The organism is Micromonospora sp. NPDC023644 (genome assembly GCF_040640115.1).
Classification (GTDB): Bacteria; Actinomycetota; Actinomycetes; order Mycobacteriales; family Micromonosporaceae; genus Micromonospora.
The window spans coordinates 171973-228994 of sequence record NZ_JBFABA010000006.1; the positions used below are offsets into that span (position 1 = coordinate 171973).

Consider the following 57022-nt stretch of genomic DNA (forward strand, 5'->3'; position numbering starts at 1 on the left):
GCTCTCCATCGTGGACGTGCTGGACATGTGGATGGGCAACTCGGAGCGGAACCTGCACGAGCTGTTCCAGGCGGCCCGCCGCAACGCGCCCTGCGTGCTCTTCCTCGACGAGGTCGACGCGCTGGGACACAAGCGCTCGCAGGTCGGCTCCAGTTCGATGCGGACGCTGGGCAACCAGCTGCTGGCGGAGCTGGACGGGATGGAGGGCAGCAACGAGGGGGTCTTCGTGCTGGCCGCCACCAACACCCCGTGGGACGTCGACCCGGCGCTGCGCCGGCCCGGGCGGCTCGACCGGGTGGTGCTGGTGCTGCCGCCGGACGCCGAGGCGCGCCGGTCCATCCTGGAGTACCACCTGCGGGAGCGGCCGATCGCGGGGATCGACCTGCGGAAGATCGTGGCGGCCACCGAGGACTACTCGGGCGCCGACCTGGCCCACCTCTGCGAGACGGCCGCCGAGTTCGCGATGGCCGACTCGGTGCGCAACGGCGAGGTGCGGATGATCGAGCACCGGGACCTGGAGCGGGCCGTCAAGGAGGTCCGGCCGTCGACGAAGCCGTGGATGGCCACCGCCCGCAACGTGGCGATGTTCGCCAACGAGGGGGGCGTCTACGACGACCTGGTCGCCTACCTGAAGCGGCGCAGGATGCTGTGACGCCGGACGGCCCGGCGGGGCGCCGGGCCGCGCCTCCCGCCGGGCCGGGCCGCCTGCCGGGTGGGTCTTCCGCCCGGCGGGGCCGCCTCCGGTGACCGCACCGCGCTCGGCCGTGTCAGCCGCGCGCGTGCCGCCGGCCGATGGCGATCACCTTGACCCGCTGCCGGCCGGCCCGCACCATGCCGAGCGCCATGAACGCGCCCGCGATCCGGTCCGCCGCCTCCCGGCTGCTCGCCCCGACCACCTGGCGGCGCCGCTCGGGGCAGTTGCGTTCGTCGCGGCCGGCGCCCTCGGCCGGGCGCACGTCGGTGAGCACCACCAGGAACCGCGTCATCGGTGCCCGCCGGGGTGGTCGGCGCGGACCTGTCGACCAGTACGCACGTCGCATCCCTTCCGGCAGGCGGGCCACGGGCGTGGCACGCGGCGATCGGGTACGGGGGAGAAACCCGATCGCCGCGCGCCCCATCCCCTCCGGTCACTCACCGCCACCGTCGCCACGACAACCGGCGGTGAGGACGCGATGACAGATTGACATGTCCACAGCCATGAATGCAACTCTCATCGACGTTCTCTCATCTACACCTTCCCGCGAAGATGTGCGACGATCGATGCATGGCTCCCAAGACCGCTCGTGCCCGCCGACTGGGCATCGCGCTGCGCACCCACCGGGAAGCCGCCGGCCTGACGCTCGAGGCGGCGGCGGACGAGATCAGCAGCACCCGCAGCACCCTGTCCCGCTACGAGAACGCGCAGACGCTGGTCAGCCCCGCCACCGTGCGCGCCCTGCTCACCCTCTACGGCGTCGGCCCCGACGAGGTCGCCGCCGCCGTGCAGCTGGCCAAGGACGCGCGCAAGCCCGGCTGGTGGGTGTCGTACTCGTACCTGCTGGACCGGCGCACCATCGACTTCATCGCGCTTGAGGCCGAGGCGACCGGGATCGCCAACTTCGAGCCGTCGGTGGTCCCGGGCCTGCTGCAGACCGCCGACTACGTCCGGGGCGTGATGCGGGGCGGCCCGCACACCCTCGGCGACGACGAGGTGGAGCAGCGGGTCCAGTTCCGGCTGGACCGGCAGCAGCGGCTCACCGGTGACCAGCCGCCGATCCTCGACGCCATCATCGACGAGGGCGCGCTGCTGCGGCCCGTCGGCGACCGGTCGGTGATGGAGGCGCAGCTGCACCACCTGGTCAAGATGGGCGAGCTGCCCAACATCACGGTCCAGGTGATCCCGCTCGCCGCCGGCTACCACCGGGGCACCCGGGGCTCCCTGCACATCCTGGAGTTCCCGGACCCGGAGGACCCGATCATCGCCTCGGTCGAGACGGTGGCCGGGCAGATGGTCCTCGACCGACCGGGCGACCTGCGTACCTGCACCAAGATCATGGAGCACCTGCGGACCGTCGCGCTCAGCCCGGCGGACAGCCGCGACCAGCTCCTCCAACTCCTGAAGGGACGGTAGGACCATGACACCGACGAGCAACGCGGCGCTGGCCGTCGCGCGGTGGCGCAAGAGCAGCCGCAGCGGCGACGAGGGGGCGTGCGTGGAGATGGCGGTGCTCCCGGGGACGGTCGCCGTCCGCGACTCCAAGGACCCGTCCGGCCCCGCGCTGCTCTTCCCGCCGGCCGCCTGGGCCGCCTTCGTCGGGGCCCCGCCCGGACACTGACCCTCCCTCCGGGGGCGCCGGCGCGCCCGCTGACCACGTCGCGCCGGCGCCCCGCCGGCGGCGGTCCCACCGTTGGGAGCCGGTGGGGCCGTCGCCCGGCGGGTCAGCCCGTGACCACGGGGCGGGGCGCGGGGCCCGCGCGCAGCGCCTCCAGCGCCGCGATGGCCACGCCCCGGGCGCCGGCCATGTCCCGCTCGGGCACCAGGGCGAAGGTGGCCGACGCGGCCTGCTCCTCCCGCAACACGGTGTGCTCGCGCACCGTCGCGAGGAACCAGTCCCGGAACTCCGGGGCCGCCTCCACCACCCCGCCCCCCACGAAGTACGCGTGCGGATCGGTGAAGTTGGCCGCGACGGTGAAGAGGCGGCCCAGCGCCATCGCCTGCTGGGTGAAGACCTCCCGGGCCAGCGCGTCGCCGCGCTCCCCGTAGCCCCGGACCAGCTTGGCCGCCCGCTCCGGCGGCTCGGCGGCCAGCGGGTGGTCGGGAAACCGTCCCAGCCAGTACGGCAGCAGGTTCCGCCCGATGGCGGTCAGCGAGGCCACGCTCTCCGCGTCCCCGGCGAAGCCGCAGGCGCACGTCGGCACCGGCTGGTCCGGCGCGAGCAGCCCCGTCAGCGGGATGTGCACGTGACCCAGTTCGCCGGCCATCCCCGCCGCCCCGGCGACCACCCGGCCGGCCTCGACCACGCCGCCGCCCAGCCCCGTGCCGACGATGGCCGACACCGACGAGCGGCGCATCGCCTCCGCGCCGAAGTGCGCGTGGTGGGCGTAGAGCGCGGCGGCGTTCCCGTCGTTGTGGTAGACCACCGGCAGCCCGAGCCGCCGCTCCAGCGCGGTCCGCACGTCGTAGCCGCGCCAGGCGGGCTGGGAGAAGTTGGTCGACCCACGGGAGGAGATCACCCCGGTCGCGCTCGCCGGCCCCGGCGTGTCCAGCCCGACCGCGCGCACCGACCCACGGGGCACCCCGGTCAACGCCAGCACCCCGTCGAACGCGCGGGCCAGCGCCTCGATCGCCGCCGTCGGGCCGGCGCGCACCTCGCTCGGGTTCTCCACCAGCCCGTCCACCAGGAACCGGCCGTCCACGGTGAGCACCGTGGCGTTGTTGCTGGTGCCGCCGTTGTCCAGCCCGACGACCACCGGCACGTCCGTACCGCCCACGACAACCGCCTCCCGCCGCCACGCCTGCCGTGAGGCTAGTTCCCCCTTGCCGCCCCCGCCAGGTCGCGCCCGCCGCCGGACCGGCGGAGCGGGGTCAGGCCGGGCGGGAGGTCAGGCCGGGCGGCGGGCCGTGACGGCGGTGGCGTCCCGGTCGTCGTCGCGGGTCACCGTGGGGTGCAGGCCCACGGCGGTCAGCACCGCGCGGAGCGCGTCCAGCTGCGCCTCCCCCGCCTCCACCACCAGGTGCCCGCCCGGGGCCAGCCAGCGCGCCGCACCCTCGGCGACGCGGCGCAGCACCGCCAGCCCGTCCGGTCCGCCGTCGAGGGCCACCGGCGCCTCGTACAGCCGGGCCTCCGGCGGCATCAGCGCCACCGCCGCCGTCGGCACGTACGGGGCGTTGGCCAGCACCAGGTCCAGCCGGCCCCGCCAGCGCACCGGCAGCGGGTCGTACAGGTCGCCCTCGAAGACCGGGACGGCCAGCGGCCCCAGGTTGCGCCGGGCGCAGGCCACGGCGGCGGGGTCCACGTCGGCGGCGGCCAGCCAGCGCGGCGCGAGCCGGCGGGCCAGCGCCACCGTGGTGGCGCCCGAACCGCAGCACAGGTCCACCACGGCCGCCGCCGGCCCGGTCACCGCGACGGCGGCGTCGACCAGCAGGGCGGTACGCGCACGCGGCACGAACACGCCGGGGTCGACGGCTATCCGCTCGCCGCAGAACTCGGCCCAGCCGAGCACGTGCTCCAGCGGCAGCCCGGCGACCCGGCGCTCGACCAGGCCGGCCAGCGCCTCGGCCGAGTCGGCGGCGGCGATCAGCAGCTCCGCCTCGTCCTCGGCGTAGACGCAGCCGGCGGCGCGCAGCCGGTGCACGAGGGCGGGCCGGTCGGGGCGGAAGGGGAAGACGGTCATGGGAGAACCTCCGGGAACGCTCGTCGACGCTCCCGGCCCGCCGGAGTCAGCCGGCGTGGCGTCGGAGGGGAGCGTCGGTCCTGCCTGTCGGGTGGATCGGACTCACCTCCTCCGGTCGGGCCCGGCGCGGGCCACGGACGGCCCGGCGCGGACCACCGTCACGATAGCCCCACGGAGTCGGGTGCTCAGCGGCTGGCGTCCAGCGCGGCGGCCACGTCGGCGACCAGGTCGACGGCGTCCTCGACCCCGCAGGAGAGCCGGACGAAGCCGGGCGGGGTGTCGTCGCCCCACTGGGCCCGCCGGTCGGCGCTGGTGTGCAGGCCGCCGAAGGAGGTGGCCGCGGCGACCAGCCGGGCCGCGTCGAGGAACCGCGCCACCCGCCCGGCGTCGCCGAGGTCGAAGGAGAGCACCCCCGGGATCCGTCGCATCTGGACCGCCGCCACCGCGTGGGCCGGGTCGCCGGGCAGTCCCGGCCAGCGCAGCCCGGTCACGTCGTCGCGCCCCGCGAGCAGCTCGGCGAGGGCCCGCGCGTTCGCGGTCTGCCGGGCCAGCCGCAGGTCCAGGGTGGCCAGCGACCGGTGCGCGAGCCAGGCGTCGAACGCGCCCGGCACCGCCCCGGTGGCGTTCCGCCAGGCGGTGACCGCGTCCCGCAGCTCGGCCGAGCGGGTCGCGACGTAGCCGAGCAGCAGGTCGGAGTGCCCCGTCAGGGCCTTGGTCCCGGAGGCCACCACGACGTCGGCGCCCAGGTCGAGCGGACGCTGCCCGAGCGGCGTGGCCGTGGTGTTGTCGACCGCGACCAGGGCGCCGGCTTCGTGCGCCCGGGCGGAGAGCGCCGCCACGTCGGCGACGTCCAGGCCGGGGTTGGCCGGGGTCTCCAGCAGCACCAGGCGTACGCCGTCGAAGGCCGGGTGCGGGCCGGCGGTCGGGGCGAGGAGCACCCGCACCCCGACGCCCTCCAGCGTGTCGGCGGCGAAGGCCCGGACGGGGAAGTATCCGTCCGACGGGAGCACCACGGTGTCCCCCGGCCTCAGCACCGCCAGCAGCAGCCCCGTGATCGCGGCCTGCCCGCTGGCGAAGACCCGGCACTCGCCCCCCTCCAGCTCCCCCACCGCCGCCTCCAGCAGCCGCCGGGTGGGGTTGTCGGGCCGGCCGTAGCCGTCGGGCGCCGCCGCCGGCCCCGCCCACGGGTCCAGGTGGTACGGCGCGGCGAACACCGGCCCGGGCAGGAACGGCTGGCCGGGAGCCGGCTCGGGCAGGCCGGCGCGTACGCAGCGGGTGCCGTCCTGGTGCTCGCTCACGTCGCTCACTCCGGCTTCGTCGTCCGGCTCATCAGGGCCTCGACGGCGAGCCGCGGGTCCATGCCCTCGTGGCAGACCAGCTCGACCTGCTCGGTGATCGGCATCTCCACCGCGTGCGCCCGGGCCAGGTCGCGCAGGGCCAGCGCGCTCTTGACGCCCTCGGCGGTCTGCCGGGTGGCGACGCGGGCCTCCTCCAGGGTCGCGCCCCGGCCCAGGTGCTCGCCGAAGGTGCGGTTGCGGGCCAGCGGCGACGAGCAGGAGGCGACGAGGTCGCCCATCCCGGCCAGGCCGGCGAAGGTGAGCGGGTCGGCGCCCAGGGCCACCCCGAGCCGGGCCGTCTCGGCCAGTCCCCGGGTCACGAGCATGGCCCGGGTGTTGTCGCCGAAGCCCATCGCCACGGCGATGCCGTACGCCAGGGCGATCACGTTCTTGACCGCGCCGCCCAGCTCGCAGCCGATCACGTCGTCGTTGGTGTACGGGCGGAAGTAGGGCGTGGTGATGGAGCGCTGCACCAGCGTCGCCCGGTCGGCGTCGGTGCAGGCGACCACGGTGGCGGCGGGCTGCTCGGCGGCGATCTCCGGGGCCAGGTTGGGGCCGGAGACCACCACCACCCGGTCCGCGGCCACCCCGGCGGTCTCCACGATCACCTCGCTCATCCGCTTGGTGGTGCCGAGCTCGATGCCCTTCATCAGCGACACCAGGGTGGCGTCCGGGTGCAGGTGCGCGGTCCACTCGGCCAGGTTGCCGCGCAGCGTCTGCGACGGCACGGCCAGCACCACCAGCTCCGCCCCGGTGATCGCCTCGACAGCGTCCCCGGTCGCCGTGACCCGGGACGGCAGCGGCACGTCCGGCAGGTACTCCGGGTTGCGCCGCTGGGCGCGGATCGTGTCGGCGACCGCCTGCCGGCGGGCCCAGACGGTGACGTCCCGACCGGCGTCGGCGAGGATCTTGGCGAACGCGGTGCCCCACGAGCCGGCACCCAGGACCGCGACGTGCCCGCTCACGCCGCCGCCTCCGGCCGCCGCCGCTCGCCGGCCGGGCGGGCCGTCCGTTCCCACAGTGGTGGCGGGGTGCCGCCCCGGATCTCGCCGAGCATGTCACGAAGGCGCAGCATGATGGTGTCGGTCATCTCCTCGAGGACGGCCTTCGTCGGGGTCGACCCGGCCCACCGGCTCAGGTCGACGGGCGGCCCGGCGACCACGGTCACCGGGATCCGGGGGCGCGGGTCCAGTCGGGCCCGGCGCGGGTCGAAGATCCGCTCCGGCCCCCACATGACGACCGGGACCACCGGCGCCCCGGTGGCGAGCGCGAGCCGGGCGGCGCCGGTCTTGCCCTTCATCGGCCACAGGTCCGGGTCGCGGGTGATGGTGCCCTCCGGGTAGATCACCACCGCGCCGCCCTGGTCGAGCGCGGCGACGAGGTGCTCCAGCGACCGCACCGCGTCCACGGTGTTCCGCTCGACCGGGATCTGCCGGCAGCGGTGCAGGATCCAGCCGATCACCGGGACCCGGAACACGCTGGCCTTGCCGAGGAACTGCGGCCAGCGGCCGGCGTCGTAGACGAAGTGCGCCGCGACGAGCGGGTCTGCGTGCGAGACGTGGTTCGGCACGATGATCACGCCGCCCTCGCGGCGCAGGTGCTCCATGCCGCGCCAGGTGCGCCGCGTCCAGACGGTCATCACGGGCTTGACCAGCACCACGGCGAACCATTGCCAGAACCCCAGCCTCCGCCGTGTCACCGCGCCTCCTCGTGCCGCCCGACCCGCACCGGATCCGCACCCGGTGACGCCCGCAGCGGAAATCATGCCTGCTCGACCCGGGTCCGGCCAGAGAGGGTACCGCCGTGCGGCTGGCAGGATGGCGGTGTGAGTCAGCCGAGGTGGACCGTGGTGGTGCCGGTGAAGCGCCTCGCCGCCGCGAAGAGCCGACTGCGGGGGGCGCTGCCGGCCGTACCCCACGAGGAGCTGGCGCTGGCCCTGGCCGCCGACACGGTCGCCGCGGTGCGGGCCTGCCCGGCGGTGGCCGGGGTGCTGGTCGTGACCGACGACGCCCGCGTGACCGAGGCCGCCCGCCGCGCGGGCGCCCGGACGCTGCCTGACACCCCCGCCGCTGGGCTGAACGCCGCCTTCCGGCACGGCGCGTCGGCCGCGGGCGGCGGCTGGGTGGCCGGGCTCACCGCCGACCTGCCCGCGCTGCGCCCGGCCGAGCTGGCGGCGGCCCTGCGCGCGGCGCGGGCCGCGCCCCCGGGCGTACGCGGGTACGTGGCCGACGCCCCCGGCCAGGGCACCGTGCTGCTGGCCGCGCCGCCGGGCGTGCCCCTGGACCCCCGCTTCGGGCTCGGCTCGGCCGCCGCGCACGCCGCGAGCGGGGCGCTCGCGCTCACCGGGGACTGGCCGAGCCTGCGCCGGGACGTGGACACCGCCGACGACCTGGCCGCGGCGGCCCGGCTCGGGCTGGGGCCCCGCACGGCCGCGCTGGCCGCCGCCGGCTGCCCGGCCTGAGGACGTGTAGCGTGCGGGGCATGCAGGGCACGGTGGCCACCTACGACGCGGCGACCCGCAGCGGGACGCTGCTCCTCGACGACGGCACCGAGCTGGCCTTCCCGGCCCGGGCGTTCGACGCCTCCGGCCTGCGGCTGCTCCGCCTCGGCCAGCGGTTGCGCGTCGAGACCGACGCCGCCGGCGAGGTCGTCCGGGTGACATTGCCGACGATGGCCTGAGCGGCTGGTCGAAGTTCATTTTGCGTTAACCGCATCCGGGTGATTATGGGCGGGTGAGCACCCCTCGCAAGCACCCCGCCAACCGACCGCACACCGACCCGGCCGCACCCCGCAACGGCGCCCGGTCCCGGGGCGCCGACGGCCGCTTCCACGCCGACGGATCCGCCGGAACCCCCGGGACGGAGGCCGCCGGGACCGACGCGGCGAGCGCCTCCGCCGGTCTGGAGGAGGTGCTGGACCCGGTGCCCGGCCCGCCCGCCGAGGCGGCGTCGCCGCAGCCGACGCCGGACCCCGGGGACGAGCCGCCCGCGGCGGAGCCGCTGCCGGAGGACCGCTTCCTCAACCGGGAGCTCTCCTGGCTCGACTTCAACGCCCGGGTGCTGGCGCTCGCCGAGGACCCGCGCACGCCGCTGCTGGAGCGGGCCAAGTTCCTGGCCATCTTCGCCAGCAACCTCGACGAGTTCTACATGGTGCGGGTCGCCGGGCTGAAGCGCCGGCTCCAGGCCGGCCTGCCGGTACGCGGCGGGGACCGGATGCCGCTGCGCACCCAGCTGGAGTTGGTCGCCGGGAAGGCCGCGACGCTGGTGGCCCGGCACTCGGCCTGCTTCACCGACGAGGTGCTGCCGAAGCTGGCCGCCGAGGACATCCGGATCCTGCGCTGGGCCGACCTGGACCACCCCGAGCGGGAACGGCTGCGCGCGTACTTCCGGGAGCAGATCTTCCCGGTGCTGACCCCGCTGGCGGTGGACCCGGCGCACCCCTTCCCGTACATCTCCGGGCGGTCGCTCAACCTCGCCGTGGCCGTCCGCGACCCGGACGGCGGCTCCGAGTACTTCGCCCGGGTGAAGGTGCCGAACAACGTGCCCCGCTTCGTCCGGGTGCACCGCGACCTGCCGGGCGTGCGGATGCTGCCGGTGGAGGACCTGATCTCGGTGCACCTGGGGCAGCTCTTCTCCGGCATGCGGGTGGTCGAGTGCCACCTGTTCCGCGTCACCCGCAACGCCGAGGTGGAGGTCGACGAGGACCGCGACGAGGACCTGCTCCAGGCGCTGGAGCGGGAGCTGGCCCGGCGCCGGTTCGGCCCGCCCGTCCGGCTGGAGGTGGCCGCCTCGATCTCCGAGCACGTGCTGGAGCTGCTCGTCCGCGAGCTGGACATGCACGACCAGGAGGTGCTGCGGGTGCCCGCCCTGCTCGACCTCTCCGCGCTCTGGCAGCTCTACAACGAGGCCGACCGGCCGGACCTGAAGGATCCGCCGTTCGTGCCGGCCACCCACCCCCGGCTCACCGAGGGCGAGGTGCCACGCAGCGTCTTCGCGACCCTGCGCGACGGCGACATCCTGGTCCACCACCCGTACCACTCGTTCGCCACCAGCGTGCAGCGCTTCATCGAGCAGGCCGCCGCGGACCCGGACGTGCTGGCCATCAAGCAGACGCTCTACCGCACCAGCGGCGACTCCCCGATCGTGGACGCGCTCGTCGACGCGGCGGCCGCCGGCAAGCAGGTGGTGGTGCTGGTCGAGCTGAAGGCGCGCTTCGACGAGGTCGCCAACATCGGCTGGGCGCGCACGCTGGAACGCGCCGGCTGCCACGTCGTCTACGGCCTGGTCGGGCTCAAGACGCACTGCAAGACGGCGCTGGTGGTACGCCAGGAGGGCAACCAGATCCGCCGCTACTGCCACATCGGCACCGGCAACTACCACCCGAAGACCGCCCGGCTCTACGAGGACTTCGGCATGCTCACCGCCGACCCGGAGATCGGGGCCGACCTGACCGACCTGTTCAACGTGCTCACCGGCTACAGCCGGCAGACCGCGTACCGCCGGCTGCTGGTGGCGCCGCAGGGCATCCGCAGCGGGCTCATCGAGCGGATCGAGCGGGAGATCGCGCACGTCCGGCTGGGCATGCCCGGGCTCGTGCAGATCAAGGTGAACTCGCTGGTCGACGAGGAGATCACGGACGCGCTCTACCGGGCCTCCCGGGCCGGCGTCCACGTGGACCTGGTGATCCGGGGCATGTGCACGCTGCGGCCGGGGGTGCCCGGCCTGTCGGAGAACATCCGGGTCCGCTCGATCCTGGGCCGGTTCCTGGAGCACTCCCGGATCTTCCGGTTCGGCAACGACGGCGACGCCGAGTTCTGGATGGGCTCGGCCGACCTGATGCACCGCAACCTGGACCGCCGGGTCGAGGCGCTGGTGCGGGTGAGCGACCCGGTCGCCCGGGCCGAACTGGACCACGTGCTGACCGCCGCGATGAGCCCCGACGTGGACGCGTTCGAGCTGGCGCCGGACGGGACCTGGAGCCGGCGTACCGGCACGGCCGGGGAGCCGCCGGTCCACCTCCAGGACATGCTGCTGCGTCGTGTCGGTGGCACGGCGGGCTGACCGGTACCCGCATAGGCTGACCTGATGCTGGATGAGCGGGACGCGGCCGGCCCCGGTCGGGGCTGGCCGACCGGGGTCCCCGACACGACGCCCCCGATCCGGGCGGCGGGCGGTGTCGTGTGGCGGCCCGCCGACGGCCCCGGATCGGCCGCGGGGCCGGCCCCCGGGGGCGTGGACGCCGCCCGCGCGCCGCGCGGCGGGGTGCTGGTCTGCCTGGTGCACCGGCCCCGCTACGGCGACTGGTCGCTGCCCAAGGGCAAGCTGGAGCGGGGCGAGCATCCGCTGCTCGCCGCCGTCCGCGAGGTGGCCGAGGAGGCCGACGCCCGGGCCGTGCCGCAGGTGCGGCTGCCCACCGTGCGCTACCGCAGCGAGGGCCGCCCGAAGGTGGTCGACTACTGGTCGATGCGGGCGGTGGCCACCGGCGGCTTCCAACCGGCGACCGAGGTCGACGACGTGCGCTGGCTCGGCGTGGACGAGGCGATCCGGCTGGTCAGCTACCCGCACGACGCCGAGGTGCTGGCCGCGTTCGCGGCGCTGCCGACGGTCACCGGGACGGTGGCGGTCGTCCGGCACGCCCACGCCGGCAAGCGGGCCACCTGGTCGGGCCCGGACACCGGCCGGCCGCTCGACGCCCGGGGCTGGGCGCAGGCCCACGCGCTCGCCCCGCTGGTGGCGCTGGTCCGCCCGGTACGCCTGCTGTCGGCCTCGGCCCGCCGCTGCGTGCAGACCCTCGACCCGGCGGCGGCCCTGCTGGACCTGCCGATCGAGGTCGACGGCGACCTGGACGAGCCGCGGCCGGGCCAGCAGCCCGACGAGTGCGCGCTGGCCGCCGCCGCCCGCCTGGCCGCGCTGGCGGCCACCGGCGAGGCGGCGGGGGTGTGCAGCCAGGGCAAGGTGATCCCGGGCGCCCTGGCCCGGCTCAGCGGGCGGCCGGACGACTTCACCACCCCGAAGGGCGGCGGCTGGCTGCTCGCCTTCACCGGCGACCGCCTGCTCGCCGTCGACCGCCTCTGACGGTGCGGGCCCGGGGGCGGATCGCCGCCGAGCGGCCCGGGCGGGCGGGGGTCAGGCCGGCGGCAGGGTCAGGGTCACCGTGACCGGCAGGTGGTCGCTGGCCGTTCCGGGTGGGGCCGCCGCGTCGCCGGCCGCCAGGTCGGGCGTGACGAGGACGTGGTCGATCTGCTGGCGCGGGGCGTCCGCCGGGCTGGTCGGCAGGGGCCGGGCGGCGGCCAGCGCGTCGACCAGGCCGGCCCGGGTGAACTCGGCGAACGCCGGGTCGCCCGGCTCGGTGTTCAGGTCGCCGGCGACCACCAGGGGCCGGCCGGCCGCGTACCGGACGGCGAAGTCGGCGACCGCGCGGGCCTGGACCACCGGGTCCTGGCCGGGCGGCGGTTGCAGGTGGGTGGCGACCACCGCGAGGCGGACGTCCTCGCTGAAGTCGATCGTGACGCCGAGGGCCTGCGCCCCGGTGGGCGCGCCGACCGCCGGCAGCGGCCGGGTCCGCGCCGCGTCCAGGGGCCACCGGCTCAGCACGGCGTCGCCCCAGAGCGGGTCGGCGGCCGGCGCGAAGACGTACGGCATGTCCAGCCGCTCCCCCAGCAGGTCGAGCGTGTCGTGGCCGCCGTTGAGCAGCCAGCCCCGGTCCACCTCGCCGAGTACCACGACGTCGGCCCCGGCGACGGCCCGCGCCAGCGCGTCCGGGTCGAAGCGGCCGTCCATGCCGAACCCCATCCGGACGTTGTACGCCGCCACCCGCACCGTCTCCGGCGGCCCGTCCCGGTTGGTGGCGGACAGCAGCTCGTCGCTCGCGACCGCGGCCACCAGCGTCAGCACGGCGGCCGAGGCGGCCGTCCACACCGGCGGCAGCGGCGAGCGGAGCGGGCCCGGGGTGGGCCGGGTCGCCAGGGCGACGGCCGCGACCAGCACCGCCACCGCCACCGGCACCCCGGCGTTGGGGTGGCCGAGGTCGTAGGCGGCGTAGTAGGCCACCGCCGCGACGGCGAAGACGAGCATCCCGGCGACGGCCGCGTACCCGCGCCGCCCGGCCGCCCGTGCCGCGTCCTGCCCGGCGCGCCCGCCGCCGTGCACGGCCGGGGCTGCGGCGTCGTCGGCGACCCGGCCGTCCGCCGCGCCGGCCGACGCCAGGCACGCGCCGAGACCGACGGCGGTGAGCAGGACGGCCGGCAGCAGCAGTTCCCCGCGTTCGAGGGCGACGAGGACGGCCCCGCCGACCAGGGCCGCCGGCCCCGGCCACCGCCAGGCCCCCCGGCGGGGGGACGCCAGCGCGGCGAGCAGGAAGCCACCGACCGCCACGGCGAGCGGGGCGGGGCCGAACAGCGGCACCGTGGCCACCCCCACCTCGTCGGCGGGGTCCGAGCGCAGCAGACCGAACTGGTACGACGTCGCCGTCCGGGCGACCGCCGGGGAGAGCGCCACCATGCCGGCGAGCAGCAGCGCCGGCCCGGCCAGCAGCCAGCCCCGTACGCCGCCCGCCCCCGCCGGCGGCGCGGGCCGCGCCTGCCCCGCCAGGAAGAGGCCCGCGACCACGACGGCCAGCAGCCACGCCGGCCAGTCGCCGAGGAACGCCGAGCGGTACGTGTCGAGCACCGTGTGCAGGAGAGCGCCGACCGCCAGCCCGAGCGCCAGCCCGGGCACGGGGCGGTCGGTGCCGGCGGCGACCCCGGCGAGCCAGACCAACCCGGCCAGCAGCCCGGCCGTGGCGAGCCAGAGCTGGAGCCGCCCGCCCGGCTGGCCGTTGACGGCGAGCCGCGCCACGACCAGCAGCACCGCGGCGACGAGCGTGACGGGGCGGGCGCCGACCCGGCGGACCAGCGCGGGCGCGGCCAGGGCGAGCAGGAACCAGCCGAACGCGAACGCACCCAGCAGTTCGGCGGGGGTCGAGGCGGCCTGCCCGAAGATGGTGATGACCGCCGGCAGGAAGACGCGCAGCACGTCGACCAGGAGCACGACGCCCAGGGCGAGGGTGACGGTGGGGAAATGGCGGTAGCGCACCGGGGCTGCCTTTCGCCGACCGGAAGGGGTGCGGCGATTCTGCGGGCGCGGCACGGTCGCGGTCAACGGTCGGGGCGGACACGGCGAAGGGCGCCCACCGGCCGGTGGGCGCCCTTTTCGTACCGCTCGGCTCAGCGCTTGGTCGCGGCCTTCTTGGCCGGCGCCTTCTTCGCCGCCGCGCTCTTGCTCGCCGTCGCGGCGGTCTTCTTCGCCGCCGTGGCCTTGGTCGCCGCGGTGGTCTTCTTCGCCGGGGCGGCCTTGGTGGCCGCGGTCTTCTTCGCCGCGGTGGTCTTGCTCGCCTTCGCCGCGGGGGCCTTCTTGGCCGCCGTGGTCGCCTTGGCCCCGGTCGCCTTCGCGCCCGCCGCCTTGGCTCCGGTCGCCTTGGCTCCGGTCGCCTTGGCTCCGGTCGCCTTGGCCCCGGCCGCCTTCGCCCCGGTGGCCTTCGTCCCGGTGGCCTTGGCACCCGTCGTCTTGGCCGCCGCGGTGGTCTTGGCGGCGGCCGTGGTCTTGGCGGCGGCCGCCGTGGTCTTCTTCGCCGCCGCCGTGGCCTTCGGCACCTTGCCGCTGGCCACCATCTCCTTGAATCCGGCGCCGGGACGGAAGGTCGGGACGGATGTCTTCTTGACCTTCACCGCCTCGCCGGTCCGCGGGTTGCGCGCTGTTCGGGCGCCCCGGACGCGCTTTTCGAACGCTCCGAATCCGGTGATCGCCACCTTCTCGCCCTTGGTGACCGCCGCCTGGACCTCAGCGAGGACCGCGTCGAGCGCGGCCGTCGCCGTCTTCCGGTCCCCCAGGCGAACGGCGAGCGCCTCGATGAGCTCGGCCTTGTTCACGACTTCCTCCCGATTGTGCAACTGACTCGACGCGAGCCATTCTGCGCGCACGGTATGCCCTGTGCTGCCGGGACACAAACATTCGGTCGAAAAAAGCCCTTGTGTCGTAACGGATTCGCCCCCGCCGGTGAGACCGGCGGGGGCGGAAACCGCTGTGGGATCGGGCGTACGGCTAAGCGACCGAGGGCAGGAACGGCGGCCGGGTGGTCTCGAAGGCGCTGATCTCCGCCTCGTGGCGGAGGGTGAGTCCAATGTCGTCCAAGCCCTCCAGCAGCCGCCAGCGGCTGAAGTCGTCCAACGGGAACGACCAGGTGGCCTCTCCGACCCGCACCTCGCGGGCGGTCAGGTCGACGGTGACCGGGGTGGTCGGGTCGGCCTCCACCAGATCCCAGATCTCCTCGACCGCCTTCAATTCCAGCTCGACCGGGAGCAGACCCTCCTTGAGCGCGTTGCCCCGGAAGATGTCGCCGAAGCGGGGTGAGATCACGGCCCGGAAGCCCCAGTCGCGCAGCGCCCAGACCGCGTGCTCCCGGGAGGAGCCGGTGCCGAACTCGGGACCGGTCACAAGAATCGACGCACCGGAATGGGTGCGATCGTTGAGCACGAATTCCGGGTCCTCGCGCCAGGCGCTGAACAAGCCGTCCGCGAAACCGGTCCGGGTCACCCGCTTGAGGTACACGGCGGGGATGATCTGATCGGTGTCCACGTTGGACCGCCGCAGCGGCACGGCGGTGCCCGTGTGGGTGGTGAACCTCTCCATCTGGGTGCCCTTCTACAGGTCGGCGGGAGCGGCCAGCCGGCCCGCCACGGCGGTGGCGGCGGCGACCGGCGGGGAGACCAGGTGGGTGCGTCCGCCCCGGCCCTGGCGGCCCTCGAAGTTGCGGTTGGAGGTCGAGGCGGAGCGCTGGCCCGGCGAGAGCGTGTCCGGGTTCATGCCCAGGCACATGGAGCAGCCGGCGAAGCGCCACTCGGCGCCGGCGTCGGTGAAGACCTTGTCCAGCCCCTCCGCCTGGGCCGCCTCGCGCACGGCGGCGGAACCGGGCACGACCAGCATCCGCACCCCGTCGGCCACCCGGTGCCCGCGCAGCACGTCAGCGGCGGCCCGGAGGTCCTCCAGCCGCCCGTTGGTGCAGGAGCCGACGAAGACCACGTCGACCGCGAGGTCCCGCAGCGGGGTGCCGGGGCGCAGGTCCATGTACTCCAGCGCCCGCCGGGCGGCGGTCCGCTCGGCCTCGGTGACGAACTCCTCGGGCGTGGGCACCACCGCGCCCAGCGGCGCGCCCTGACCCGGGTTGGTGCCCCAGGTGACGAACGGGGTGACCGCGCCGGCGTCCAGGGTCACCTCGGCGTCGAAGGTGGCGCCCTCGTCCGTGGGCAGGGTCCGCCACCAGGCGACCGCCGCGTCCCAGTCCGCGTCCTTCGGGGCGTTCGGCCGCCCCTTCAGGTACGCGAAGGTGGTCTCGTCCGGCGCGATCATGCCGGCCTTGGCGCCCCACTCGATGGACATGTTGGCGATGGTCATCCGCCCCTCCATGGACAGCGACCGGATCGCCTCGCCGCGGTACTCGACGATGTGCCCGCGACCGCCGCCCGTGCCGACCTGGGCGATCAGCGCGAGCACCAGGTCCTTGGCGGTGACCCCCGGGGCGAGCCGCCCGGTCACGTTCACCGCCATCGTCTTCGGCCGGCTCTGCGGCAGCGTCTGGGTGGCCAGCACGTGCTCGACCTCACTCGTGCCGATGCCGAACGCGAGCGCGCCGAACGCGCCGTGGGTGGCGGTGTGCGAGTCGCCGCAGACGATGGTCATGCCGGGCTGGGTGACGCCGAGCTGCGGGCCGATGACGTGCACGATGCCCTGGTTCTCGTCACCCAGCGGGTGCAGCCGGACGCCGAACTCGGCGCAGTTGCGGCGCAGCGTCTCGATCTGGGTGCGCGAGGTGGGGTCGGCGATGGTGAGCAGGTCGCCGCGCCGCCGCTGGAACGACGGGTCCGCGTACCCCGTCGGGGTGTTGTGGTCCTCCGTCGCGAGCGTGAGGTCGGCGCGGCGCACCCGGCGCCCGGCGAGGCGCAGCCCGTCGAAGGCCTGCGGGCTCGTCACCTCGTGCAGCAGGTGCAGGTCGATGAAGAGCAGATCGGGCTCGCCCTCGGCGGACCGTACGACGTGCGCGTCCCAGACCTTCTCGGCCAGGGTCCTCGGCTCGGTAGTAGTGACTCCCACCATCTGGACATCCTAAATTCTGGGAGGTAAGTTTCGGCTTGTGGGACACAGTATGAGCGGTGTCGGCGTTCTCGACAAGGCGGTGGTCATCCTGGCCGCCTGCGTCGACGGCGCCAGCCTGGCCGAACTCGTTGAACGCACCAAGCTGCCCCGGGCCACCGCGCACCGGCTGGCGCAGGCGCTGGAGATCCACCGGATGCTGGTCCGGGACACCCAGGGGCGCTGGCGTCCCGGCCCGCGCCTGGGTGAGCTCGCCAACGCCGCACCGGACGTGCTCCTGACGGCGGCGGAGCCGCTGCTGGCGGCGCTGCGGGACGCCACCGGCGAAAGCGCCCAGCTCTACCTGCGCCGCGCCGACGAGCGCATCTGCGTGGCCGCCGCCGAGCGGGCCAGCGGCCTGCGGGACACCGTGCCGGTCGGCTCGGTGCTGCCGATGACGGCGGGCTCCGCGGCGCAGATCCTGCTCGCCTGGGAGCCGCCCGAGGCCGTGATGCCGCTGCTGCCCCGGTCGAAGTTCACCGGCCGCACCCTGGCCGAGGTACGCCGCCGCGGCTGGGCGCAGAGCGTCGCCGAGCGCGAGGCCGGTGTGGCGAGCGTCTCGGCCCCGATCCGCGACCGCACCGGTCGGGTCATCGCCGCGATCAGCATCTCCGGCCCGATCGAGCGCCTGGGCCGCCGCCCCGGCGAACGCCACGCGATGGCCGTGGTCCGGGCCGGCCAACGCCTCTCCGGCCTCTGACCCCCCGACCCACCCCCACCCCGCCACCCCGCCCACCCCGGCCCGGCGGGCCCTCGCCCTGCCGGCCCCCGCCGGCCCCGCCCGGGCGCCGATCAAGAGGTTTGCGTCCGCTCCGGCACCGAACCGGGACGCAAACCTCTTGATCACCTGATCGACAGCGCCACGGCCAGCCGGGACGGGGGCGGGACGCCTTCGTCCCGCCTTGCCCCGGTGATCATGAGGTTGGCGGCGGAGATGATCTCCAGCACTGCCGCCAACCTCATGATCACCGGCGCTTGAGCGGCGGGGCGGGGCGGGGGCGGGGGGCTGCGGGGGGAAATGCGGAACGGCCCGTCCCATTGGGGTGGGACGGGCCGTTCCTTCTGTAGCCCCGACCGGATTCGAACCGGCGCTACCGCCTTGAGAGGGCGGCGTCCTGGGCCGCTAGACGACGGGGCCAAGACTTTACTGCTTCCACCGCCCTTCCGAGCGGTGCCGCTGTAGTCTAGCGGCGTCCCCTCGGGGGCGGAAATCGGGGCGGCCGGCACCGGGCGACACGAGACCGGGACACCGGCACCGGGCGACCGACCGGTCGGGCCGCCCGCAGAGGCGCGCCCGCGGGGGCGACCGACACCGGGCGGACACGAGACCGGGGCACCGGCACCGGCACCGGCACCGGGCGATCGACCGGTCCGGCCGCCCGTGAGGGCGATGACACAAACACGGGACATGCGGAACGCGCGGGACATGCGGAACGGCCCGCCCCACCGGAGTGGAACGGGCCGTTCGAGTGTCGTAGCCCCGACCGGATTCGAACCGGCGCTACCGCCTTGAGAGGGCGGCGTCCTGGGCCGCTAGACGACGGGGCCAGAACTTGCTTGCGGCACCGCTCTGCCGAGCGGCGCCGCTGGACTCTATCAGAGAGAACCCCGATCCCCTGACGGGAACCGGAGTCGTCTCCTACGAGATCCAGCGCCCGAGACTCTTGCGAACCTCGGCTGCGCTGGGGTACCAGGACTCGAACCTAGACTAACTGAACCAGAATCAGTCGGGCTGCCAATTACCCCATACCCCATTGGCCCCTTGCGGTGCCGGGAGCAAACTTTACCCTCCCGGCGCCGGCAGGCCAAATCGAGCCCCCCAAACCGCCCCTGAACTGCGGAAACGGGTCTCGACGCGGATCAGGCGACGGGCACCACCGGGTTGGTCAGCTCCCCGATCCCCTCGATCCGCACGGTGACCGTATCCCCGTCCACCAGCGGGCTAACCCCCGCCGGCGTGCCGGTGAGCACCACGTCGCCGGGCAGCAGCGTCATCACGTGCGAGACGTACGACACCAGGGCCGGCACGTCGAAGACCATGTCGCTGGTCCGGCCGAGCTGGCGGACCTCCATCTCCTCCGGATTGCGACCCACCTCACAGCGGATCTCCAGGTCGCGGACGTCGAGCCCGGTGGTGATCCACGGCCCGATGGGGCAGAACGAGTCGAAGCCCTTGGCGCGGGTCCACTGGCCGTCGGAGCGCTGGAGGTCCCGGGCGGTGACGTCGTTGGCGCAGGCGTAGCCGAAGATGGCCCGCTCCGCGGCGGCCCGGTCGGCCCGGCGGGCACCCGGCGCGCCGATCACCACGGCGAGCTCGGCCTCGTGCTCGACCTGCTTGGAGAAGATCGGCAGCCGGATCGCGTCGCGGGGCCCGATCACGGAGGTGGACGGCTTGAGGAAGAGCAGCGGCTCCTTCGGTACCTCGCTGCCGTGCTCGGCGGCGTGCTCGGCGTAGTTGCGGCCGACGCAGACGACCTTGCTGGGCAGGATCGGCGAGAGCAGGCGGACGTCCGACAGCGCCCAACGGGCACCGCTGAAGGTGATCTGGCCGAACGGGTGGCCCTCGATCTCGGCGACGGTCAGGCCCTGCGGGCCCGCCTCCGGCTCGCCCTCGACGACCCCGAACGACATTCCCTTGGCATGAGCAAAACGAGCGATACGCACCAGGCCAATCTAGCCCCGGCCACCCGCGCCCCGGCCGAGGCGGGAAGGTGGCGCACCGGACGGCCGACGGCGCGCCCGGGAACCCGGGGAGGGCGCGCACCCTATGCCACCGGCCGTCCGCGGGGGCGGAGTTCGCGACTTCGTACCCGCCCGGCGTCGCCGCGCCCCTAGCGTCGGCTCCGGAGGTTCGTTCGTATGCCTGCATCGACACGACACCACAGGGCCCTCGCAGTGTTCGTACACTGCCTCGGCATTCTCGCCGCCGTGCCGGCACTGCCCACGGCGGCCCGACCCGCGGCGGCCGCGCCGCCACCACCGGTGCTCGCGCCGACCCCGCAGCCGGCGATGCCGTCGGCGCCGCCGGCGGTGCCCACCCCGACCCGGGCCGCCCCGCCGGTGGCGAAGCCGCCGGTCACGGTCGCGGTGGTGCCGGAGAGCACGCCGGCGCCGCGGTACCGGATCCAGGTCCGCAACACCGGCGGCACGCCGGTGGACACCACCGTCCGGCAGGAGCTGCCGCCCGGGGCCTCGGCGACCGCCATCACCGACGGGGGCCAGGCCACCCGGAGCGCCGGGCAGTCGGCCACCGAGGTGACCTGGCAGCTGAAACTGCCCGCCCGCAGCACCACCACCCTGGGCACGGCGCTCAGCACCGCCGCCCCGGCCCGGCCGCTGACCGCGCCGGCCTGCGCCTTCGCCCGCGACGGCAGCCGGCCGTACGACTGCGCGACCGCGACCTGGCACGCGGGCGCGCCGGCCGCCGCGCCCGGGCGGTCCGAGGCGCCGCCGTGGCGCCGGACGCCGGTGCTGTTGGCCGGGCTCGCCACGGTGGCGGTGCTCGCGGTGGGCGGGGCCTGGACCTGGCGCCGGCGCCGCCGGCCGGTCGCCGCGGCCCTCTCCGGCGAGGGGCCGGGGACGGTCTACCCGCGCCCGGCCGCGCCGCGCCCCGAACAGATCCGCCGCAAGCCGTCCGTCTGGTTGATCGTCCCGGTGGCCGCCGTCGTGCTCGCCGGCACGGTGGGCACCGCCGCCTGGACGGCCACCCGCCAGGTCGCCGCCGTCGACACCGACAGCCAGCCCACCGGCGGCGCATGGATCGGCCGGGGGGTCAACGGCGCCGTCGGCGAGCCGCTGCGCGAGTCGGCGTTCGAGTTCACCGTGTACCGCGTCGCGTGCGAGCCCGGCGCGGCGGCGCGGCAGTGCGAGGCCACGGTCGGGGTGCGCAACCTCACCCCGGAGCAGCAGAGCTGGCACGGCCGGCTGCAACGGGCGTACCTGCCCGACGGCAACTTCGTCAGCACCGACGAGCAGGCGACGCGGGCGGCCAACCAGGGCCGGGACGTCTTCGCCCAGCCGATGGCGGCCGGCAGCCGGGCGGTGCTACCGCTGGTCTTCACGGTCGACGGGCAGGCGCCGCCGGAGCAGTTGGAGCTGCGCAGCGGGGTGTTCTCCGCCGGGGTCCGGGTGGACGTGCCCTGACCGGGCGCCGGGCGGCGGTCGTACCCTGGGGTCCGTGACCGCTGCCCTCGCCCCGACCACCGTGCTCGACGCGGCGCGGTGGCAGGCGTGGCGCCGCGCGCACGAGGAGCGGGTCGACGCCTGGCTCACCCCGCACCTGGCGCGCCGCCGCCGGGGCGGGAAGCACCCGGTCGAGGACTTCCTCTTCACCTACTACTCGCACCGCCCGGCCCAGTTGCGCCGCTGGCACCCCGGCGCCGGGGTGGTGCTGCGCGACGCGGACCCGGCCGGGTTCGGCCGGGACTACCGCACCACCGCCGCCGGGCTCACCCTCGACACCGCGGCGGTACGCGCGCGGCGCGCCGAGTCGATCGGGTGGATCCGGGCGCTGCTCGCGGCGACGGCCGACCGGCCCGCGCACCTCGGCTGCTTCGGGATGCACGAGTGGGCCATGGTCTACCGGCAGACCCAGGAGGAGGTACGCCACAACGCCTGGCCGCTGCGGCTCAGCCCCGAGGCGACGGCGGCCGTGGTCGAGGAGCGCGGCGTGCGGTGCAGCCACTTCGACGCGTACCGGTTCTTCACCGCGCCGGCCCGGCCGTTGAACCTGCTCACCCCGACGCGCGAGACCCAGCACGCGCACGAGCAGCCGGGCTGCCTGCACGCCAACATGGATCTCTACAAGTGGGCGTACAAGCTCTCCCCACTGGTGCCGAGCGAGCTGGTCGCGGACGCGTTCGAGCTGGCCCGGGAGATCCGCACGCTGGACATGCGCGCCTCTCCGTACGACCTCACCGCCCTCGGTTACCCGCCCGTGCGGGTGGAGACCGTCGAGGGCCGGCACGAGTACGTGCGGGCGCAGCGGTCGTTCGCGGAGCGCGCCGCGCCCCTGCGGGCGCGCCTGGTCGCCGAGTGCGACCGCCTGCTGTCGACCGTGGACGGGTGAGCGGGCCAGCCCCGCGCCCCGGGCCGGGGCACCTGACCGCCGGCGGTGCCGGATCGCGGGCTACTCGCCGTCGACGCGGCGGTCGCGCTTGCGCTGTGACCGGCGCTTCTTCTCGGCCAGCCGGCGCTCCTTCGCGCCGCGCGAGGGGCGGGTGGCCCGGCGGGGCGGGGGCGGCGGGGCGGCGGCCTCGCGCAGCAGCGCGGCCAGCCGTTCCCGGGCAGCCTCCCGGTTGGCCAGCTGCGCCCGGTGCTCGCTGGCGGTGACGGTGAGCACGCCGTCGACCAGCCGGCCGGCGAGCCGCTCCAGCGCCCGCGCCCGCAGCGGCTCGGGCACGCCGGGCGAGGCGGCCAGGTCGTAGCTCAGCTCGACCCGCGAGTCGGTGGTGTTGACGCCCTGACCACCGGGCCCCGACGACCGGGAGAAGCGTTCCCGCAGCTCGGCGGCGGGCACGGTCCATCGGTCGGTCACCCGCAGTCCGTCGTCCACTCCCCGAGGCTAACGCCCCTGGCGGACGCTCGGGGTCGCGGACGGGCTCGGGGTCTGCCCGGGCGGGGCGGGGCTGTCGTCGGAGCCGGCGGCGGCGTACGCGACCGCCCCCACCAGCAGCAGGGCGATCACCCCGATCTTCGTGGTGGCCACCTTGATCAGCAGCCACGCGGCGCGCCTCGCGCCGGGCACGGTCTTCCTGACGGTCTGGTAGTCGGCCCACCCACGTCGCGCCCGGGCGTACGCCGACCCCACACCGGTACCGATCAACAGGCCCACCAGCAGGAGGACCACGAATTCAGGACGCTCCACCCACGCCAGTATCCATACTCAGCGTGATATTTCCATTGGCCGATCATTTCGCGCCGGGTATCCGACAGTTTTCACATTCCCGAGCGGTCCAACGGGACAAGATCGCAGCTCAGCCGCCCTTTCCGATGATCGTGTCGGCGGTCTGCTGCACCTGCTCGATGGGAATGGCGAAGCCGATGCCGATCGAGCCGTTGCCGTCGATGGTGGCGATGGCCGTGTTCACCCCGACCACCTCGCCGCGCGCGTTGACCAGCGGGCCGCCCGAGTTGCCCGGGTTGATCGAGGCGTCGGTCTGCACGGCGGTGTGCCGGTTGCCGCCGAGGCGCACCTGCCGGTCCAGGGCGCTGACGATGCCGGCGGTGACGGTGCCGGGCAGCCCCAGCGGCGAGCCGACCGCCAGCACCGGCTCGCCCACCCGGGTGGAGCCCGGCTTCGCCAGCGGCAGCGCCGCCAGGCCGGCCGACGGCGGCACCCGGAGCACGGCGAGGTCGCTGCGCGGCTCCCGCCCGACCACCTCGGCGGCGAACCGCCGCCCGTCGGGCAGTTCCACCGTCACCGAACTGCCGCGCCCCTTGGCCAGGATGTGGTCGTTGGTGATGATGTGCTGCTGGTCGTCGACGGCGAAGCCGGAGCCGGTGGCCGAGGCGCCGCCGGCCCCGCCCACGAGCACCGAGACGACCCCCGGCACGGTCTTCCCGGCGGCGGTCACCAGCTCCGCCGGGACCGGGGCCGCCGAGGCCGCCGCCGGGCCCGGAGGGTCGTCGCGGCCGGCCACGAGGCCGCCGGCCACCGCGCCGGAGGCGGTCGACAGGGCCACCACCGCCAGCGCCGCCAGCACCCGCCCGCGCGGGCCCCGTCGGTTCGGACCACCGTCCGGTCCGGGCCCGTCCCACCGGGCCCGCCCGTCCGGATCCAGCTCCGGGGAGATGAACCAGGGGCCGCGCGGTTCGCCCAGCCCGGTCTGCACTGCCATGCGTACGCTCCTCACGTGTCCTTCTCGACGGTGGCCGTACGGGTTCAGGGCAGCCGGGAGAACCAGCGCATCGAGCCGGCCGCGGCGCCCATGGCGAACACCAGCCCGAGACCGATGAACCGGGCCGAGACGTCCTGCCGTTCGGTGCGGTAGCCGACCGAGGTGCCGATGTCCTCGTAGACGGCGCGCAGCTCGTCGCTGGTGCTGGCCTCGTGGAACCCGCCCCCGGTCTCCTCGGCGACCGCGCGCAGGGTCTGCCCGTCGACGGGCACCTGGATCGGCCGGCCGCCCCGGTCCACCGTGCCTCCCGGGGTGCCGAACGAGATGGCGTGCACCGGCACCTTCATGTCGACCGCCTCGGACGCGGCCTCCATCGGGTCCATGCCGGAGGTGTTCGCCCCGTCGGAGAGCAGGATGATCCGGGCCGGCGGCGGGTCCTTCACCGCCTGGCTGTCGAAGCCCTTGACCGCGCCGAGCGAGGTGCTGATGGCCTCGCCGATGGCGGTGCCCTGCACCCCGGTGGCCCCCTCGACCAGCCGCTCGATGCCCTCGTGCAGGGCCTCCCGGTCGGTGCTCGGCGGCACCAGCACCGCCGCGCTGCCGGCGAACGCGACCAGCCCGACGTTGAACTCGTCCGGCAGGCCGTCGACGAAGCGCCGGGCGGACTCCTTGGCGGCGCTGAGCCGGTCCGGTTCCACGTCGCCGGCGAGCATCGAGGTGGAGACGTCGACGGCGACCATCACCGTGGCCCGCTCGCGGGGCACCCGGACCTCCGCCGTGGGCCGGGCGAAGCCGACCACCAGCAGGGCCAGCATGGCCAGGAAGAGCCCGGCCGGCAGGTGCCGCCGCCAGGTCGGGCGGTGCGGCGCGACCCGGTCGAGCAGCCGCAGGTTGGTGAAGCGGACGGCGTACCGGCTGCGGCGGCGCTGCATCAGCAGGTAGCCGGCGGCCAGGGCGAGCACCCCGAGCAGGAGCCAGAGCCGGACGGGCGACTGCCAGATCACGCCGCACCTCCCCGGGCCATGCGGGCCGGGGCGGCCGCGAGCCGCCGCTGGGCGTGCACGTGCCGCACGATGTCGGCGCTCCAGTCCCGGTCGGTGCGCAGCGGCAGGTGGGTGGCCCCGCTGCGGCGCAGCGCCTGGCGTACCTGGTCGCGCTGGGCGGTCGCGGCGGCGGCGTAGCGCTCGCGCAGCGCCCGGTCGCCGGTCCACACCTCGCGCCGCCGCCCGGTCTCCGGGTCGACCAGGGTGACCAGGCCGACGTCCGGCAGCTCCAGCTCCCGGGGGTCGGTGACCTCCACGGCGAGCACCTGGTGCCGCACGGCGAGGCGGCGCAGGGGCGCCTCCCAGGACGGTGCCTGCCGGGGGTCGTCGGGCAGTCCGTCGAGGAGGTCCGACACCACCACGACGAGGCCGCGGCGCAGCGCCACCCGGTGCACGGCGGCCAGCCCGTCGGCCAGGTCGGGGCCCGCCGGCACCGGCCCGTCCCCGTCGTGCCCCCCGACGCGGGGTGCGGTCAGCAGGGCCCGGAGCAGCCCGAGCAGGTGGGTACGCCCGCTGCGGGGCGGGAACCGGCGCAGCCCGTCCGGGCCGAGCACCTGTGCGCCGAGGCGGTTGCCCACGCCGCCGGTGAGGAAGCCGACCGCCGCGACGGCCGCCACGGCCAGCTCCCGCTTGTCCAGCTCGGCGGTGCCGTACTCCATGCTGGGGCTCGCGTCGACCAGCAGCCAGGTGGTCAGCTCCCGGTCGGCGTCGACCTCGCGCACGTGCGGGACCGTGGTGCGGGCGGTCACCGCCCAGTCCATCCGGCGCACCTCGTCCTCACCGGGCCGGTACTCCCGGCTGCCGGCGGTCTCGCTGCCCGGCCCGGGCAGCAGGCCGCGGTACCGGCCGTGCAGCAGCCCGTCGAGCCGGCGTGTGACGGTCAGCTCCAGCCGGCGCAGGCGCCGGTCACCGGTGAGGTCGGCCAGTCCCGGGTCGGCCGGCACGGGGCCCGGCGCGGTGGCCCCGCGCCACCTCATGCCGCCGCCAGATCGGCCGCGTGTTCCGGGTGGGCGGTGGCGACGCGGGGCGGCGGCACGGCCTCCACCAGCCGCCGGACCACCGCCTCGGCGGCCACCCCGTCGGCGACCGCGTCGAAGGAGAGCACCAGCCGGTGGGCGAGCACGTCGACGGCCAGTTCGCGGACGTCCTCGGGCAGCACGTACCCGCGCCCGCGCAGCAACGCCTGGGCCCGCGCGGCGCGGACCAGCCCGAGGGTGGCCCGGGGACTGGCCCCGTACGCGAGCAGCGGGGCGATCTCGGGCAGGCCGAACCGGCCGGGATCGCGGGTGGCGAAGATCAGCCGCACCACGTACTCGGCGATCGCGTGGTGCACGAAGACGTGGGCGGCGCGGGCCTGGAGGTCGCGCAGACGCTGCGGGTCGAGCACCCGCCGGGCGACGGGCCGGTCGGCGCTCATCCGGTAGAGGATGGCGAGTTCGTCGGCGTCGCTCGGGTAGTCGACGACGACCTTCATCATGAACCGGTCGCGCTGCGCCTCCGGCAGCTGGTAGACCCCCTCCGACTCGATCGGGTTCTGGGTGGCCAGCACCAGGAACGGCTCCGGCACCCGATGGCTGTGCCCGCCGATGGAGACCTGACGCTCGGCCATCGCCTCGAGCAGGGCGGACTGCACCTTGGCGGGGGCCCGGTTGATCTCGTCGGCGAGCACCAGGTTCGCCATGATCGGGCCCAGCTCGGTGTCGAAGTCCTCCCGCGACGCCCGGTAGATCCTGGTGCCGACGATGTCGGACGGGACCAGGTCCGGGGTGAACTGGATCCGGGAGAAGGTGCCGCCGACCACGGTGGCCAGGGTCTGCGCGGCGAGCGTCTTGGCCACCCCGGGCACGCCCTCCAGGAGGCAGTGCCCGTCCGCGATGAGGGCGGTGAGCAGGCGCTCGACGAGCCGATCCTGCCCGACGATCACGCGTTTGACCTCGAAGAGGGTCTGTTCCAGGTCGGCCGGGGTCGCATCGGGATCGGCCGGGCTGGGCACGCTGGCCAGGGTGTCCGAGATGTCCGTCACGGTGCTTGCTTCCCGTGCCGGCGGCCGGACAAACGTCGGATTATCGGCGCCGGGGCGGCCCTTAGGGGCCCGAACCGGGACGAGCCACCCGGCCCGGGAGGGACGGCGCGCCGGCGCCGGCGCCGGCGCCCACGGTGGGGCCGGCGCCGGCGTCGGGCCGACGTGGCGGGAAGGGCCCCTCCCACCGCCTGGGGCGCGGGGAGGGGCCCTTCGTCACATCCGTTGGTCAGTTGGCGATGACCAGGTGGAACGGCCGGTCGGCCACGTTCCCCGACGAGCTGCGGGTCTGGACGAAGACCGCGTTCGGCGTCTGGAGCCGCGGCGCGACGGAGATCTCGCCGCCCGGGGGCACGTTGTACGGGTCGGTGGTGCCGATGGTGGCCACGTACGTCTTCAGCGAGACGTTGTAGTTGAACACCACCTGGTACTCCCCGGGGCCGTACCGGGTGGCGGAGACCACCTCGGGCGAGCCGCGGAGCACGGTGCCGCCGTTGGTGACGACGGCGGAGGCGACGGTGCCCGGCGCGGTCGCCAGCGCGGACGGGCCCTGCGCCAGCGCGGCCTTGGCCTTGCGGGCCTCGGCGGGGGTCACGGCCGGCTGGCTGCCGGAGCCGGGCTGGCGGGCGGCCGGCTGGGCGACCTCGGCGGGTGCCTGCGCCGCCGGCTGGGCGACGGCGATCCCGCCCCCGGCCAGGGTGAGCGCCAGCGCGGTGAACGCCACCGCCACCGCCTTGCGTCGGAAGAGTGTGGTCATGACAGGGTCTCCCTTTTGTTGACCGTGCGGATTCGACCGGTCCCGTCGATCGCGGGACGGTTGATTTCCATTTCTTGGGCCGGGAAAAATGAGCGACAACCGCCTGGAAGCCCGCACCTCAGGCCGCACCCTAGATGTTGCCGCTGCAACGATTTTCACCGGCTCTGAGCTGGGACTACTACTCAGAGTTTCGACGTCTCAACCCACTGGAAGGTAGCACCGCAAAAAGCCGGGCGTCAATAGTCGATCACGGTTGGACAATCATTCCGAGCCGGGCCGACGAATTGTGAAAAGCGAGCGCTTCGCCATTCACGAATGCGCGGCACGCACGCTTTCGGGCCGCTGACCGCCGTGCGTGCCGGACCGCCGGGTGGGCGCGGAGGAGCTAGCCTCCCTCGGGTGATCATCGAGTCCGCACGGCCGGCGCCAGGCAACCGGGCGGCGCGGTTGCGCACCGCGCTCTGCTGGGCCGCCGTCGCGCCCGGGGTCGCCTGGGCGGCGGTACGACTGGGCGGCCTCGACCGGGGGCCGCTGGTGCAACTGCTCGCCTTCACCCCGTACGCCGCCGCCGGGAGCCTGCTGCCGCTGGTGCTCGCGCTCGCCCTGCGGCGCCGCTGGCCCGCGGTGGTCGCGGCGCTGGCCACGGCGACCCTGGTGGCCGCGGTGGCGCCCCGGGCCCTGCCCTCCGGCCAGCCCCCGGTCACGGGGCCGACGGTGCGGCTGCTGACCGCCAACCTGCTCGCCGGGGCCGGCGACGCGCGGGCGCTGGTCGACCTGGTCCGGCGGCACCGCGTCGACGTGCTCGCCGTGCAGGAGTTCACCCCGGACGCCGAGGCGGAGCTGGACCGGCTCGGCCTGCCCGGGCTGCTCCCCCACCGGCAGCTCGGCCCGCGGCCCGGCACCGTCGGCTCCGGCCTCTACGCGCGGTTCCCGATCGGCGAGGGCGGCGTCCGGCACAACCGCGGCGGCTGGGGCTTCGACCAGGCCTACGGCACGGTGGCGGTCCCCGGGGCGCCGGCGGTGCGGGTCGAGTCGGCGCACCCGTCGGCCCCGTACGCGGTGGACCAGGTCGGCCACTGGCGCACCGACCTGGCGGCGCAGCCGCCCGCCACCCCGGACGGGCCGCTGCGGATCCTGGCCGGCGACTTCAACGCCACCCTCGACCACGCCCCGCTGCGCGCCCTGCTGGACACCGGCTACGTCGACGCCGCCGACCAGGCCGGCGCGGGCCTGGTCGGCACCTGGGGCCCGTACGACGGGGACCCGATCCCGCCGGTGACCATCGACCACGTGCTGGTCGACCGGCGGATCGCCGTGCGGGCGGTCAGCGTGCACCGGGTGCCGGGCAGCGACCACCGCGCCGTCCTGGCCGAACTGCGCCTCCCGGCCGGGTGACGGCTCAGACCCGGGCGCGGTCCAGGCCGTAGGTGAGCGCGTCGACGAGGGCGTGCCAGGACGCCTCGACGACGTTGGGGTGCACGCCGACCGTGGTCCAGTCGCGGCCGACGCCGTCGACCGTCTCCAGCAGCACCCGGGTGACCGCGCCGGTGCCGTGGGTGCCCTCCAGGATCCGCACCTTGTAGTCGGCCAGCTCGAAGTCGCGCAGCTCCGGGTAGTGCCGGGCCAGCCCGACCCGCAGCGCCTCGTCCAGGGCGTTGACCGGACCGTTGCCCTCGGCGGTGGCGATCACCCGCTCCCCGCGTACGCGGATCTTGACGGTCGCCTCGGAGACCACCGCGCCGTCCTCCCGGTGCTCGACCAGCACCCGGTACGACTCCAGCGCGAACGGCCTGGCGGGGGCGGTGTCCAGCTCCGAGCGGACCAGCAGCTCGAACGACGCGTCGGCGGCCTCGAACGACCAGCCGCCGGCCTCCAGCTCCTTGACCCGCCGGGTGACCCGCGACAGCGCCTCCGGATGGCCGGCCAGGTCCAGGCCGAGCTCACGGCTCTTGAGCTCGACGCTGGCCCGGCCGGCCATCTCGGTGATGAGGATCCGCATGTCGTTGCCCACCACCTGTGGGTCCACGTGGTTGTAGAGCAGCGGATCCACCTTGATCGCGCTCGCGTGCAGCCCCGCCTTGTGGGCGAAGGCCGCGGCCCCGACGTACGCCTGGTGGGTGTCGGGGGCGATGTTGGCGATCTCGGCGATGGCGTGGGAGACCCGCACCATCTGCCCCAGGCAGCCCTCCGGTAGGACGGGCAGCCCGAGCTTGAGCTGGAGGTTGGCGACCACGGCGAAGATGTCCGCGTTGCCGGGGCGCTCGCCGTAGCCGTTGGCGGTGCCCTGGAAGTGGCGCACCCCGGCCTCGACGGCGGCGACGGTGTTGGCCACCGCGCAGGCCGTGTCGTTCTGGCAGTGGATGCCGAGCAGCTCCGGGCCGACGCCCAGCCGCGCGGTCAGGTCGGCGACGGCGGCGCTCACCTGGGAGGGCAGCATCCCGCCGTTGGTGTCGCAGAGCACGAACCGCTCGGTGCCGGCGGCGAGCGCGGTCTCCACCACGGCGGCGGTGTACGCCGGGTCGAACCGGTAGCCGTCGAAGAAGTGCTCCCCGTCGACGAAGACCCGGCGCCCCTCGGCCACCAGGTGCGCCACCGTGTCCCGGACCATCGCCAGGTTCTCGGCCGCGGTGGTGCGCAGCGCCCGCTCGACGTGCCGCAGGTCCGCCTTGGCGACCAGGGCGACCGCCGGCGTCTGCGCGTCGAGCAGGCCCCGGACCTGCGGGTCCTCGCCGACGGCCACCCCGGCCCGCCGGGTGGCCCCGAACGCGACCAGCAGCGCGTGCTTCAGGTCGAGCTCGGTGCGCGCCCGGCGGAAGAACTCGGTGTCCTTCGGCACGGCCCCGGGCCAGCCCCCCTCGATGAAGCCGACCCCGAACTCGTCGAGCAGCCGGGCCACCGCGAGCTTGTCGACCACCGAGTAGCTGAGCCCCTCGCGCTGGGCGCCGTCGCGCAGCGTGGTGTCGTACACCTGGAACGTCATCAGGGGAGTCCTTTCGGGAGCAACAAAAAGACCCCCCGCGGATGCGGGAGGTCTGCGCGCTCGGCGGAGGGGGAGGCCGGCGCGCTAGGTGCGAATAATCAGGTGGGTGCTGGTCACGACCGCCACTCTGCCACCCGGGCCCAGTTTTGGGAGGCAGAATCCACATGGCGGGACGGCCGCGGACGGTCCCGATACTCCATCGACGGTCGGCCCGCCGGCACGACCCGCCGCTCGTGATCGACTTCACAAGTCACCCGGCCGCCACCCGGCGGAAACGGGGCTGCGGAAGTATCTGGAACCGATCCAGTTACCGGCCTCGTGCCGCTGTCAAGGAGGACCTGTGCTCACTGTCGGTGACCGCTTCCCCGAGTACGAACTCACCGCCTGCGTGTCGCTGGACGCCGACAAGGCGTTCGAGTCGATCAACCACAAGTCCCACCAGGGGAAGTGGCGGGTCGTCTTCTTCTGGCCGAAGGACTTCACCTTCGTCTGCCCGACCGAGATCGCGGAGTTCGGCCGGCTGAACGAGGAGTTCGCCGACCGGGACGCCCAGGTGCTCGGCGTGTCGGTGGACAACGAGTTCGTCCACTACGCGTGGCGCAAGGACCACCCGGACCTGCGCGAGCTGCCGTTCCCAATGCTCAGCGACGTCAAGCGCGAGCTGACCGCCGCCTGCGGCGTGCTCGGCGAGGACGGCGTGGCCCAGCGGGCGACCTTCATCGTCGACCCGGACAACGAGATCCAGTTCGTCATGGTGACCGCCGGCTCGGTCGGCCGGAACGTCTCCGAGGTGCTGCGGGTGCTCGACGCCCTCCAGACCGACGAGCTCTGCCCGTGCAACTGGAACAAGGGCGGCGAGACCCTGGACGCCACCAAGCTCCTCGCCGGCGCCGGGGCCTGACCATGGGTCTGGACGCGGTCAAGGCGGCTCTGCCGGAGTACGCCAAGGACATCAAGCTCAACCTCGGCTCCACCATCGCCACCAGCACGCTGAAGCCGGAGCAGGCGTGGGGCACCGCCCTGGCCTGCGCCGTCGCGGCGCGCAACCCGGTGGTGCTGCGGGAGATCGCCGCCGAGGCGGCCACCCACCTCGGGCCGGAGGCCGTCGAGGCGGCCAAGGGCGCCGCCGCGATCATGGCGATGAACAACGTCTACTACCGGGCCAAGCACCTGATCGGCGACGAGCAGTACCAGTCGATCCCGGCCCGGCTGCGGATGCAGATCATCGCCAAGCCGGGCGTGGACAAGGCCGACTTCGAGCTCTGGTGCCTGGCGGTCTCGGCGATCACCGGCTGCGGGGTGTGCCTGGAGTCGCACGAGAAGACCCTGCGCAACGCGGGCTTCAGCCGCGAGCAGGTGCACGAGGGGCTGCGCATCGCCGCCGTCGTGCACGCCGCCGCGGTCACCCTGGACGCCCAGGCCGCGCTCGCCTGACGGGTACGACATGGGGGGCCGGTGCCGCGGTGCGGCACCGGCCTCCGTCGTCTCCGGCACCGGCCGCCGCCGTTTCCGGTGGCGACGGCCCGGGTAGCTCTCGGGAGGAGACGAGAGACACCCGGACCGGCGAGACGACTGGCGACAGTCGGGGCAGGAGTTGTCAGATGGACAGGCTCGACCCGCACAGCACCCACGGCAGCCCGGATCCGCTGCGCGGCGGCGGCCAGGGCGAGTTCGCCGGTGGCGCCCCGGCCGGCACGTTCGACCCGTGGCGTTACCGGGACACCGCGACCGTCGCCGACGCCGACCTGGTCGGCTACAAGGTCGAGGCCACCGACGGCGGCATCGGCAAGATCGACAGCGCCAGCCACGAGGTCAACGACAGCTACCTGGTGGTGGACACCGGCCCGTGGATCTTCGGCCGTAAGGTCATGATCCCGGCCGGCACCGTCAACCACGTCGACCACGACGAGCGCAAGGTGCACGTCGACCGGAGCAAGGACCAGATCAAGGCCGCCCCGGAGTACGACGAGACCGCCGACACCGACCCCACCTACCGGGACCGGCTCGGCGGCTACTACGGCGAGACGTACTCGGCCATCCCGCCCGGCACCGCCCGCTGACCGGCACGGCGCGCGACGGCCTCCCGCGAAACGTGGGAGGCCGTTACCGTGTCAGCGTGGACTCCATCGAGGTCGGTCGCCGGATCCCGTTCTCCGCGATGTTCAACTTCCGCGACGTGGGCGGCCATGCCGGCCACGACGGTCGCACGGTGCGTCCGGGGCGGCTCTACCGCTCCGACTCGCTGCACCGCATCGACGACACCGACCGGGCGGCGTTCGCCGCCCTCGGTGTCCGCACGGTCATCGACCTGCGCCGCCCGTACGAGGTGGAGCGCGACGGGCGCGTCCCCCACTTCGACGGCCTGACCTGGCGCAACATCCACCCGGAGCACGCGGAGTGGGGCGAGCGGCCCTACCGGCCCGGCACCGACCTGGCCCGCTACCTGGCCGACCGCTACGCCGACCTCGCCGGGACCGGCAGCGCCGGGCTCGCCGAGGCGATCGGGCTGATCGCCGACTCCGCCAACGCCCCCGTCGTCGTGCACTGCGTCGCCGGCAAGGACCGCACGGGCATCGTCTGCGGGCTCACCCTCGCGGTGCTCGGGGTCGCCGACGACGCCATCGCCGCCGACTACGCCCTGAGCACCGAGGCCGGCGAGCGCTACCGCGCCTGGTTCGAGTCGACCGGCCGGCGGACCGGGCAGACCCTGCCGGTGCTGACCTGCCCCGCCGATGCCATGACGCTCTTCCTCGCCGAACTGCGGCAGGCCCACGGCTCGATCGAGGGCTACCTGCGCCAGGCCGGCGTCACCGACGACCAGCTCGCCGCGCTGCGCGACCACCTGCTCGACTGACGGCGGTGTGACGACGCCGCCCCCGCGCCGGGCGGCGCGGGGGCGGCGGTGGTGTCGCGGGCGGGTCAGAGGATGCGGCGGACCCAGCCGTGCGGGTCGTCGACCTTGCCGCGCTGGAGGTCGACGAGCTGCTGGCGCAGGGCCATCGTGACGCGGCCGGGCTCGCCGCCGCCGACCAGGAACTCGCCGTCGGGGAAGCGCACCTGCCCGATCGGGGTGACGACCGCGGCGGTGCCGCAGGCGAACACCTCGCGGAGCCGGCCGCTCGCGGCGTCCGCCTGCCAGTCGGCGAAGCTCACCGGCCGCTCCTCGATCCGGTGCCCGGCGTCGGCGGCCAGGGTGAACACCGACTCCCGGGTGATGCCGGGCAGGATGGTGCCGGTCAGCGGCGGGGTGACCACCGTGTCGTCGTCGTAGACGAAGAACACGTTCATGCCGCCCAGCTCGTCGACGAAGCGCCGCTCCACCGCGTCCAGGAAGACCACCTGGTCGCAGCCGTGCTCGATCGCCTCGGCCTGCGCCACCAGCGAGGCGGCGTAGTTGCCGCCGCACTTCGCCGCGCCGGTGCCACCCGGAGCGGCCCGGGTGTAGTCCGGCGAGACCCAGACCGTCACCGGCTTCACCCCGCCGGAGAAGTACGCGCCGACCGGCGAGGCGATCACCACGTAGAGGTACTCGTTGGCGGGCCGGACACCGAGGAACACCTCGCTGGCGAACATGAACGGCCGCAGGTAGAGGCTGCTGTCCTCGATCTCCGGGATCCAGCCCTGGTCGACCTCGACGAGCTTGTGCAGCGACTCGACGAACGCCTCCTCGGGCAGCGGCGGCATCGCCATGCGCCGGGCGGAGGTGGCGAACCGGGCGGCGTTGGCCTCCGGGCGGAACATGGTGACGCCGCCGTCGGCCGTCCGGTAGGCCTTCAGCCCTTCGAAGATCTCCTGCGCGTAGTGCAGCACCGCGGCGGCCGGGTCCATCGGGATCGGCGCCCGCGCCTCGACCCGGGCGTCGTACCAGCCCTTGCCGTCGGCGTAGCGGATGGTGACCATGTGGTCGGTGAAGACCCGGCCGAAACCCGGGTTGGCCAGCAGGGCGGCCCGGTCGGCGACGGATACCGGCGCGGGATTCGGACGGATCTCGAAGTCGAGCTTGTCACCACCGCTCATCGCGCTGACCTCCCTGCGGGACTACGGCACACGGGTCCGCATGCCGAGAAATATGGTGCGAGAAACTTACCCCGAACGGTCGTTCAGCGGGTAGCGCCGCCCGGGCGTACCGGCAGCACCGGACGGGTGGACGCCGCCGGGCCGGGGTGCGGCCGGGCGGCGTCGTCGGGCCTCCGGGGTGCGGTGGCGGGCGGCCTCAGGCGGTGGCGTACCCGGCCAGCCGGTCGCCGACCTCCTCGGTGCGCAGTGCCGCGCCCGGGGCCCGGCCGGCCAGCTCGGCGGCCACCGCGGCGGTGACCCGGGCGGCGGCGTCGGCGTGCCCGAGCTGGTCGAGCAGCAGGGCCGCCGAGAGTACGGCCGCCACCGGGTCGGCCACGCCGCGCCCGGCGATGTCCGGCGCCGAGCCGTGTACCGGCTCGAACATCGAGGGGTACGCCCCCTCGGGGTTGATGCTGCCGCTGGCGGCCAGCCCGATCCCGCCGGTGACGGCGGCGGCGATGTCGGTGAGGATGTCGCCGAACAGGTTGTCGGTGACCACCACGTCGTAGCGCTGGGGCTGGGTGACCAGGAACATCGCGGCGGCGTCGACGTGCTGGTACTCCGTGGCCACGTCGGGGTGCTCGGCGGCCACGGCCTCGAACGCGCGCGCCCACAGCGAACCCGCGTGGGTGAGGACGTTGGTCTTGTGCACGAGGGTGACCTTGCGCCGCTCCCGGCGCGCGGCGCGGGCGAAGGCGTCGCGGATCACCCGCTCCACGCCGTGCCGCGTGTTCAGGCTCTCCTCGGTGGCGACCTCCGCCGGGGTGCCCCGGTGCAGCGCGCCGCCGGCGCCGGCGTAGAGCCCCTCGGTGCCCTCGCGGACCACCACCAGGTCGACCTCGCCGGGCTTGACGCTCGCCAGCGGCCCGGCCACGCCGGGCCAGAGGCGCGACGGGCGCAGGTTGACGTACTGGTCGAAGGCGAAGCGCAGCTTGAGCAGCAGGCCCCGCTCCAGCACGCCCGGCGGGACGGTCGGGTCGCCGACTGCGCCGAGCAGGATCGCGTCGTGCCCGGCCAGCTCGGTGAGCACCGAGTCGGGCAGCACCTCGCCGGTGCGGTGCCAGCGGGCGGCGCCGAGGTCGTACTCGGTGGCGTCCGCCCCTGGCAGCACGGCGTCGATGACCTTGCGGGCCTGCGCGACCACCTCGGGTCCGATCCCGTCCCCGGCCACCACCGCGATCCGTGCCACGTCCCTGTGCTCCCTCGCCTCGCCGTTTCGTCCGACCGTACGCCGCCGTCCCGCCTCCCGGTACGAACCTTCCAGCATGCGGGAAAGGGAGATGCACAGGATCCTCCCAGGTGGCATTCATGGGGGGGTCATCTCCGCTGCCTAGCGTGGTGACGAGCGGGTCAACGGGGGCCCGTGACGGAGGCCGCGAGGACGCGGCCGGCGTCAGCGAGGGAGCAGCGTCATGCGGATCGACCAGCAGCCACGGACCCGATGGGTGGACCAGTCGGCCTTCGAGCCGCGCCGGCCGGACCTGCGGCTCGGGGCCCGCAGTCACCGCGTGGACCGGTCCGGCGCCGTCAGCGGGGACCGGATCGCCGTCCAGCACAGCGTGCGGACCTCGACGGCGGAATACTCGCTGCTGCTCAACGCCCCCGAGTGGCTGGGCCGTCGCGGCGTCGGGGAGGCGCTGCGGGACGCGGTGGCGGAGCTGCGCGCCGTCGACCTCACCTACGGCCCGACCCGGCCGGAGAGCCTGGTCTCCCGGCTGCGCCGCGGCGAGATCAGCCCCGACTCGTACGCGCCGCTGGCCGACCTGGTGGACCGCTGCGCGGCGATGCGGGCGGCCACCGACGGCTGGTTCGACGCCTGGGCGGTGCCCGGCGGCTTCGACCCGGGCGGCCTGCTCGGCGGGTGGGCGGTGGAGCGGGCCGCCGCCCGGCTGCGCGCCGCCGGCATCCACGACTACGCCGTGCTCAGTGGCGCCGACCTCGTCGTACGCGGGCACGCCGCGCACGGCGGCCCGTGGCGGGTGGCGGTGCACCACCCGACGGACCGGCACCGGGCGCCGCTCGTGCTGGAGATGACGGCGGGCGCGGTCGGCACCTCGGGGGTGAGCGGCCGGCGGGGGCACGTGGTGGACCCGCACACCGGGGAGCCCGCCGACCAGCTGGTCGCCGCGACGGTCGTCGGGCCGGACCTGGCCGTCGCCGACGCCTACGCCACCGCGCTCTACGCCGCCGGGCCGGCGGGGCTGGTCTGGTTCCGCAACGGGTCGGACTACCGCGCGCTCTTCGCCCACCGCCGCTGAGCCCCACCGCGCGTCGCCCGGGGGCGGGCCGGACCCGCGATCGGCCCCCACGGTCTCGGCAACGACCGTGAGGGCCGGTCAGCGACGAGTGCGCGTGGCTCGCGCAATCGAGGGGTGCGGGCCGGTCGGCCGGACGTCGACCTCGCCACCCGAAGACGGGCCTACGCCGCGAGCTCGGCCAGTGACCGCACCGGTACGCTAGCGAATCGACGCAACTCATCGCAAGGGTCTCCACTGCGGACCGTCGCGACAGGAGCGTGGCGATCCGGCGGCGGGGCGATTTCGACGCGGTGAACGGCGAATGGCACGCTGTCCGCCGTGAGTTTCGATCTGAGCGTGTGGGCCCTGCCGGACGGGGCGACACCCGAGGACGTGCGGGCGGCGGTGCTGCGGTGCCGGCAGGGGCAGCACGTCGACCGGCACCCGGACCCGCGGGTGGTGGGCTTCTACCGGGCCATCACCGGCAGCTACCCGGACCGGCCGGCCGGCCCAGGCACCCCGTGGGCGGTGGCCCCGCTGCACGCGGCCAACGACCACGTCGAGCTGAACCTGCACCCGACCTGCGAGGACCAGGTGCTGCTCGACATCGAGCGACTGGCCGGCGCGTACGACCTGATGCTCTTCGACGCGCAGGACGGCTCGGTCTACCCGCCGCCGGCCCGGCTGCCCGGCTGACCACGTCCCCGGTACGCCGAGGGGCCCGGCGGATCCGCCGGGCCCCCGCTGTCGCGCGCTCGGGTCACTCGTCGCGCAGGTCCGCCGCACTGGCCGCGACCGCGCCGATCGAGTCCGCCGCCGAGGTGAGCAGGTCGGCGCCGAGCGCCTGGTCGACCGTGAGGGTCATCAGGGTCTCGCCGCCGGCCTCGCGGCGGGCCACCTGCATCGCCGCGATGTTGACGCCGGCCTCGCCGAGCAGCGTGCCGACCGTGCCGACCACGCCCGGGCGGTCGGCGTAGCGCAGGAAGACCAGGATGCCCTCCGCGCCGATCTCCACGTCGAAGCCGTCGACCTCGGTCAGCTTGATGACGTCGCGACCGCCGGCGGTGGTCACCGTGCCGGAGACGCTGACCGTACGGCCGTCGGGCAGCGCGCCGCGGACGGTGACCAGGTTGGGGTGGTCGACCGAGTCGGCCTGGGCGACCAGCGTGACCTCGACGCCGCGCTCGGCGGCCAGGTGCGGGGCGTTGACGTAGGTGACCTGCTCCTCGACCACCGAGCTGAACAGCCCCTTGGTGGCGGCGAGCTTCAGCACCGACACGTCGTGGTTGACGATCTCGCCGCGCACCTCGACGGTGACGCTGGCGGCGACGCCGCCCGCGACGGCGGTGAAGGCCCGGCCGAGCTTCTCGGCCAGCGGCAGCAGCGGCCGCACGTCCTCGGCGACCACGCCGCCGGCCTGCACGTTCACGGCGTCCGGCACGAACTCGCCCTGCAACGCCAGCTTCACGCTCTTGGCCACGGCCAGGCCGGCCTTGTCCTGCGCCTCGCCGGTGGAGGCGCCCAGGTGCGGGGTGGCGACCACGTTGTCGAAGGCGAACAGCGGCGAGGAGGTGCAGGGCTCCTTGGCGTAGACGTCCACGCCCGCGCCGGCGACCCGGCCCTCGGCGATCGCGTCGGCGAGGGCCTGCTCGTCGACCAGCCCGCCCCGGGCGGCGTTGACGATCCGGACGCCCGGCTTGACGACGGCCAGCTCCTTCTCACCGATCAGGCCGACGGTCTCCGGGGTCTTCGGCAGGTGGATCGAGATGAAGTCGCTCTCCCGCAGCAGCTCCTCCAGGCCCACCAGGCGGACGCCGAGCTGGGCGGCGCGGGCCGGCTGGATGTAGGGGTCGTACGCGATCAGCCGGGTGCCGAAGGCGGCGATCCGCTGGGCGAAGAGCACGCCGATGCGGCCGAGGCCGACCACGCCGACGGTCTTGCCCTGGATCTCGACGCCGGTGTACTTCGACCGCTTCCACTCCCCCGCCTTCAGCGCGGCGCTGGCGCTGGCGGTGTTGCGGGCCACGGCGAGCAGCAGGGCGAGGGCCTGCTCGGCGGCGGAGACGATGTTCGAGGTGGGGGCGTTGACGACCATGACGCCCCGCGCGGTGGCGGCCGGCACCTCGACGTTGTCCAGACCCACGCCCGCCCGGGCGACGACCTTCAGCCGGGGCGCGGCGGCGATCGCCTCGGCGTCGATCTGGGTGGCGCTGCGCACGATGACGGCGTCGGCCTCGGAGAGCGCCGAGAGCAGGGCCGGACGGTCGGTGCCGTCGACGTGACGGACGTCGAAGTCGTGGGCGAGCACCTCGATGGCGGCGGGTGCGAGTTCTTCGGCGATCAGTACGACAGGAGTCATTGGTCCTCGTAGTTGTCGTCAGAGCGGTGGGCCGGGCTGCGGGACGCCGCGCTGCGCCCTGCGCTGATCCGGGCCATGGCCGTCAGGTGCCGGCTACGCACCTACCCCGCGATCGTAGGGGCCCGGCCGGCCGGCATGTCCCAGACCGTGGGGTGAGTGCCCTCACAACGGGTGACGACCCGCCGGTGAACGGCGCACGACGAGGCGCCCGCGCCGGCGGGGCGACGCGGGACGGTTCGGCTCCGGGCTGCCGGCTCCGGCGCGGCGCGGGGCGGCTCCCGGCTGGCGCGGCCGGCTGCTGCTCGGGGCAGCCGGGCCGCGCACCGGCGCGGCGGGTGGCGTCGGTGGCGGTGGGGGCCGTCGGTGGTGGTGCGCAGAGGAGGCGGCCCGGTCCGGGCGCCGGGGAGAGCGCCCGGGCCGGGCCGCCGGGGGTGTGTCTCAGGCGGTCTCGGTGATCGGGCGGTCGACCCAGCTCATCATGCCGCGCAGCTTGCGGCCGGTCTCCTCGATCGGGTGCGCCGCGCCCTCGGCCTGCCACTTGCTGAAGTTGGGCCGGCCGGCCTCGTCCTCGGCCACCCACTCGCGGGCGAACTCGCCGGACTGGACCTCGCTGAGGATCTTGCGCATCTCCTCCTTGACCCGGGCGTCGATGACGCGCGGGCCACGGGAGAGGTCGCCGTACTCGGCCGTGTCGGAGATGCTGTAGCGCATCTTCGCGATGCCGCCCTCGTACATGAGGTCGACGATCAGCTTCAGCTCGTGCAGGCACTCGAAGTAGGCCACCTCGGGGGCGTAGCCCGCCTCGGTGAGCACCTCGAAGCCGGTCTGCACGAGCGCCGCCGCGCCGCCGCAGAGCACCGCCTGCTCGCCGAAGAGGTCGGTCTCGGTCTCCTCGGTGAAGGTGGTCCGGATGACGCCGGCCCGGGTGCCGCCGATGCCCTTGGCGTACGACAGGGCCAGCGCGAGGGCGCTGCCGCTGGCGTCCTGCTCGACGGCGACCAGGCAGGGCACGCCCTTGCCGTCGGCGTACTGGCGGCGGACCAGGTGACCCGGCCCCTTCGGCGCGACCATCGCCACGTCGACGTCGGCCGGGGGCTTGATCAGGCCGTAGCGGATGTTGAAGCCGTGGCCGAAGAAGAGCGCCTTGCCCGGGGCCAGGTTCGGCGCGATCGACTCGGCGTAGATGGTGCGCTGGGCGGTGTCCGGCGCGAGGATCATGATGACGTCGGCCTCGGCCGCCGCCTCGGCCGACGTGCGCACGCGCAGGCCCTGCTCCTCGGCCTTGGCCCGGCTCTTGGAGCCCTCCGGCAGGCCGATCACCACGTCGACCCCGGAGTCGCGCAGCGACAGCGCGTGGGCGTGGCCCTGGCTGCCGTAGCCGATCACCGCGACCTTGCGGCCCTGGATCAGGCCCAGATCGGCATCGTCGTCGTAGTACACCTCAACGCTCATGGTTTCCCTTTCGTACGGCGGCCCGGGCGGCCCGTCGTGGATCTGTGCGGTGTCGGTCCCAGGCGGCGCGACGGCCGGCCTGGTCGGGCGGTCCCGGCCGGCGCGTGGGGGCGCCGGCCGGGTCGGGGTCAGGCGGCCCGGAGCGAGGGCCCGGCGGTGATGGAGCGCGAGCCGCGCCCGATCGCCACCAGCCCGGACTGGACCATCTCCTTGATCCCGAAGGGTTCGAGGTCGCGCAGCAGCGCGTCGAGCTTGTCCGGGGTGCCGGTGGCCTCGACGGTCAGCGTGTCCGGAGCCACGTCGACCACCCGGGCCCGGAACAGGCCGACCGTCTCCAGCACCTGGGCCCGCGCCGCGCGGTCGGCGCGCACCTTGACCAGGAGCAGTTCCCGGGCGACCGAGACCTGCGGATCCAGCTCGACGATCTTGAGCACGTTGACCAGCTTGTTGAGCTGCTTGGTGACCTGCTCCAGCGGGGACGACTCGGCGTTGACCACGATGGTGATCCGCGAGACGTCCGGGTTCTCCGTCTCCCCGACGGCGAGGCTGTCGATGTTGAAGCCGCGCCGGGAGAACAGCCCGGAGACCCGGGCCAGGACGCCCGGCTTGTTCTCCACCAGGACGCTCAGGGTGTGCATGGTCATGCCACGACCCCGCTCCGCTCGGTCGTGCCCTGACGCGGCACGGGACTGAGCCTGATGATTCGTTCGCGTTGCTCGCTCATGTCAGATGTCATCCTCGTCGAAGGCCGGGCGGACGCCCCGGGCGAACATGATCTCGTCGTTGCTGGTGCCGGCGGCGACCATCGGCCACACCATGGCGTCCTTGCCGACGACGAAGTCGATGACCACCGGGACGTCCTCGATCGCCATCGCGGCGGCGATGGTCCGGTCGACGTCCTCGGCGTTCTCGCAGCGCAGCCCCACGCAGCCGAGCGCCTCGGCGAGCTTCACGAAGTCGGGGATGCGGTGCTTGTGGGTGCCGAGGTCGGTGTTGGAGTAGCGCTCCCCGTAGAACAGGGTCTGCCACTGCCGCACCATGCCGAGGTTGCCGTTGTTGATCACGGCGATCTTGACCGGAATGCCCTCCAGCGCGCAGGTGGCCAGCTCCTGGTTGGTCATCTGGAAGCAGCCGTCGCCGTCGACCGCCCACACCACCGTGTCCGGCTTGCCCACCTTGGCGCCCATCGCCGCCGGCACCGCGTAGCCCATGGTGCCGAGGCCGCCGGAGTTCAACCAGGTGTACGGCTTCTCGTAGGAGATGAACTGCGAGGCCCACATCTGGTGCTGGCCGACCCCCGCCACGTAGATCGCGTCCGGGCCGACGAGCTCACCGAGCCGCTTGATCACGTACTGCGGGGAGAGGGTGCCGTCGGCCGGCTCCTCGTAGCCCAGCGGGTACCGCTTGCGCAGGTCGTCGAGCTGGGTCCACCAGTCGGCGAGGTCGGCGCGCCGGCCGGCCGCCTGCTCGGTGGTCACCGCCGCGATCAACTCGTCGATGACGTGCCGGGCGTCGCCGACGATCGGCACGTCCGCGTGCCGGTTCTTGCCGATCTCGGCCGGGTCGATGTCGGCGTGCACCACCGCCGCGTCCGGGGCGAACGAGTCCAGCTTGCCGGTGACCCGGTCGTCGAAGCGGGCGCCCAGGGCCACGATCAGGTCGGCCTTCTGCAGGCCGTAGACCGCGGAGACCGTGCCGTGCATGCCCGGCATGCCGAGGTGCTGCGGGTGCGAGTCGGGGAACGCGCCGAGCGCCATCAGCGTGGTGACCACCGGGATCCCGGTCAGCTCGGCCAGCTTGCGCAGCCCCTCCGTGGCGCCGGCCTTCAGCACGCCACCGCCGACGTAGAGCACCGGGCGGCGGGCGGTCGACATCAGCCGGGCCGCCTCACGGATCTGCTTGCCGTGCGGGTGCAGGGTCGGCCGGTAGCCGGGCAGGTCGAGCGTCGGCGGCCAGGTGAAGGTGGTGGGCGCCTGGAGGACGTCCTTGGGGATGTCGACCAGGACCGGCCCGGGCCGGCCCGTGGCGGCCAGGTGGAACGCCTCGGCCAGCACCCGGGGAATCTCCTCGGCCTCCTGCACCAGGAAGTTGTGCTTGGTGATCGGCAGGGTGATGCCCTGGATGTCCGCCTCCTGGAAGGCGTCCGTGCCGATCGAGGGCCGCGCGACCTGACCGGTGATGGCCACGATCGGCACCGAGTCCATGTACGCGTCGGCGATCGGGGTGACCAGGTTCGTCGCGCCGGGGCCGGAGGTGGCCATGCAGACCCCCACCCGGCCGGTCGCCTGGGCGTAGCCCGTCGCCGCGTGCCCGGCGCCCTGCTCGTGGCGGACCAGGATGTGCCGGACCGTGGAGTCGTAGAGCGGGTCGTACGCGGGCAGGATGGCACCCCCCGGGATGCCGAAGACGACGTCGACCCCGAGCGCCTCGAGGGACCGCACGAGCGAGCCGGCACCGCTGACCTGGGCCGGGGCGGGTGCGCGTACCCCCGGGACGGCCGGGTTGACCGCGGCGCGGGCGGCGCCGGCGTGCTCGGTGTCGCTCGCGGGCTCGGCGACCGTGCGGGCCCGCCGGGCGGAGTGGGCGAGTGTCTCTGGCGTGGGTCTCGTCATGGCGGTTCAGGCCTTCGGCTGGAGTGGGTGCGGCTGTTCGAGCGGGTGACGCGGGCGACGCCCGGCGTCGATGGGTCCGACGGCAACAAAAAAGCCCTCGTGCAGGATGCACGGGGCCAGCGCACTCTCGAGAGGGAGAGTGCGCTCAGGTAAGTACTCGCAGCGACCGGTACGACGACATGCGGCAAGCCTGACGCATCTCACGCGATGAGTCAACTGATCCCACATGTTGGTTCACGGACAGTCGGATTTCACCCGTCCGGGGCGCCTAGGAACCCCGCTCCACCTGCGCGGACCCCTGCTCGGAGGGGCGCGGGGCGGGCACCGTCGGCAGCCGGCGGGGCGGCGGCGACGCGGGCGGGCCGGCCGGGGCCGGCGCCGGGGCGGGTCGGGCCCCCGGAGACGTGGCGGCCTCCAGCATCGCCTCCAGGTGCTCGGCCGGCACGCCCCAGCCGAAGAGCGCCCCCTGGCCGAACCGGCAGCCGGCGGCGACCACGGCGGCCAGCTCGGTCGGCGTGGTCACCCCCTCGGCGATGACCTCCAGGCCGAGCTGGTGGCCGAGCCGCATGACGATGTCGACCATCGGCGCGAACGCCGGGCCGTCGGCCGGCCGCACCGGCTCGTGCTCCGCGACGAGCCCGTGGTCGATCTTCAGGATGTCGATCGGCAGGCGGCGCAGCTGGCCGAGCGAGGAGTAGCCGGCGCCGAAGTCGTCCAACGCGATCCGGACGCCGGTGGCCCGCAGCGCCGTCAGCCGACGGATCAGCTCGTCCAGGTCCGTCGCCACGGCGTGCTCGGTGACCTCCAGCACCAGCCGCTGCGGCGGCACGCGGTGGGCGCGCAGCGCCTCGGCGACCTGCACCACGTACTCCGGGGCGTGCAGCTCGCGGGGGGACACGTTGACCGAGACCCAGACGTCGTGGCCGTCGGCCAGCCAGCGGGAGAGCTGGTGGCACGCCTGGTGCAGCACCCAGGCGCCCAGCTTGGCGATCATCCCGCACTCCTCGGCCAGCGGGATGAACTCGTCCGGGCCGACGTTGCCCAGCACCGGGTGGCGCCAGCGCAGCAGCGCCTCCGCGCCGACCGGGCGCACCGAGGGCAGCGAGGCCACCGGCTGGAACGCCAGGCGCAGCTCGTCGCGCTCGATCGCGCCGCGCAGCTCGTGTTCCAGCGTGGTACGCCGGCGCAGCAGCTGGTCGTACGTGGCGTCGTAGCGCTCGATCCGGTTCTTGCCGCGCTGCTTGGCGTAGCGCAGCGCCAGGTCGGCGTGGCGCAGCAGCAGCTCCACGTCGGGCTCGCCGGCCCAGCCGGCCACCCCGATGCTCACCGACAGGAAGATCGGCCCCGCCGGCTGGTCGTAGGCGCGCCCGAGCACGCCGAGCAGGCGCTCGGCCACCCGGTCCGCGTCGGCCGGGTGGCCGTGCATCAGCACCGCGAACTCGTCGCCGCCGAGCCGGGCCGCCACGTCACCGGGGCGCAGGTTGGCGCGCAGCCGCTCGCCCACCTCGGCCAGCACCGCGTCACCCACGTCGTGGCCGCGCATGTCGTTGACGTGCTTGAACCCGTCGAGGTCGAGCCCGAGCAGCACGCAGGGGGCGCCGGCCTCGGCGCACCGGTGCAGCGCCTGCAACAGCCCCCGCCGGTTGGCCAGCGCGGTCAGCTGGTCGGTGTGCGCCAGCTCGCGGAAGTGCGCCTCACGCTCGGCGAGCCGCCGGGCGTAGCCGCGTACGTCGTGCAGCGTCAGGTACTGCCGGGCCACCAGGGTGAAGCCCTCCACGCTGCCGGCGACGATGCCGAGCGCGTCGAACCGGCCGTCCTGGAGCAGGTGGTACATCGCCGAGGCCGCCATGGCGAACATCGGGACGAACGCGTAGGCGCCGTCGCGGCGGATCAGGTCGAGGGCCGGCTGGGCCGTCGCGTCCAGCCGGCGGGCGGCCGACGCGGCGGCGACCAGGCCGGCGGCGAGCACCCCCGCCCCGATCAGCGCCACGCCCGGCCCGGCCTGGCAGAGCCCGGTGGCGATGCCGAGCCCGCCGCAGGTCACGGCCGTGGCCCCGGCGCCGAGCCAGGCGGCGCGACCGCGTGGCGACGGGGCACGGAAGGCCACGATCAGGGCGAGCCCGGCGGTCAGGGCCGCGCTGACCGTGGCGAGCAGGATCGGCACGCAGGCCGCCGGGGTGGCGTCGCCGAGCAGCCGGGTGGGCTCGGAGAAGAGCACCCAGCCGACGAACCAGAACGCCGCCGCCATCACCAGGCCGTCGAGCGCCAGCCGGGCGGTGGCCGCCGCCGTGGCGGCCACGCCGGGCAGCCGGAGCAGCCCGGCGGAGAAGAGCAGCCCGCCGACCGCCGTGCCGATCGCCACGACGCCGGCCCAGCCGGTGCGCCGGTCCGGGGCGTGCCCCTGGTGCCCGGTGGTGGAGAGCGCCACGGCCACCCCGAGCAGCAGGGTGAGCAGCACGACGCCGGACGCGGCGGCGAGCAGCGCGTACGCCTGCCGGTGGGGCCCGGCGCGACGCCGGGCGTCGACGGCCGACAGCGTGGTGGCCGCCGCGGCGACCAGCCCGCACAGCACCGCGACCGCGACCATGCCCGGGGGGAACTGCACGTCCCAACTGTGCCGGATGCGTGCCGGACGCGGCAGCCCGGGTGTGCATCCTTTGGGACACGGCGCGCACGGCGGCCGGCCGGCCCAGCGGCGGTGTCACACTGGTGGGCATGCCTGAGCTGCGGTCGAAGACCTCCACGCACGGTCGGACGATGGCCGGCGCCCGGGCCCTGTGGCGGGCCACCGGGATGACCGACGACGACTTCGGCAAGCCGATCGTCGCCATCGCCAACAGCTTCACCCAGTTCGTACCCGGTCACGTGCACCTCAAGGACATGGGCGGCCTGGTCGCCGACGCGGTGGCCGAGGCCGGCGGGGTGGGCCGCGAGTTCAACACCATCGCCGTGGACGACGGCATCGCCATGGGCCACGGCGGGATGCTCTACTCCCTGCCCAGCCGCGAGCTGATCGCCGACGCGGTGGAGTACATGGTCAACGCGCACTGCGCCGACGCCCTGGTCTGCATCTCCAACTGCGACAAGATCACCCCGGGCATGCTGCTGGCCGCCCTGCGGCTAAACATCCCGACCGTCTTCGTCTCCGGCGGGCCGATGGAGGCCGGCAAGACCGTGGCGATCGAGGGCGTCGTGCACTCCAAGATCGACCTGATCGACGCGATGATCGCCTCCTCCAACGAGGCCGTCACCGACGAACAGCTCGGCGAGATCGAGCGCTCGGCCTGCCCGACCTGCGGTTCCTGCTCCGGCATGTTCACCGCCAACTCGATGAACTGCCTCACCGAGGCGATCGGCCTGGCGCTGCCGGGCAACGGCTCGACGCTGGCGACCCACGCCGCGCGCCGCGCGCTCTTCGTCGAGGCCGGCCGCACCGCCGTGGAGATCGCCAAGCGGTGGTACGACGGCGACGACGCCTCCGTGCTGCCGCGCGCCGTCGCCAGCCGGGCCGCGTTCGAGAACGCGGTCGCCCTGGACGTGGCGATGGGCGGCTCGACCAACACGATCCTGCACCTGCTCGCCGCCGCCCGCGAGGCCGAGCTGGACTTCGACGTCGCCGACATCGACGCCGTCTCCCGCCGGGTGCCCTGCCTGGCCAAGGTCGCGCCGAACTCCCCGCAGTACCACATGGAGGACGTGCACCGGGCCGGTGGCATCCCGGCCATCCTCGGCGAACTGGACCGGGCCGGCCTGCTCCACCGGGACGTGCACGCCGTGCACTCCCCCAGCCTGGAGCGCTGGCTCGCCGACTGGGACGTCCGGGGCGGTTCGGCGACGGCGGAGGCGGTCGAGCTGTTCCACGCCGCCCCGGGCGGGGTGCGCACCACCGAGCCGTTCTCCACCACCAACCGCTGGTCGTCGCTGGACACCGACGCGGCCGGGGGCTGCGTGCGGGACCTCGCCCACGCCTACAGCGCGGACGGCGGGCTGGCCATCCTGCACGGCAACCTGGCCCCGGAGGGCTGCGTGGTGAAGACCGCCGGGGTGCCCGAGGAGTGCCTGACCTTCCGGGGCCCGGCCAAGGTCTACGAGTCGCAGGACGACGCGGTCGAGGCGATCCTCAACAAGCGGATCGTCGCCGGCGACGTGGTGGTGATCCGCTACGAGGGGCCGCGGGGCGGCCCCGGCATGCAGGAGATGCTCTACCCGACCTCCTTCCTCAAGGGCCGGGGGCTGGGCCGGTCCTGCGCGCTGCTCACCGACGGCCGCTTCTCCGGCGGCACCTCCGGGCTCTCCATCGGGCACGTCTCACCGGAGGCGGCCTCCGGCGGGCTGATCGCCCTCGTCGAGTCCGGCGACGAGATCGTCATCGACATCCCGGCCCGGTCGATCGAGCTGAACGTGGCCCCCGACGTGCTGGAGGCCCGGCGGATCGCGCAGGAGAAGCGCGACAGGCCGTACACCCCGCTCGACCGGCAGCGGCCGGTGTCGGCGGCGCTGCGCGCGTACGCCTCGATGGCGACCTCGGCCAGCGACGGCGCCTACCGCCGCGTGCCAGAGTAGCCGCCGTGGCGCGTCCGCCAGTGCCTCGTCACGCAGCCCCGAACGGGTGATACGTGCTCCCTGGGGCGGTGGTGGTCGCCGAGCCGGTCCGCGGGCGAAGGATCGTACGGGCGCTTTCGAGCTGAGTCGTTTGTGAGATCAGGCGAGCGCGTCCGGGCCGCGCTGTGCCATCGAACTGCGATGAGTCGTCTACGACATCAGCTCGAAAGCGTTCTCCGTGTGCAGCGCTTCCGCTCGTCAGCGGATGCGGTGCCCACGGGCCGCCGCACCCGCGAGGCCGAAAGGATCACCCGGCGAACAGGGTGCCGAGATCCTTGTACGCCTGGTCGAAGCGGGCCATCGCCGCCGCGATGTTGGGCTCCGGCTGCGGATCACCGAGCGCCTTCTGCATCAGCCCGAGCCCGCCGGCCAGGTTCTCCCCGCTCGCCACCAGCGACGGCTGCGGGTCCGGGTCGCCGTGGAACTTCCCGTTCTTCAGATCCGCCCAGCCGACCTGGCCGAGCTTCACCTCCGAACCGTCCATCAGCTTCGCCGATGACCGGAAGCTCTCCGTCGCCAACTCCCGCAGGTGCTTCGCCTTGACCGGGTCCACGGCCTGCGCCGCCTCCCCCAGCAGCGACAGGCCCCGACCCAGCCGGTTCAGATACTCGAATCGCTTCTCCGGGTCGATCCGGTCCCACAGGTCGAAGACGGGCGGACAACTCAGACACTCGATCGGCCCGATCGGCTTCGGCTCGAAGTCCGGCAAAATGATTGTGTGACAGTCGAAGATCGGCCGGCCGTCGAACTCACCGACCTTGAAACAGACCGTCGCCGGCCGACCGGCGGCACTGGCCGGATTGGCTGGCACCAGCAGCGTCGCGGTGACGACGAGCGCCACCGCGAGCAGTATTCGACGAATTCGGGCCATGTGATACCTCCTGCGATACACGTCAATGCCATTATTCTGGCCCGCTGGCGCGTCGAGGCATAGGCCGAACAAAGTCTGAAATCCGCAGGGCGCGCCCTGTCCCACATCCCGCAACTCGGTCATGGCTGTCGCGGCACCGTCGTCGTCACCTGCTGAGGACCATGCTCAGCGCGACGCCACGGGGCCGGGCAGCACGACGGTCCGGGCGTACCGGATGGCGGCCGGGGTGTCGGGGAAGACCAGGCCGTCGCGGCGCAGCTGGCCGGCGACGCCGAGGGTGGCGAGCACCTGGTCGTGGCCGGGGGCGATGCCGGAGAGCAGCACGGTGACGCCGCGCTCCTGGAGCCGGAGGATGGCGTCGCCGAGCACGTGCGCGCCGGTGGCGTCGAGAGCGGTCACCCTTGACATCCGCAGGATGACCACGCGCACGTCGGCCACGTCGGAGAGCTGGAGCAGGAAGCTGTGCGCGGCGGCGAAGAAGAGCGGGCCGTCCAGCCGGTAGGCCACGATGTGGTCGGCGAGCAGGGCGCGTTCCTCGGCGCTGTGCTCGCCGGGGTCGAGCGGAACCTGTTCCACGCGCGCCGTGCGGGCCACCGCGCGCAGGGCGATCACGATCGCCACGCCCACCCCGACAGCCACGGCGGTCACCAGGTCCAGGGCCACCGTGACCGCGAAGGTGAGCACCAGCACGAGGGCGTCGCCCCGGGTGGCGCGGGCCAGTGCCCAGAGCGACCCGGCCTCGACCATCCGGACGGTGGTGGCCAGCAGGACGCCGGCCAGGGCGGCGAGCGGGATCCGGCCGACCAGCGGGGCGGCGGCCAGCACGATCCCGGCGAGGGCGACGGCGTGGGTGAGCGCGGCCAGCTTCGAGCTGGCGCCGGCGCGCACGTTCACCGCCGTACGGGCGATGGCGGCGGTGGCCGGGATCCCGCCGAACGCCGGGGCGGCGATGTTGGCCAGGCCCTGGCCGAACAGCTCGCGGTCGGGGTCGTGGCGCTGGCCGACGGTCATCTGGTCGGCCACGGTGGCGGAGAGCAGGCTCTCCAACGCGGCCAGCGCCGCGACCGCGAGGGCGGAGGGCAGCAGGACCCCGACGGCGTCGAGGTCGAGAAAGCCCAGCGAGGGCGCGGGCAGGCCGGCGGGCAGGGCGCCGATGCGGGCCAGCTCGACCGGGGCGGTCTCGGCCAGGACGGTCGCGGCGGCCACTCCGAGCAGGGAGAACGGCCAGCCGGGACGCCAGCGGGCGCCCACCAGCATCACCGCCGCGACGCCGAGGGCCACCGCGACCGGGACCGGCCGCGGGTCGGCGACGAACCGGGCGACGGCGTCGGCGGCCACGGCCCAGACGCGGTCGCCGTGCGCGTCGGTCACCCCGAGCGCCGCGGGCACCTGTTGCAGGGCGATGACCACCGCGATGCCGGCGGTGAATCCCTCGATCACGGGGACGGGGAGGTAGTGGACGTACCGGCCGAGGCGGGCGAGGGCCAGCGCGATCAGCACCAGCCCGGCCAGCGCCCCGACCATCAGCACACCGGTGGGGCCGAACTGCTGGACCACCGGCACGAGCACCACCGTCATCGCCCCCGTCGGCCCGGAGACCTGGAGGTGGGAGCCGCCGAAGACGGCGGCGACCGCGCCGGCCACCACCGCCGTCACCAGGCCGGCCTGCGCCCCGAGCCCGGAGGTGACCCCGAAGGCCAGGGCCAGCGGCAGCGCCACCACCGCCACGGTCAGCCCGGCGAGCAGGTCGCGCCGGGGTGCCCGACGCACCGCCTGCCAGTCGGCGCGCGGTGGCAGCAGTCCGAGGAACCGCTCGGCCAGCCCGGGTGCCTGGCTCACCGGTCCGCCCCGGAGGACCGCAACTCGTCGAGCAGCGCGTCCCGGTCGGTGAGGACCGCGCCGAGGATGCGCCGGCCGGCGGCCAGCAGGTCCGCCACGTCGGGGGTGCTGAGCGCGTACATCACCAGCGCGCCGTCGCGGCTGGAGGTGACCATGCCGGCCCGGCGCAGCACCGCGAGCTGCTGGGACAGGTTCGACGCCTCGACGTCGATCGCCGCCAGCAGGTCGCGGACGGGCTTCGGCCCGTCCTGGAGCAGCTCCAGCACCCGGATCCGCACCGGGTGGCCGAGGGTGCGGAACAGCTCCGCCTTCGCCTGGTAGAGCGGTACCGACACGTCAGCCTCCGTCACGCCACGTCATCACGTTGCGAACTTTAGCACTTGCGAAAATCTTCAAGTTGCGGCCGACGGGATCCTGGTACGGAACGGCCCCTCCCGGGGCCGTTCCGTACCAAGATCGGAGCGCCGGGCCGGTCAGTCGGTCACGATGTCGTTGACGTGGCGCAGGACGGGGCGGGTCGTCAGGGCCGCCGGGTCCAGCGGGGCGGCGGCCCGCACCGTGAAGGTGGCCGACTCGCCCGGTAGCAGGGTGACCAGCGCCTCGTCGACCTCGGCCGCCGGGTCGAGCCGGTCCGGGAAGAGGGTCACGTCGCGCAGCACCGTGCGGGCGGTGACCCGGACCCGGTGCCCGCCGTCGACCGGCTCGACCGACGCGTCGTAGCGGGCCGGCGGCCAGTCCGCGTCGCGGTCCTCGGCGAAGAACCAGAGCGCCCGCTCGGCCGTCCCGCCCGCCTCCGCCAGCAGCAGCTCGCGGCGGGCCTGCTCCGGCCGCGCCAGCTCCGCCGGCAGCGCCAGCTCGACCTTGGCGTACGCGGGGACGTCCAGCTCCAGCGTGGCCTTGGCCCGTGGCTCGCCGGCCAGCCTCAGCCGGGTCACCGAGGCGCTCGCCCGCCAGGGAGCCGGCCCGTCGTTGACCGCGATCACGGCCAGGCCGCCCGCGCGGGGCTGGACGGTCAGCAGGCGGTCCGCGTACGCCCGGCGCAGCGCGTACCACAGCGGCTTGCGGCGGCCGTCGCCGTCGACCGCCGACCACGAGGTCACCGGCCAGCAGTCGTTGAGCTGCCAGACGATCGTGCCCGCGCAGACGTCCCGGTGGGAGCGGAAGTGCTCGACGGCGAGCTGGATGGCCCGCGCCTGGTTGAGCTGGGTCAGCCAGTGCCAGTCGTCGAAGTCGGCCGGCGTCGGCAGGTGGGCGTCGAGCCCCCGCCGGAGCTTGGCGTCCCCGTCGATCGCCTTCTGGTGGTGCGCCATGCCGGGCGAGTCGGGGGCCAGCGGCTCGTCCGACAGCGCCCGGCGCAGCGTCGCGTACGCGGGCGGGGCCTGGTAGCCGAACTCGGCGACGAAGCGCGGCACGTACTCGCGGTACTTCGTGTAGTCGTCGGTGTTCCAGACGTCCCAGATGTGCGTGGTGCCGTGCGCCGGGTCGTTGGGGTGGAGCTCCTCGCTGCCCGACCACGGGCTGCCCGGCCAGTACGGCCGCGTCGGGTCCAGCTCCCCCACGATCCGGGGCAGCAGCTCCAGGTAGTAGCCGCGTCCCCAGGTGCGCCCCGCGAGGGGCTCCTGCCAGTCCCAGTCGTGCCAGCCCCAGATGTTCTCGTTGTTGCCGGTCCAGAGCACCAGCGACGGGTGCGGCGCCAGCCGCACCACCTGCTCGACGGCCTCGGCGGCCACCTCGGCGCCCAACGGCTCCTCCTCGGGGTAGGCGGCGCAGGCGAAGAGGAAGTCCTGCTGCACCAGCAGGCCCAGCTCGTCGGCGAGGTCGTAGAAGTCGTCCGACTCGTACCGGCCGCCGCCCCAGACGCGCAGCAGGTTGACGTTCGCCCCGACGGCCTGGCGGAACCGGTGCGCCAGCCGGTCCCGGGTGATCCGGGTGGGGAACGCGTCGTCGGGGATCCAGTTCACCCCCCGGACGAAGACCGGCGCGTCGTTGACGTGCAGGGCGAACGGCGTGCCGTGCGCGTCGGGGGCGGTGTCGAGGCGTACGGAGCGGAACCCGATCCGCCGGGACCAGGCGTCGAGCGGGTGCCCGGTGGCGTCGTGCAGCGTCACCTCCAGCGGGTGGCGGTGCTGCGCGCCGTACCCCCGGGGCCACCAGAGCGCCGGGTCGCGGACGGTGAGGGTCAGCACGGCCGCGCGCTCCCCCGCCGGGACGGTCGCCTCGGCCGCCGCGCCGGCGACGGTCGCCCGCACGGTCAGCGGTGCGTCCCCGGCCCGCTCGACCTCGACGTGCAGCTCCACCCGGCCGTCGCCGGCCTCGACCGTCACCAGGGGACGCACGACGGCCAGCCGGGCCGTGGACCAGGCGTGCAGCCCGATCTCCTGCCAGATGCCGGCGGTGACCAGCGTCGGCCCCCAGTCCCAGCCGAAGTTGCAGGCCATCTTACGGATGAACGGGAACGGCTCCGGGTAGGCGTTCGGCCGGTCCCCGAGCCGGTCCCGGTGCGCCTCGGCGTAGCGGTAGGCGGAGTCGAGGCGTACGGCCAGGGTGTTGGACCCGGCGACCAGCAGCGACCGGACGTCGAAACGGTGCCCGCGGTGCATGTTCTCGGTGCGGCCGACCTCGGCGCCGTTGAGGGTGAGCGTGGCGACGGTGTCCAGGCCGGCGCAGACCAGGTCGACCCGCTCGTCGCCCCCGGGCTCGTGGGCGAAGGTGGTCTCGTAGACCCAGTCGGTCCGGCCGATCCAGGCCAACCCCCGCTCGTTGTCGTCGAGGTACGGGTCGGGGATCAGGCCGGCGGCGAGCAGGTCGGTGTGCACGCAGCCGGGGACGGTGGCCGGCACCGGGCGGCCCGCGATCGCGGGCGGCACCTGCGGCCCCGGTACCGCCCGCAGGGTCCAGCCCTCGTGCAACGCTTGCCGGGTCACGACTTCACCGCACCTTCCATGATTCCGCGGACGATCTGACGGCCGCCGACGAAGAGCATCACCAGCAGCGGGAGGGTGGCGACCAGGGCACCGGCCAGCACCCGCCGGTACAGCACGTAGTTGCCGCTGGCCAGGTCGGAGAGCGCCACCATCGAGGTCGGGTAGTCGGTGCCGCCGAGGGTGATCAGCGGCCACTGGAACTCGTTCCAGGTGGCGACGAAGGTCAGCAGGCCGAGCACCGCCATGGCGGGCCGGACCGCCGGCACCACCACGCTCCAGAAGATCCGCATGGTGCTCGCGCCGTCCATCCGCGCGGCCTCGACCAGCTCGTCGGGCACCGCGTCGAGGATGAACTGCCGCATGTAGAAGACGCCGAACGCGCTGACCAGGCCGGGCACGATCACCGCGAGGAGGGTGCCGTTCCAGCCGCCCTCGCCGGGCATGCGGCCCATCAGGATGTAGAGCGCGACGACGCCGAGCTGGTTGGGCACCGTCATGGTCAGGACGACCATGACCATCAGCGCGTTGCGCCCCTTGAACCGCAGCTTGGCGAAGGCGAAGCCGGCCAGCGAGCAGAAGAAGAGCACCGACGCCGTCACCACCGACGACACGATCACGCTGTTGCCCAGCGACTGGAGGAAGAACACGTCCTGCATGGAGAAGACCTCCCGCAGGTTGGTGACCAGCTGCCCGCCGGGCAGCACCTGCGGCGGGATCTTCGCCAGCGCCTCGTCGGTGTTCGTGGCGATGACGAACATCCAGTAGAGCGGAAACGCCGAGAACGCGATCACGACGCTCAGGAACAGGTAGGTCCAGACGGTGCCGGGCATGTGCTGCGGCGCCCGGCCCGTCGGCGCCGCCCGCCGGGAGTTCGGAACCTTCACCGGTTTCTCCCCCCACCCAGGCGGTTCGTGAGCAGGGCGTTGACCGCCGCGACGAGCAGGATGACCAGGAAGAGGGCCCAGGACATGGCGGCGGCGTAGCCGAGGTTCAGGTCCCGCCAGCCGACCTTGTAGATGAGCTGCGCGACGGTCTGCCACTGCCCGTCGTCGCCGCCGAGGCCCAGGGCCGGGTTGGCGTCGAAGAGCATCGGCTCGGTGAAGAGTTGCAGGCCGCCGATGGTGGAGAGCACGACGGTGAAGATGACCACCGGCCGGATCATCGGGACGGTGATCCGCCACAGCTGGCGCCACGGCCCGGCCCCGTCGACGGCGGCGGCCTCGTAGACGTCGCGCGGGATGGACTGCATGGCGGCCAGGTAGAGCAGCGCGTTGTAGCCGATCCACTTCCAGTTGACCATCGTGGCGATGGCGATCCAGGAGGACCACTTGGCGGAGCGCCAGTCGATCGGCTCGGTCTCCCCAACGCCGAGCAGCGACAGCGCCCAGTTGGCGATGCCGGTGTCCCGGGCGAAGACCACGGAGAAGATCAGTGTGGAGGCGGTCACCGGGGTGATGTACGGCAGCAGCACCCCGACCCGGAACCAGGTCTGGGCCCGCAGCTTCCGGTTCAGCAGCGACGCGACGATCAGCGCCAGCAGCAGTTGCGGCACGGTGGAGAGCAGGAAGATGCCGAAGGTGTTGGAGAGCGCGTTGAAGAAGTCGTCGTCGGTGAACAGGCGGCGGAAGTTCTCCAGCCCGGCCCAGCCGGTCAGCGTCGGGTCGTCGAGCCGCCAGTGGCGCAGCGCGACCACGCCGTTGAAGACGATCGGGAAGAGCCCGAAGACCGCGAAGAGCAGGAAGAACGGGGCGATCAGCAGGTACGGCGCGTAGCGCGTGTCGAAGCGGTACAGCCGGTTGCGCCAGCGGCCCGGCTCGGGTCGGCGGCTGCGGCGCTCGACCGTGGCACCGGCCTCCCGGCCGGGCCCGGGCGCCGCGGGGGCGGCACGGGTGGTGGACATCGGGGCACCTCCAGGGGACCGAAGGGGACGGCCGGTCGGGGCGGGGCCCGGAGGCGGCCCGCCCCGACCGGCGTGCGGTCAGGACGTGGCGGCCTTCTCGGCTTCCTTGACCGCCTCGGTCCACGCCTGGTCGGGCCTGCCCTTGAGGTTTCCGGTGGCCAGCCGGTTGAGGACGTTCTCCACCGCCACCCGGGTCGGGCCGTTGCGCCGGCCGAGGTACTGCGGAGTCAGGTTCTCCGCCGTGCTGGAGAAGATCTGGCCGACCGGGGCGTCGTTGAAGAAGGGGTTGGTGAAGTCCCTGATCGCCGGGTCCTGGTAGAGCGCCGGCTGGGAGGGCAGGTTGCCGACCTTCTTGAAGATCTCGATCTGCTGCTCGGGCTGGATCAGCCACTCCACGAACCGGTACGCCTCGTCGACGTTCCTGCCCTGCTTCGGGATGGTCAGGAAGGAGCCGCCCCAGTTGCCGCCCCCGCCGGGGATCGCGGCCACGTCCCACTTGCCGCTGGTGCCGGGGGCGGTGTTCTTGATGTGCCCCTGCATCCAGGCCGGGCAGGCGAGCACGGCGAAGTTGCCCTTGACGAAGCCGCTGTTCCACTCCGGGGAGAACGCGGTGAGGTTGGCCGAGAGGTCGGCGGCGATGGTGCGGGCCGCCACGTCGAAGGCGACCTTCGGGCCGCCGTCCATCTTCAGCGCCTCGCTCTCGTCGTAGAAGCCGACCGGCTGCTGGCCGAGGACGGGGTTGAAGACGTTGGTGCCGGAGTCGATGAACTTCCTGCCGCTCCTGGCCGTGTACTGCTGGCCGACCTCGATGAACCGGTCCCAGGTGGGCCAGAGCGCGGAGACCTGGTCGCGTGCGGTGGGCAGACCGGCGGCGGCGAAGAGGTCGGTGCGGTAGCACATGGCCAGGCCGCCGACGTCGGTGCCGAGGCCGATCTGGGCCTTGCCGTCAGGCGTCAGGGTCTGCTTCCACTTCCACGGCAGGTACTTCTGCTCGTACGTGCCGGCGCCCTTGTCGAGCAGGTTGACGAACTTGTCGGCCTGGCCGCGGAACTGGACGACGAAGCCCTCGTCGACGGCGGCGATGTCCGGCGCGCCGGAGCCGGCGACGAGCTTCTTCTGCAGGTCCTCGTGCTGGGCGTTGTACTCGCCGGTGTTCAGGCTGATCTTGACGTTCGGGTTGGCGTCCTCGTACTTCGTCTTGAGCTCGTCGAGCCCGAAGTCGCCCCAGAAGTTGATCTTCAGGGTCACCGGACCGCTGGCGCGGGAGTCACCGCCGCCCCCGCTGTTGCCGCTGCACGCCGCGACCATGACCAGGCTGACCGCGCCGACGGCGGCCGCCCTGGCCCAGTGCATCAAGGACCGTCTCATGTCATCCTCCGCGCCAGATGGGAACGCTCCCGACATCGAGAGCTGTTGACTGAACCGGATAAGTTTCGCCACCGTACGGGCCGGTTTCGGCAGTGTCAACGGGCGGTCACCGCCGCCACCTCCCGGCAACCTGATCCGCCGTGGGAGCGCGATCATGGGAGGTGGCACCGCCTCGCGGATGCACCGGGCGCGCGCCCACGGCAGGGAAACCGGCCGACCGCCGACGACTTAACCGGGAAAGTCAGCGACCGGCCCGACCTCGCGCGTCGGTCGGACCGGCCCGCCGCCGG

General features: G+C 74.2%; 51 protein-coding genes and 3 tRNA genes (1 of these 54 cut by a window edge). 18 read left to right on the top strand and 36 right to left on the bottom strand.

The window, feature by feature from the left end; all coding sequences use genetic code 11:
• Window positions 1–652 carry the 3' portion of an ATP-binding protein gene (locus tag AB0G08_RS07535; RefSeq protein ID WP_358084538.1) on the top strand. The gene continues 623 nt to the left of window position 1, outside the view, so only the last 652 of its 1275 coding nucleotides appear in the window; its start codon lies beyond the left edge, outside the window; it ends in the stop codon at window positions 650–652.
• A 115-nt stretch (window positions 653–767) separates the two neighbouring features.
• Here AB0G08_RS07535 and AB0G08_RS07540 read toward each other — a convergent pair whose 3' ends face one another.
• Window positions 768–986 carry a hypothetical protein gene (locus AB0G08_RS07540; RefSeq protein ID WP_121396133.1) on the bottom strand — a complete coding sequence of 73 codons (219 nt, stop codon included), beginning with the start codon at window positions 984–986 and terminating at the stop codon, window positions 768–770.
• Window positions 987–1264: 278 nt separating this feature from the next.
• Here AB0G08_RS07540 and AB0G08_RS07545 point away from each other — a divergent pair, with 278 nt between their 5' ends.
• Window positions 1265–2110, top strand: coding sequence for a helix-turn-helix transcriptional regulator (locus AB0G08_RS07545; RefSeq protein WP_358084540.1), 846 nt, complete (start codon window positions 1265–1267; stop codon window positions 2108–2110).
• A gap of 4 nt (window positions 2111–2114) precedes the next feature.
• Window positions 2115–2315 carry a DUF397 domain-containing protein gene (locus AB0G08_RS07550; RefSeq protein WP_357876029.1) on the top strand — a complete coding sequence of 67 codons (201 nt, stop codon included), beginning with the start codon at window positions 2115–2117 and terminating at the stop codon, window positions 2313–2315.
• Window positions 2316–2418: 103 nt separating this feature from the next.
• Here the strand turns inward: AB0G08_RS07550 and AB0G08_RS07555 are convergent, their stop codons facing one another.
• From AB0G08_RS07555 to AB0G08_RS07575, 5 genes are all read right to left on the bottom strand, one after another.
• Window positions 2419–3471: an ROK family protein gene (locus tag AB0G08_RS07555; protein ID WP_358084542.1), complete on the bottom strand. Its 1053-nt coding sequence runs from the start codon at window positions 3469–3471 to the stop codon at window positions 2419–2421.
• A 111-nt stretch (window positions 3472–3582) separates the two neighbouring features.
• A complete protein-coding gene (locus tag AB0G08_RS07560) occupies window positions 3583–4374 on the bottom strand; it encodes a putative protein N(5)-glutamine methyltransferase (protein WP_358084545.1) in 792 nt (263 codons plus the stop codon).
• 185 nt (window positions 4375–4559) lie between these two features.
• Entirely contained in the window at window positions 4560–5672 is a 1113-nt protein-coding gene (locus tag AB0G08_RS07565) for a cystathionine gamma-lyase (protein ID WP_358084699.1), read from the bottom strand.
• 5 nt (window positions 5673–5677) lie between these two features.
• Window positions 5678–6676 (bottom strand): NAD(P)H-dependent glycerol-3-phosphate dehydrogenase, encoded by a 999-nt coding sequence (locus tag AB0G08_RS07570; RefSeq protein ID WP_358084548.1) that lies wholly within the window; start codon window positions 6674–6676, stop codon window positions 5678–5680.
• Entirely contained in the window at window positions 6673–7410 is a 738-nt protein-coding gene (locus tag AB0G08_RS07575) for a lysophospholipid acyltransferase family protein (protein ID WP_358084551.1), read from the bottom strand. Before AB0G08_RS07575 ends, AB0G08_RS07570 begins: the two co-directional genes overlap by 4 nt.
• A gap of 126 nt (window positions 7411–7536) precedes the next feature.
• On the opposite strand from AB0G08_RS07575, the gene cofC reads away from it, so the two are divergent.
• The 4 genes from cofC to AB0G08_RS07595 are packed head-to-tail and all read left to right on the top strand — an operon-like array spanning window position 7537 to window position 11785.
• Entirely contained in the window at window positions 7537–8172 is a 636-nt protein-coding gene (cofC, locus tag AB0G08_RS07580; RefSeq protein WP_358084554.1) for a 2-phospho-L-lactate guanylyltransferase, read from the top strand.
• 20 nt (window positions 8173–8192) lie between these two features.
• Complete coding sequence (locus AB0G08_RS07585; protein WP_199184673.1) at window positions 8193–8390, top strand: cold-shock protein; 198 nt, start codon at window positions 8193–8195, stop codon at window positions 8388–8390.
• 53 nt (window positions 8391–8443) lie between these two features.
• Window positions 8444–10771, top strand: a complete 2328-nt coding sequence (locus AB0G08_RS07590) for an RNA degradosome polyphosphate kinase (RefSeq protein ID WP_358084557.1) — start codon at window positions 8444–8446, stop codon at window positions 10769–10771.
• A gap of 24 nt (window positions 10772–10795) precedes the next feature.
• Complete coding sequence (locus AB0G08_RS07595; protein ID WP_358084560.1) at window positions 10796–11785, top strand: NUDIX hydrolase; 990 nt, start codon at window positions 10796–10798, stop codon at window positions 11783–11785.
• A gap of 51 nt (window positions 11786–11836) precedes the next feature.
• On the opposite strand, the gene AB0G08_RS07600 is transcribed toward AB0G08_RS07595, so the two are convergent.
• The 4 genes from AB0G08_RS07600 to leuC form a co-directional block, all read right to left on the bottom strand.
• Window positions 11837–13783, bottom strand: a complete 1947-nt coding sequence (locus tag AB0G08_RS07600) for an endonuclease/exonuclease/phosphatase family protein (protein WP_358084563.1) — start codon at window positions 13781–13783, stop codon at window positions 11837–11839.
• A gap of 131 nt (window positions 13784–13914) precedes the next feature.
• Window positions 13915–14616, bottom strand: coding sequence for an HU family DNA-binding protein (locus AB0G08_RS07605; protein WP_358084566.1), 702 nt, complete (start codon window positions 14614–14616; stop codon window positions 13915–13917).
• A 172-nt stretch (window positions 14617–14788) separates the two neighbouring features.
• Window positions 14789–15376 (bottom strand): 3-isopropylmalate dehydratase small subunit, encoded by a 588-nt coding sequence (leuD, locus tag AB0G08_RS07610; protein ID WP_358084570.1) that lies wholly within the window; start codon window positions 15374–15376, stop codon window positions 14789–14791.
• 12 nt (window positions 15377–15388) lie between these two features.
• Window positions 15389–16837, bottom strand: coding sequence for a 3-isopropylmalate dehydratase large subunit (gene leuC, locus AB0G08_RS07615; RefSeq protein ID WP_358084573.1), 1449 nt, complete (start codon window positions 16835–16837; stop codon window positions 15389–15391).
• Window positions 16838–16886: 49 nt separating this feature from the next.
• On the opposite strand from leuC, the gene AB0G08_RS07620 reads away from it, so the two are divergent.
• Complete coding sequence (locus AB0G08_RS07620; protein WP_013284529.1) at window positions 16887–17573, top strand: IclR family transcriptional regulator; 687 nt, start codon at window positions 16887–16889, stop codon at window positions 17571–17573.
• A 365-nt stretch (window positions 17574–17938) separates the two neighbouring features.
• Here the strand turns inward: AB0G08_RS07620 and AB0G08_RS07625 are convergent.
• The 4 genes from AB0G08_RS07625 to AB0G08_RS07640 all read right to left on the bottom strand — a co-directional run bounded on the left by AB0G08_RS07625 (window position 17939) and on the right by AB0G08_RS07640 (window position 19537).
• Window positions 17939–18011: transfer RNA gene (locus tag AB0G08_RS07625), tRNA-Glu, on the bottom strand.
• Window positions 18012–18348: 337 nt separating this feature from the next.
• Window positions 18349–18421, bottom strand: a tRNA-Glu gene (locus AB0G08_RS07630).
• A gap of 134 nt (window positions 18422–18555) precedes the next feature.
• Window positions 18556–18627, bottom strand: a tRNA-Gln gene (locus tag AB0G08_RS07635).
• 106 nt (window positions 18628–18733) lie between these two features.
• Window positions 18734–19537 carry a fumarylacetoacetate hydrolase family protein gene (locus tag AB0G08_RS07640; RefSeq protein WP_358084576.1) on the bottom strand — a complete coding sequence of 268 codons (804 nt, stop codon included), beginning with the start codon at window positions 19535–19537 and terminating at the stop codon, window positions 18734–18736.
• A 195-nt stretch (window positions 19538–19732) separates the two neighbouring features.
• Here AB0G08_RS07640 and AB0G08_RS07645 point away from each other — a divergent pair, with 195 nt between their 5' ends.
• A complete protein-coding gene (locus tag AB0G08_RS07645; protein WP_358084579.1) occupies window positions 19733–21016 on the top strand; it encodes a hypothetical protein in 1284 nt (427 codons plus the stop codon).
• Between the two features lie 34 nt (window positions 21017–21050).
• The gene (locus AB0G08_RS07650) at window positions 21051–21941 is read left to right on the top strand and encodes a 3-methyladenine DNA glycosylase (protein ID WP_358084582.1); all 891 of its coding nucleotides are present in this window, start codon (window positions 21051–21053) and stop codon (window positions 21939–21941) included.
• Window positions 21942–22001: 60 nt separating this feature from the next.
• Here AB0G08_RS07650 and arfB read toward each other — a convergent pair whose 3' ends face one another.
• The 7 genes from arfB to AB0G08_RS07685 form a co-directional block, all read right to left on the bottom strand.
• Entirely contained in the window at window positions 22002–22427 is a 426-nt protein-coding gene (arfB, locus tag AB0G08_RS07655; protein ID WP_358084585.1) for an alternative ribosome rescue aminoacyl-tRNA hydrolase ArfB, read from the bottom strand.
• Between the two features lie 9 nt (window positions 22428–22436).
• Complete coding sequence (locus tag AB0G08_RS07660; RefSeq protein WP_358084588.1) at window positions 22437–22739, bottom strand: hypothetical protein; 303 nt, start codon at window positions 22737–22739, stop codon at window positions 22437–22439.
• Window positions 22740–22848: 109 nt separating this feature from the next.
• Window positions 22849–23712 carry a trypsin-like peptidase domain-containing protein gene (locus AB0G08_RS07665; protein WP_358084591.1) on the bottom strand — a complete coding sequence of 288 codons (864 nt, stop codon included), beginning with the start codon at window positions 23710–23712 and terminating at the stop codon, window positions 22849–22851.
• A 44-nt stretch (window positions 23713–23756) separates the two neighbouring features.
• Window positions 23757–24716 carry a VWA domain-containing protein gene (locus AB0G08_RS07670; RefSeq protein ID WP_358084593.1) on the bottom strand — a complete coding sequence of 320 codons (960 nt, stop codon included), beginning with the start codon at window positions 24714–24716 and terminating at the stop codon, window positions 23757–23759.
• The gene (locus AB0G08_RS07675) at window positions 24713–25699 is read right to left on the bottom strand and encodes a DUF58 domain-containing protein (RefSeq protein WP_358084702.1); all 987 of its coding nucleotides are present in this window, start codon (window positions 25697–25699) and stop codon (window positions 24713–24715) included. Before AB0G08_RS07675 ends, AB0G08_RS07670 begins: the two co-directional genes overlap by 4 nt.
• A gap of 29 nt (window positions 25700–25728) precedes the next feature.
• On the bottom strand, window positions 25729–26778 hold the full coding sequence (locus tag AB0G08_RS07680; protein WP_358084596.1) for a MoxR family ATPase: 1050 nt from the start codon (window positions 26776–26778) through the stop codon (window positions 25729–25731).
• Window positions 26779–27004: 226 nt separating this feature from the next.
• Window positions 27005–27532 (bottom strand): hypothetical protein, encoded by a 528-nt coding sequence (locus tag AB0G08_RS07685; protein WP_358084599.1) that lies wholly within the window; start codon window positions 27530–27532, stop codon window positions 27005–27007.
• 447 nt (window positions 27533–27979) lie between these two features.
• Between AB0G08_RS07685 and AB0G08_RS07690 the strand changes: the two genes are divergently transcribed.
• The gene (locus tag AB0G08_RS07690) at window positions 27980–28927 is read left to right on the top strand and encodes an endonuclease/exonuclease/phosphatase family protein (RefSeq protein ID WP_358084705.1); all 948 of its coding nucleotides are present in this window, start codon (window positions 27980–27982) and stop codon (window positions 28925–28927) included.
• 4 nt (window positions 28928–28931) lie between these two features.
• On the opposite strand, the gene cimA is transcribed toward AB0G08_RS07690, so the two are convergent.
• Window positions 28932–30512 (bottom strand): citramalate synthase, encoded by a 1581-nt coding sequence (gene cimA, locus AB0G08_RS07695; protein ID WP_358084602.1) that lies wholly within the window; start codon window positions 30510–30512, stop codon window positions 28932–28934.
• Window positions 30513–30852: 340 nt separating this feature from the next.
• Here cimA and AB0G08_RS07700 point away from each other — a divergent pair, with 340 nt between their 5' ends.
• From AB0G08_RS07700 to AB0G08_RS07715, 4 genes are all read left to right on the top strand, one after another.
• Window positions 30853–31413 (top strand): peroxiredoxin, encoded by a 561-nt coding sequence (locus AB0G08_RS07700; protein WP_121396157.1) that lies wholly within the window; start codon window positions 30853–30855, stop codon window positions 31411–31413.
• Window positions 31414–31415: 2 nt separating this feature from the next.
• Window positions 31416–31946: a carboxymuconolactone decarboxylase family protein gene (locus AB0G08_RS07705; protein WP_132232570.1), complete on the top strand. Its 531-nt coding sequence runs from the start codon at window positions 31416–31418 to the stop codon at window positions 31944–31946.
• A gap of 167 nt (window positions 31947–32113) precedes the next feature.
• Entirely contained in the window at window positions 32114–32572 is a 459-nt protein-coding gene (locus AB0G08_RS07710; RefSeq protein ID WP_357879794.1) for a PRC-barrel domain-containing protein, read from the top strand.
• Window positions 32573–32628: 56 nt separating this feature from the next.
• Complete coding sequence (locus AB0G08_RS07715) at window positions 32629–33366, top strand: tyrosine-protein phosphatase (protein WP_358084606.1); 738 nt, start codon at window positions 32629–32631, stop codon at window positions 33364–33366.
• 65 nt (window positions 33367–33431) lie between these two features.
• Here the strand turns inward: AB0G08_RS07715 and AB0G08_RS07720 are convergent, their stop codons facing one another.
• Both AB0G08_RS07720 and AB0G08_RS07725 read right to left on the bottom strand, forming a co-directional pair.
• A complete protein-coding gene (locus AB0G08_RS07720; protein ID WP_358084609.1) occupies window positions 33432–34529 on the bottom strand; it encodes a branched-chain amino acid aminotransferase in 1098 nt (365 codons plus the stop codon).
• Window positions 34530–34725: 196 nt separating this feature from the next.
• Window positions 34726–35757: a 3-isopropylmalate dehydrogenase gene (locus AB0G08_RS07725; protein WP_358084611.1), complete on the bottom strand. Its 1032-nt coding sequence runs from the start codon at window positions 35755–35757 to the stop codon at window positions 34726–34728.
• A gap of 223 nt (window positions 35758–35980) precedes the next feature.
• On the opposite strand from AB0G08_RS07725, the gene AB0G08_RS07730 reads away from it, so the two are divergent.
• Together AB0G08_RS07730 and AB0G08_RS07735 are read left to right on the top strand one after the other, a co-directional pair.
• Window positions 35981–36826 (top strand): FAD:protein FMN transferase, encoded by an 846-nt coding sequence (locus AB0G08_RS07730; protein ID WP_358084614.1) that lies wholly within the window; start codon window positions 35981–35983, stop codon window positions 36824–36826.
• Between the two features lie 318 nt (window positions 36827–37144).
• Entirely contained in the window at window positions 37145–37501 is a 357-nt protein-coding gene (locus AB0G08_RS07735; RefSeq protein WP_358084617.1) for a hypothetical protein, read from the top strand.
• Between the two features lie 64 nt (window positions 37502–37565).
• Here the strand turns inward: AB0G08_RS07735 and serA are convergent, their stop codons facing one another.
• The 5 genes from serA to AB0G08_RS07760 form a co-directional block, all read right to left on the bottom strand.
• Window positions 37566–39164: a phosphoglycerate dehydrogenase gene (gene serA / locus AB0G08_RS07740; protein WP_358084620.1), complete on the bottom strand. Its 1599-nt coding sequence runs from the start codon at window positions 39162–39164 to the stop codon at window positions 37566–37568.
• A gap of 438 nt (window positions 39165–39602) precedes the next feature.
• Window positions 39603–40616: a ketol-acid reductoisomerase gene (ilvC, locus tag AB0G08_RS07745; RefSeq protein WP_358084622.1), complete on the bottom strand. Its 1014-nt coding sequence runs from the start codon at window positions 40614–40616 to the stop codon at window positions 39603–39605.
• A gap of 128 nt (window positions 40617–40744) precedes the next feature.
• Window positions 40745–41260: an acetolactate synthase small subunit gene (ilvN, locus tag AB0G08_RS07750; protein WP_210837033.1), complete on the bottom strand. Its 516-nt coding sequence runs from the start codon at window positions 41258–41260 to the stop codon at window positions 40745–40747.
• A gap of 81 nt (window positions 41261–41341) precedes the next feature.
• Entirely contained in the window at window positions 41342–43228 is a 1887-nt protein-coding gene (locus AB0G08_RS07755; RefSeq protein WP_358084625.1) for an acetolactate synthase large subunit, read from the bottom strand.
• 268 nt (window positions 43229–43496) lie between these two features.
• Window positions 43497–45833 (bottom strand): bifunctional diguanylate cyclase/phosphodiesterase, encoded by a 2337-nt coding sequence (locus tag AB0G08_RS07760; RefSeq protein ID WP_358084628.1) that lies wholly within the window; start codon window positions 45831–45833, stop codon window positions 43497–43499.
• Window positions 45834–45943: 110 nt separating this feature from the next.
• Here AB0G08_RS07760 and ilvD point away from each other — a divergent pair, with 110 nt between their 5' ends.
• Window positions 45944–47791: a dihydroxy-acid dehydratase gene (ilvD, locus tag AB0G08_RS07765; protein ID WP_358084631.1), complete on the top strand. Its 1848-nt coding sequence runs from the start codon at window positions 45944–45946 to the stop codon at window positions 47789–47791.
• A 286-nt stretch (window positions 47792–48077) separates the two neighbouring features.
• Here ilvD and AB0G08_RS07770 read toward each other — a convergent pair whose 3' ends face one another.
• From AB0G08_RS07770 to AB0G08_RS07800, 7 genes are all read right to left on the bottom strand, one after another.
• Entirely contained in the window at window positions 48078–48671 is a 594-nt protein-coding gene (locus AB0G08_RS07770) for a hypothetical protein (protein ID WP_358084634.1), read from the bottom strand.
• Between the two features lie 195 nt (window positions 48672–48866).
• A complete protein-coding gene (locus AB0G08_RS07775; RefSeq protein WP_358084637.1) occupies window positions 48867–50540 on the bottom strand; it encodes a SulP family inorganic anion transporter in 1674 nt (557 codons plus the stop codon).
• On the bottom strand, window positions 50537–50875 hold the full coding sequence (locus AB0G08_RS07780) for a metalloregulator ArsR/SmtB family transcription factor (protein ID WP_358084640.1): 339 nt from the start codon (window positions 50873–50875) through the stop codon (window positions 50537–50539). The genes AB0G08_RS07775 and AB0G08_RS07780 overlap by 4 nt, the downstream gene beginning before the upstream one ends.
• 138 nt (window positions 50876–51013) lie before the next feature.
• Window positions 51014–53464, bottom strand: coding sequence for a glycoside hydrolase family 2 protein (locus AB0G08_RS07785; protein ID WP_358084643.1), 2451 nt, complete (start codon window positions 53462–53464; stop codon window positions 51014–51016).
• Window positions 53461–54294 (bottom strand): carbohydrate ABC transporter permease, encoded by an 834-nt coding sequence (locus AB0G08_RS07790; protein ID WP_358084708.1) that lies wholly within the window; start codon window positions 54292–54294, stop codon window positions 53461–53463. Before AB0G08_RS07790 ends, AB0G08_RS07785 begins: the two co-directional genes overlap by 4 nt.
• A 50-nt stretch (window positions 54295–54344) precedes the next feature.
• The gene (locus tag AB0G08_RS07795; RefSeq protein ID WP_358084646.1) at window positions 54345–55364 is read right to left on the bottom strand and encodes a sugar ABC transporter permease; all 1020 of its coding nucleotides are present in this window, start codon (window positions 55362–55364) and stop codon (window positions 54345–54347) included.
• A 78-nt stretch (window positions 55365–55442) separates the two neighbouring features.
• Entirely contained in the window at window positions 55443–56732 is a 1290-nt protein-coding gene (locus AB0G08_RS07800; RefSeq protein WP_358084649.1) for an extracellular solute-binding protein, read from the bottom strand.
• Window positions 56733–57022 lie beyond the last annotated feature (290 nt).

What these genes read in the sequence shown, in the direction of transcription:
- ilvD (WP_358084631.1), top strand. Translation starts at nt 45,944, where the DNA reads ATGCCTGAGCTGCGGTCGAAGACCTCCACGCACGGTCGGACGATGGCC.
- AB0G08_RS07685 (WP_358084599.1), bottom strand. Translation starts at nt 27,532, where the DNA reads ATGACCACACTCTTCCGACGCAAGGCGGTGGCGGTGGCGTTCACCGCG.
- AB0G08_RS07800 (WP_358084649.1), bottom strand. Translation starts at nt 56,732, where the DNA reads ATGAGACGGTCCTTGATGCACTGGGCCAGGGCGGCCGCCGTCGGCGCG.
- AB0G08_RS07545 (WP_358084540.1), top strand. Translation starts at nt 1,265, where the DNA reads ATGGCTCCCAAGACCGCTCGTGCCCGCCGACTGGGCATCGCGCTGCGC.
- AB0G08_RS07585 (WP_199184673.1), top strand. Translation starts at nt 8,193, where the DNA reads ATGCAGGGCACGGTGGCCACCTACGACGCGGCGACCCGCAGCGGGACG.
- AB0G08_RS07620 (WP_013284529.1), top strand. Translation starts at nt 16,887, where the DNA reads ATGAGCGGTGTCGGCGTTCTCGACAAGGCGGTGGTCATCCTGGCCGCC.
- leuC (WP_358084573.1), bottom strand. Translation starts at nt 16,837, where the DNA reads ATGGTGGGAGTCACTACTACCGAGCCGAGGACCCTGGCCGAGAAGGTC.
- AB0G08_RS07560 (WP_358084545.1), bottom strand. Translation starts at nt 4,374, where the DNA reads ATGACCGTCTTCCCCTTCCGCCCCGACCGGCCCGCCCTCGTGCACCGG.
- AB0G08_RS07540 (WP_121396133.1), bottom strand. Translation starts at nt 986, where the DNA reads ATGACGCGGTTCCTGGTGGTGCTCACCGACGTGCGCCCGGCCGAGGGC.
- AB0G08_RS07730 (WP_358084614.1), top strand. Translation starts at nt 35,981, where the DNA reads ATGCGGATCGACCAGCAGCCACGGACCCGATGGGTGGACCAGTCGGCC.
- AB0G08_RS07790 (WP_358084708.1), bottom strand. Translation starts at nt 54,294, where the DNA reads ATGCCCGGCACCGTCTGGACCTACCTGTTCCTGAGCGTCGTGATCGCG.
- AB0G08_RS07710 (WP_357879794.1), top strand. Translation starts at nt 32,114, where the DNA reads ATGGACAGGCTCGACCCGCACAGCACCCACGGCAGCCCGGATCCGCTG.
- AB0G08_RS07795 (WP_358084646.1), bottom strand. Translation starts at nt 55,364, where the DNA reads ATGTCCACCACCCGTGCCGCCCCCGCGGCGCCCGGGCCCGGCCGGGAG.
- AB0G08_RS07665 (WP_358084591.1), bottom strand. Translation starts at nt 23,712, where the DNA reads ATGGCAGTGCAGACCGGGCTGGGCGAACCGCGCGGCCCCTGGTTCATC.
- cimA (WP_358084602.1), bottom strand. Translation starts at nt 30,512, where the DNA reads ATGACGTTCCAGGTGTACGACACCACGCTGCGCGACGGCGCCCAGCGC.
- AB0G08_RS07550 (WP_357876029.1), top strand. Translation starts at nt 2,115, where the DNA reads ATGACACCGACGAGCAACGCGGCGCTGGCCGTCGCGCGGTGGCGCAAG.
- AB0G08_RS07705 (WP_132232570.1), top strand. Translation starts at nt 31,416, where the DNA reads ATGGGTCTGGACGCGGTCAAGGCGGCTCTGCCGGAGTACGCCAAGGAC.
- ilvC (WP_358084622.1), bottom strand. Translation starts at nt 40,616, where the DNA reads ATGAGCGTTGAGGTGTACTACGACGACGATGCCGATCTGGGCCTGATC.
- AB0G08_RS07755 (WP_358084625.1), bottom strand. Translation starts at nt 43,228, where the DNA reads ATGACGAGACCCACGCCAGAGACACTCGCCCACTCCGCCCGGCGGGCC.
- AB0G08_RS07720 (WP_358084609.1), bottom strand. Translation starts at nt 34,529, where the DNA reads ATGAGCGGTGGTGACAAGCTCGACTTCGAGATCCGTCCGAATCCCGCG.
- leuD (WP_358084570.1), bottom strand. Translation starts at nt 15,376, where the DNA reads ATGGAGAGGTTCACCACCCACACGGGCACCGCCGTGCCGCTGCGGCGG.
- ilvN (WP_210837033.1), bottom strand. Translation starts at nt 41,260, where the DNA reads ATGACCATGCACACCCTGAGCGTCCTGGTGGAGAACAAGCCGGGCGTC.
- AB0G08_RS07595 (WP_358084560.1), top strand. Translation starts at nt 10,796, where the DNA reads ATGCTGGATGAGCGGGACGCGGCCGGCCCCGGTCGGGGCTGGCCGACC.
- serA (WP_358084620.1), bottom strand. Translation starts at nt 39,164, where the DNA reads ATGACTCCTGTCGTACTGATCGCCGAAGAACTCGCACCCGCCGCCATC.
- AB0G08_RS07645 (WP_358084579.1), top strand. Translation starts at nt 19,733, where the DNA reads ATGCCTGCATCGACACGACACCACAGGGCCCTCGCAGTGTTCGTACAC.